Annotated in this window: 50 protein-coding genes, 12 tRNA genes and 2 riboswitches (1 of these 64 running past the window's edge); of the genes, 14 read left to right on the forward strand and 48 right to left on the reverse strand. The window is 51.1% G+C overall.

The features are described from left to right. Positions 1-177: riboswitch (cobalamin riboswitch) on the reverse strand (it extends 15 nt beyond the left edge of the window). Positions 178-924: 747 nt separating this feature from the next. Beyond that, positions 925-2,097 carry a glycerophosphodiester phosphodiesterase gene (locus tag NWF35_RS11755; RefSeq protein ID WP_301239305.1) on the forward strand — a complete coding sequence of 391 codons (1,173 nt, stop codon included), beginning with the start codon at positions 925-927 and terminating at the stop codon, positions 2,095-2,097. Between the two features lie 275 nt (positions 2,098-2,372). On the opposite strand, the gene NWF35_RS11760 is transcribed toward NWF35_RS11755, so the two are convergent. From NWF35_RS11760 to NWF35_RS11770, 3 genes are all read right to left on the reverse strand, one after another. Beyond that, entirely contained in the window at positions 2,373-2,765 is a 393-nt protein-coding gene (locus NWF35_RS11760) for a class I SAM-dependent methyltransferase (RefSeq protein ID WP_301239307.1), read from the reverse strand. 12 nt (positions 2,766-2,777) lie between these two features. Beyond that, positions 2,778-2,981, reverse strand: coding sequence for a hypothetical protein (locus NWF35_RS11765; protein ID WP_301239309.1), 204 nt, complete (start codon positions 2,979-2,981; stop codon positions 2,778-2,780). Positions 2,982-3,154: 173 nt separating this feature from the next. Next, complete coding sequence (locus tag NWF35_RS11770; protein WP_301239310.1) at positions 3,155-4,045, reverse strand: phosphatidylinositol-specific phospholipase C/glycerophosphodiester phosphodiesterase family protein; 891 nt, start codon at positions 4,043-4,045, stop codon at positions 3,155-3,157. 773 nt (positions 4,046-4,818) lie between these two features. On the opposite strand from NWF35_RS11770, the gene NWF35_RS11775 reads away from it, so the two are divergent. Beyond that, positions 4,819-5,223, forward strand: coding sequence for a hypothetical protein (locus tag NWF35_RS11775; RefSeq protein WP_301239312.1), 405 nt, complete (start codon positions 4,819-4,821; stop codon positions 5,221-5,223). 518 nt (positions 5,224-5,741) lie between these two features. Here the strand turns inward: NWF35_RS11775 and NWF35_RS11780 are convergent. The 14 genes from NWF35_RS11780 to NWF35_RS11845 form a co-directional block, all read right to left on the reverse strand. Further along, positions 5,742-6,581 (reverse strand): HoxN/HupN/NixA family nickel/cobalt transporter, encoded by an 840-nt coding sequence (locus NWF35_RS11780; RefSeq protein ID WP_301239314.1) that lies wholly within the window; start codon positions 6,579-6,581, stop codon positions 5,742-5,744. A gap of 211 nt (positions 6,582-6,792) precedes the next feature. Beyond that, positions 6,793-6,985: riboswitch (cobalamin riboswitch) on the reverse strand. Positions 6,986-7,228: 243 nt separating this feature from the next. After that, entirely contained in the window at positions 7,229-8,266 is a 1,038-nt protein-coding gene (gene tsaD, locus NWF35_RS11785) for a tRNA (adenosine(37)-N6)-threonylcarbamoyltransferase complex transferase subunit TsaD (protein WP_301239316.1), read from the reverse strand. Next, on the reverse strand, positions 8,208-8,717 hold the full coding sequence (gene rimI / locus NWF35_RS11790; protein ID WP_301239317.1) for a ribosomal protein S18-alanine N-acetyltransferase: 510 nt from the start codon (positions 8,715-8,717) through the stop codon (positions 8,208-8,210). Before rimI ends, tsaD begins: the two co-directional genes overlap by 59 nt. Before the next feature lie 6 nt (positions 8,718-8,723). Next, positions 8,724-9,428, reverse strand: coding sequence for a tRNA (adenosine(37)-N6)-threonylcarbamoyltransferase complex dimerization subunit type 1 TsaB (gene tsaB / locus NWF35_RS11795; RefSeq protein ID WP_301239319.1), 705 nt, complete (start codon positions 9,426-9,428; stop codon positions 8,724-8,726). Then, the gene (tsaE, locus tag NWF35_RS11800; RefSeq protein WP_301239321.1) at positions 9,425-9,886 is read right to left on the reverse strand and encodes a tRNA (adenosine(37)-N6)-threonylcarbamoyltransferase complex ATPase subunit type 1 TsaE; all 462 of its coding nucleotides are present in this window, start codon (positions 9,884-9,886) and stop codon (positions 9,425-9,427) included. Before tsaE ends, tsaB begins: the two co-directional genes overlap by 4 nt. 5 nt (positions 9,887-9,891) lie before the next feature. Continuing rightward, the gene (gene thiL, locus NWF35_RS11805; RefSeq protein WP_301239323.1) at positions 9,892-10,884 is read right to left on the reverse strand and encodes a thiamine-phosphate kinase; all 993 of its coding nucleotides are present in this window, start codon (positions 10,882-10,884) and stop codon (positions 9,892-9,894) included. 69 nt (positions 10,885-10,953) lie between these two features. Further along, positions 10,954-11,027 (reverse strand) — tRNA-Gly (locus NWF35_RS11810). 29 nt (positions 11,028-11,056) lie between these two features. Further along, positions 11,057-11,133, reverse strand: a tRNA-Pro gene (locus NWF35_RS11815). Between the two features lie 42 nt (positions 11,134-11,175). Next, positions 11,176-11,262, reverse strand: a tRNA-Leu gene (locus NWF35_RS11820). A 15-nt stretch (positions 11,263-11,277) separates the two neighbouring features. Next, positions 11,278-11,361 (reverse strand) — tRNA-Leu (locus NWF35_RS11825). Positions 11,362-11,679: 318 nt separating this feature from the next. Next, positions 11,680-11,931: a hypothetical protein gene (locus NWF35_RS11830; protein WP_301239325.1), complete on the reverse strand. Its 252-nt coding sequence runs from the start codon at positions 11,929-11,931 to the stop codon at positions 11,680-11,682. Continuing rightward, positions 11,928-12,188, reverse strand: coding sequence for a hypothetical protein (locus NWF35_RS11835; protein WP_301239326.1), 261 nt, complete (start codon positions 12,186-12,188; stop codon positions 11,928-11,930). Before NWF35_RS11835 ends, NWF35_RS11830 begins: the two co-directional genes overlap by 4 nt. Positions 12,189-12,621: 433 nt before the next feature. Then, complete coding sequence (locus tag NWF35_RS11840; protein ID WP_301239327.1) at positions 12,622-13,272, reverse strand: PhoH family protein; 651 nt, start codon at positions 13,270-13,272, stop codon at positions 12,622-12,624. A 948-nt stretch (positions 13,273-14,220) separates the two neighbouring features. After that, a complete protein-coding gene (locus NWF35_RS11845) occupies positions 14,221-14,343 on the reverse strand; it encodes a hypothetical protein (protein ID WP_301239328.1) in 123 nt (40 codons plus the stop codon). Between the two features lie 298 nt (positions 14,344-14,641). On the opposite strand from NWF35_RS11845, the gene NWF35_RS11850 reads away from it, so the two are divergent. After that, positions 14,642-15,424 carry an alpha/beta fold hydrolase gene (locus NWF35_RS11850; protein WP_435873887.1) on the forward strand — a complete coding sequence of 261 codons (783 nt, stop codon included), beginning with the start codon at positions 14,642-14,644 and terminating at the stop codon, positions 15,422-15,424. Positions 15,425-15,433: 9 nt separating this feature from the next. Here the strand turns inward: NWF35_RS11850 and NWF35_RS11855 are convergent, their stop codons facing one another. The 16 genes from NWF35_RS11855 to NWF35_RS11930 form a co-directional block, all read right to left on the reverse strand. Further along, a complete protein-coding gene (locus NWF35_RS11855) occupies positions 15,434-15,733 on the reverse strand; it encodes a hypothetical protein (RefSeq protein ID WP_301239329.1) in 300 nt (99 codons plus the stop codon). A gap of 172 nt (positions 15,734-15,905) precedes the next feature. After that, positions 15,906-15,981 (reverse strand) — tRNA-Lys (locus NWF35_RS11860). Between the two features lie 4 nt (positions 15,982-15,985). Beyond that, positions 15,986-16,060, reverse strand: a tRNA-Gln gene (locus NWF35_RS11865). Between the two features lie 6 nt (positions 16,061-16,066). Beyond that, a tRNA-His gene (locus NWF35_RS11870) sits at positions 16,067-16,142 on the reverse strand. Between the two features lie 8 nt (positions 16,143-16,150). After that, a tRNA-Asp gene (locus NWF35_RS11875) sits at positions 16,151-16,227 on the reverse strand. Positions 16,228-16,255: 28 nt separating this feature from the next. Continuing rightward, positions 16,256-16,330, reverse strand: a tRNA-Val gene (locus NWF35_RS11880). Between the two features lie 4 nt (positions 16,331-16,334). Next, a tRNA-Glu gene (locus NWF35_RS11885) sits at positions 16,335-16,411 on the reverse strand. A gap of 39 nt (positions 16,412-16,450) precedes the next feature. Next, positions 16,451-16,543, reverse strand: a tRNA-Ser gene (locus NWF35_RS11890). A gap of 9 nt (positions 16,544-16,552) precedes the next feature. Continuing rightward, a tRNA-Asn gene (locus tag NWF35_RS11895) sits at positions 16,553-16,627 on the reverse strand. A 414-nt stretch (positions 16,628-17,041) separates the two neighbouring features. Further along, positions 17,042-17,527, reverse strand: coding sequence for a molybdopterin-dependent oxidoreductase (locus tag NWF35_RS11900; protein ID WP_301239330.1), 486 nt, complete (start codon positions 17,525-17,527; stop codon positions 17,042-17,044). 193 nt (positions 17,528-17,720) lie between these two features. Next, positions 17,721-18,200, reverse strand: coding sequence for a MogA/MoaB family molybdenum cofactor biosynthesis protein (locus tag NWF35_RS11905; RefSeq protein WP_301239331.1), 480 nt, complete (start codon positions 18,198-18,200; stop codon positions 17,721-17,723). A gap of 4 nt (positions 18,201-18,204) precedes the next feature. Beyond that, on the reverse strand, positions 18,205-18,684 hold the full coding sequence (gene moaC, locus NWF35_RS11910; protein WP_301239332.1) for a cyclic pyranopterin monophosphate synthase MoaC: 480 nt from the start codon (positions 18,682-18,684) through the stop codon (positions 18,205-18,207). A 14-nt stretch (positions 18,685-18,698) separates the two neighbouring features. Further along, positions 18,699-19,718 carry a GTP 3',8-cyclase MoaA gene (moaA, locus tag NWF35_RS11915; protein ID WP_301239334.1) on the reverse strand — a complete coding sequence of 340 codons (1,020 nt, stop codon included), beginning with the start codon at positions 19,716-19,718 and terminating at the stop codon, positions 18,699-18,701. A 19-nt stretch (positions 19,719-19,737) separates the two neighbouring features. Next, positions 19,738-21,615, reverse strand: coding sequence for a molybdopterin biosynthesis protein (locus NWF35_RS11920; protein ID WP_301239335.1), 1,878 nt, complete (start codon positions 21,613-21,615; stop codon positions 19,738-19,740). 132 nt (positions 21,616-21,747) lie between these two features. Continuing rightward, positions 21,748-22,440 (reverse strand): Bax inhibitor-1/YccA family protein, encoded by a 693-nt coding sequence (locus NWF35_RS11925; protein WP_301239337.1) that lies wholly within the window; start codon positions 22,438-22,440, stop codon positions 21,748-21,750. 528 nt (positions 22,441-22,968) lie between these two features. Beyond that, the gene (locus NWF35_RS11930) at positions 22,969-23,406 is read right to left on the reverse strand and encodes a hypothetical protein (RefSeq protein ID WP_301239338.1); all 438 of its coding nucleotides are present in this window, start codon (positions 23,404-23,406) and stop codon (positions 22,969-22,971) included. 171 nt (positions 23,407-23,577) lie between these two features. Here NWF35_RS11930 and moaD point away from each other — a divergent pair, with 171 nt between their 5' ends. After that, on the forward strand, positions 23,578-24,315 hold the full coding sequence (gene moaD / locus NWF35_RS11935) for a molybdopterin converting factor subunit 1 (RefSeq protein WP_301239340.1): 738 nt from the start codon (positions 23,578-23,580) through the stop codon (positions 24,313-24,315). Next, positions 24,315-25,343: a ThiF family adenylyltransferase gene (locus NWF35_RS11940; protein ID WP_301239381.1), complete on the forward strand. Its 1,029-nt coding sequence runs from the start codon at positions 24,315-24,317 to the stop codon at positions 25,341-25,343. Before moaD ends, NWF35_RS11940 begins: the two co-directional genes overlap by 1 nt. 102 nt (positions 25,344-25,445) lie before the next feature. On the opposite strand, the gene NWF35_RS11945 is transcribed toward NWF35_RS11940, so the two are convergent. From NWF35_RS11945 to NWF35_RS11955, 3 genes are all read right to left on the reverse strand, one after another. Continuing rightward, positions 25,446-26,339 carry an NAD(P)-dependent oxidoreductase gene (locus tag NWF35_RS11945; RefSeq protein WP_301239342.1) on the reverse strand — a complete coding sequence of 298 codons (894 nt, stop codon included), beginning with the start codon at positions 26,337-26,339 and terminating at the stop codon, positions 25,446-25,448. A 13-nt stretch (positions 26,340-26,352) separates the two neighbouring features. Continuing rightward, positions 26,353-26,919 carry a thioredoxin family protein gene (locus NWF35_RS11950; protein WP_301239343.1) on the reverse strand — a complete coding sequence of 189 codons (567 nt, stop codon included), beginning with the start codon at positions 26,917-26,919 and terminating at the stop codon, positions 26,353-26,355. 446 nt (positions 26,920-27,365) lie between these two features. Then, entirely contained in the window at positions 27,366-29,831 is a 2,466-nt protein-coding gene (locus NWF35_RS11955; protein WP_301239344.1) for a glucosidase family protein, read from the reverse strand. Between the two features lie 190 nt (positions 29,832-30,021). On the opposite strand from NWF35_RS11955, the gene tnpA reads away from it, so the two are divergent. The 4 genes from tnpA (at position 30,022) to cmpA (ending at position 33,659) form a co-directional block, all read left to right on the forward strand. Beyond that, positions 30,022-30,444, forward strand: a complete 423-nt coding sequence (gene tnpA / locus NWF35_RS11960) for an IS200/IS605 family transposase (protein WP_301239346.1) — start codon at positions 30,022-30,024, stop codon at positions 30,442-30,444. Between the two features lie 4 nt (positions 30,445-30,448). After that, positions 30,449-31,675 (forward strand): RNA-guided endonuclease InsQ/TnpB family protein, encoded by a 1,227-nt coding sequence (locus NWF35_RS11965; RefSeq protein ID WP_301239348.1) that lies wholly within the window; start codon positions 30,449-30,451, stop codon positions 31,673-31,675. A 572-nt stretch (positions 31,676-32,247) separates the two neighbouring features. Then, positions 32,248-32,766, forward strand: a complete 519-nt coding sequence (locus tag NWF35_RS11970) for an alpha/beta fold hydrolase (protein ID WP_301239349.1) — start codon at positions 32,248-32,250, stop codon at positions 32,764-32,766. 758 nt (positions 32,767-33,524) lie between these two features. Beyond that, positions 33,525-33,659, forward strand: a complete 135-nt coding sequence (gene cmpA, locus NWF35_RS11975) for a cortex morphogenetic protein CmpA (protein WP_301239351.1) — start codon at positions 33,525-33,527, stop codon at positions 33,657-33,659. On the opposite strand, the gene NWF35_RS11980 is transcribed toward cmpA, so the two are convergent. The 3 genes from NWF35_RS11980 to NWF35_RS11990 all read right to left on the reverse strand — a co-directional run bounded on the left by NWF35_RS11980 (position 33,639) and on the right by NWF35_RS11990 (position 35,321). Further along, positions 33,639-34,439: a TatD family hydrolase gene (locus NWF35_RS11980; protein ID WP_301239353.1), complete on the reverse strand. Its 801-nt coding sequence runs from the start codon at positions 34,437-34,439 to the stop codon at positions 33,639-33,641. The two genes, cmpA and NWF35_RS11980, sit on opposite strands and share 21 nt — an antisense overlap. A gap of 105 nt (positions 34,440-34,544) precedes the next feature. Next, positions 34,545-34,889 (reverse strand): glycine zipper domain-containing protein, encoded by a 345-nt coding sequence (locus tag NWF35_RS11985; RefSeq protein WP_301239355.1) that lies wholly within the window; start codon positions 34,887-34,889, stop codon positions 34,545-34,547. 24 nt (positions 34,890-34,913) lie between these two features. Beyond that, complete coding sequence (locus NWF35_RS11990) at positions 34,914-35,321, reverse strand: hypothetical protein (protein ID WP_301239357.1); 408 nt, start codon at positions 35,319-35,321, stop codon at positions 34,914-34,916. Positions 35,322-35,442: 121 nt separating this feature from the next. On the opposite strand from NWF35_RS11990, the gene NWF35_RS11995 reads away from it, so the two are divergent. The 4 genes from NWF35_RS11995 to NWF35_RS12010 are packed head-to-tail and all read left to right on the forward strand — an operon-like array spanning position 35,443 to position 40,804. Then, positions 35,443-40,077: a cation-translocating P-type ATPase gene (locus NWF35_RS11995; protein ID WP_301239359.1), complete on the forward strand. Its 4,635-nt coding sequence runs from the start codon at positions 35,443-35,445 to the stop codon at positions 40,075-40,077. Continuing rightward, entirely contained in the window at positions 40,074-40,292 is a 219-nt protein-coding gene (locus NWF35_RS12000; protein WP_301239361.1) for a DUF5132 domain-containing protein, read from the forward strand. Before NWF35_RS11995 ends, NWF35_RS12000 begins: the two co-directional genes overlap by 4 nt. Positions 40,293-40,313: 21 nt before the next feature. After that, a complete protein-coding gene (locus NWF35_RS12005) occupies positions 40,314-40,550 on the forward strand; it encodes a hypothetical protein (RefSeq protein ID WP_301239362.1) in 237 nt (78 codons plus the stop codon). 32 nt (positions 40,551-40,582) lie between these two features. After that, positions 40,583-40,804, forward strand: a complete 222-nt coding sequence (locus NWF35_RS12010) for a hypothetical protein (RefSeq protein ID WP_301239363.1) — start codon at positions 40,583-40,585, stop codon at positions 40,802-40,804. 130 nt (positions 40,805-40,934) lie between these two features. On the opposite strand, the gene NWF35_RS12015 is transcribed toward NWF35_RS12010, so the two are convergent. The 9 genes from NWF35_RS12015 to NWF35_RS12055 all read right to left on the reverse strand — a co-directional run bounded on the left by NWF35_RS12015 (position 40,935) and on the right by NWF35_RS12055 (position 48,813). Next, positions 40,935-43,091: a Tex family protein gene (locus NWF35_RS12015; protein WP_301239364.1), complete on the reverse strand. Its 2,157-nt coding sequence runs from the start codon at positions 43,089-43,091 to the stop codon at positions 40,935-40,937. Positions 43,092-43,327: 236 nt separating this feature from the next. Next, positions 43,328-44,113 (reverse strand): RNA polymerase sigma factor SigB, encoded by a 786-nt coding sequence (gene sigB / locus NWF35_RS12020; RefSeq protein WP_301239365.1) that lies wholly within the window; start codon positions 44,111-44,113, stop codon positions 43,328-43,330. Continuing rightward, complete coding sequence (gene rsbW, locus NWF35_RS12025) at positions 44,079-44,564, reverse strand: anti-sigma B factor RsbW (protein ID WP_301239366.1); 486 nt, start codon at positions 44,562-44,564, stop codon at positions 44,079-44,081. Before rsbW ends, sigB begins: the two co-directional genes overlap by 35 nt. Positions 44,565-44,566: 2 nt before the next feature. After that, on the reverse strand, positions 44,567-44,893 hold the full coding sequence (locus NWF35_RS12030) for an STAS domain-containing protein (protein WP_301239367.1): 327 nt from the start codon (positions 44,891-44,893) through the stop codon (positions 44,567-44,569). A 56-nt stretch (positions 44,894-44,949) separates the two neighbouring features. After that, complete coding sequence (locus tag NWF35_RS12035; RefSeq protein WP_301239368.1) at positions 44,950-45,966, reverse strand: PP2C family protein-serine/threonine phosphatase; 1,017 nt, start codon at positions 45,964-45,966, stop codon at positions 44,950-44,952. Positions 45,967-46,149: 183 nt separating this feature from the next. Beyond that, positions 46,150-46,500: a type II toxin-antitoxin system endoribonuclease NdoA gene (gene ndoA / locus NWF35_RS12040; RefSeq protein WP_205495494.1), complete on the reverse strand. Its 351-nt coding sequence runs from the start codon at positions 46,498-46,500 to the stop codon at positions 46,150-46,152. 4 nt (positions 46,501-46,504) lie between these two features. After that, positions 46,505-46,801: a CopG family ribbon-helix-helix protein gene (locus tag NWF35_RS12045; protein WP_212775006.1), complete on the reverse strand. Its 297-nt coding sequence runs from the start codon at positions 46,799-46,801 to the stop codon at positions 46,505-46,507. Positions 46,802-47,206: 405 nt separating this feature from the next. After that, a complete protein-coding gene (gene alr, locus NWF35_RS12050; protein ID WP_301239371.1) occupies positions 47,207-48,385 on the reverse strand; it encodes an alanine racemase in 1,179 nt (392 codons plus the stop codon). After that, positions 48,382-48,813 (reverse strand): hypothetical protein, encoded by a 432-nt coding sequence (locus tag NWF35_RS12055; RefSeq protein ID WP_301239372.1) that lies wholly within the window; start codon positions 48,811-48,813, stop codon positions 48,382-48,384. Before NWF35_RS12055 ends, alr begins: the two co-directional genes overlap by 4 nt. A gap of 347 nt (positions 48,814-49,160) precedes the next feature. Between NWF35_RS12055 and NWF35_RS12060 the strand changes: the two genes are divergently transcribed. Then, positions 49,161-49,295 carry a hypothetical protein gene (locus NWF35_RS12060; protein ID WP_301239373.1) on the forward strand — a complete coding sequence of 45 codons (135 nt, stop codon included), beginning with the start codon at positions 49,161-49,163 and terminating at the stop codon, positions 49,293-49,295. Positions 49,296-49,492 lie beyond the last annotated feature (197 nt).

Genomic DNA, 49,492 nt, shown 5'->3' on the forward strand with positions numbered 1-49,492 from the left:
AAGGCAGGTCTCCTGGCTCATGGATCATCGCGAACCCATACCGGGCCTTCCCATCGCATTTGGCGACAGTGACCTCAGTAACGCTCCCCATTCACAGTGGCGGGACCGCGCCGGATTTTCACCGGCTTCCCTCTTCGGGAGTGGGCGAACCACTCCACCTTTTCCCTTTCAATATGCAATTGTCAAAATCGTGATCAAAATCTCTGTTTATTGTATCGAATGAAAAAGAGAATCGCAACTCGGAGTTTTTGTTGTTGGCCACTTGTTCAAATTTTTTTAGCCCCGAAAAACCCGTAACAGAATTGATGAATTGACGGAAACGCTGAGACACCGAGTCCCGCTGAATTAACCTTATTTCCGATCGGGCGGTGGGCGGTAGGTCAGTAGCGTAGTGGCTACCATGCTCTTTTTTTGATTATCTTCCACACACAAAACACACACAAAAAGAAATCCGGCCTTAACAGCGGTCACCCCCCGAATGATGACAAAGATAGCCCAAAATGATTACGGTTTTTCTTTAACGTGCCGAAAGAGAGTTAGATTAGTTAACAGTCATGAGGGAAAGGGATACATCATGAAAGATCGTTATCGAAAGCATAAAGAGTATAGAGAGACGATAAATAAGTGTTTTAAAAATACTCGTATGGAGTTGAAGAAAGTTCGTCATGAGATAAGTAATATGGACCAAAAAATTCACAAAGACAGTCAATAATAGGGAGTAATACCAGCGAAGCTGTTACTAGGAGTAAAGTAGATTCCAAAAAAAGTAAAACCCTCAACTGAGGGTTTTTTTATATTTCGCCTCCAAATAAGATGTGGCTAACTGCTAAATGGGTAAATGAAAACGTTAGGTTAAATGATCCTTAAAAGTACTGAATTACAATACCAATATACTAATAGTTTTTGAACCAAGGAGATGATTTGATGTCTCGATGGTTAAGCGCGTTGCTGGCTTTGCTGGTTATGGCTAGCATGCCCACTGCCACCTATGCAAATTCCGTTACACCTGCCAGCCAAGAGGCAGCTGAGGAAGACCGGGAAGTGGGTTACGGTCCCCATGGGTTCGACCTGCAGGCGCACCGGGGCGGGATCGGTCTGACCGTGGAGTCCACGATTGCGGCGTTCTCCCGCGCGCTCGAGGTCGGGGTGAGCACACTCGAGTTGGACGTGCAGATCACCGAAGACCACCAGGCCGTCGTCACCCACGACCGCAAGGTCTCGGGCGACAAGTGCCAGGACACGGGCCCGGCGTTCCCTGGTGACCCCGAGTACCCCTACGTCGGCAAGTACGTCAAGGACCTCACCCTCGCCCAGATCCGCACGCTAGACTGCGGCTCAAAGACGTTGCCGCAGTTCCCAGGGCAGCGCCCGAGCCCCGGAGCTAGGATGCCGTTGCTGAGTGAGGTGTTCGACCTCGTCAAGCGCTATCACGCAAACAAAGTCTGGATGAACATCGAGACCAAGGTCGAGGCGGGGGCACCCGAGGAGACAGCTCCCCGAGAAGAGTTCGTGCAGATCGTCGTCCGCGAGGTTCGCAAGGCCGGGATGCTCGACCGAGTGTCGATTCAAAGCTTTGACTGGGGCGCCCTGATGCGCATGCGCGAGGTCGAGCCCCGCCTTCCCATCGTGGCGCTCACCAACGGTCCGCAGTTCCTCCAGCCGGGCCAGCCAGGCGCCTCCCCGTGGCTGGGCGGCATTGACATCGACGACTTCGATGGCGATCCTGTCGCCGCCGCCCATTCGTTCGGTGCAGACGCCATCTCCCCCGTGCACGGTTTCCCGCAGAACGGCAAAGTCACTGACGAGAACTATGAGCCCTACGTTACGAAGCGCATGGTGCAAGAAGCCCACAAGTTCGGGATGAAGATCATCCCGTGGACGGTCGACGACGAGCCCACCATGCACAAGCTCATCGATGACGGCGTCGACGGGATCATCACCGACTACCCGGACCGGCTGCGTGAGGTCATGGAGCAGCATGGTCTCAAGCTACCCAAGCGCTACCCGGCTCCCAAGGAGTCGGATGGCGGTGGTACCTTGGCCATGTCTTTCTCAATTCCGGAAACTCCGTTGAGGAAAATTCGAGTTACTTCGTAACGAAAGAAAGCCCGCATGTTGGCGGGCTTTCTTTGTACAGATGATTTTGAACTGAAACGGCGTCTTGGCCATCGGTCCCAACGACACATTAGCGTTACACGAATCCAACCGAGGAGTTAGCGGCCCTATATGTAGAGGAGTTATAATTAAAAAAGCCCTCAGTTGAGGGTTTTACTTTTTTGGTTGAGGTCGGGACGCGATTTTCCGTCTCTGCTCCATTGCAGTGGCAAGTCGCTTGGCGGAAAATCGCTCCCTCTCGTACCTGAATAAAGAACTCACGACTTCGCCTTTTCAGCGATGATGCAAACCGCAGGTGCGGGTCTGAACGGTTTCGTTTCCCGCCGGATCTGAACAAAGCCGGCTTGTTTCAATTCATCGATCAGCCGATCGGCAAATTCATCCAACCCGAGAGCGTGCTTTCCCAACGGCTGATAAGTGGTGGCGATCCGTCCTCCCGGTTCAAGCCATCCGTAGAGCTTTTGAAACACGCGAACCCGATCGGTCCAAAACATCGCGGAATTGACGGAGTAGATCTTGGTAAAGGAATGCTCAAAAGCAGACCACTCCTCGATGTTTCCGGTTACCAGACGCACCTTCCCCTGTCGAACGGCCCGGCGGTTGCGCCGTTCCGCCTGCTTTCGCATCGTTTCGGAAGGATCGATTCCCACAATCTTTCCCTCTTAAATCCTCCGGCTTGCTTGAAAGATTCCCACCCCGGGACCATAGCCGATTTCCAGGATCCGGTCCTCCGGCCGGATATCCAAGAGAGACAACGTCCACTCATTTCGACTGCCGGTGGTGGCGGCCATCAGCATTCCGACCACATGTCCCCAAAAACCTCCGGGCTTCCGAAACTGTTCGGAAAATTTGTCGATGAAACCCAACGAAGATCTCTCCTCGATTCGCAAATGAGATGGATCTAGACATCCAGCTTGGATTGGGCGACTCTGCACTCAATCTCGTACTCCTTCAAGTTTTGACACATCTGGTCCAAAAAACCTGACAGCATGTTCCGCTCGTGAGCGGTCTAGGTGAGCACGCCCTTTGTTGTTTATTTTTAACGATTGGTTTTCCAAGTAATATAGGGTTCGGACGGATTCGGGTCATTTTCCTTCAAGAACTGCTGCAAGCCTTCTAAATCATCGGTGTTGATCATATCGACACCAGCTTTCAAAAGTTCGTTCCAAATAGCTTGTCGTTCAGGAGAGGGGGTGTCAGGGGTAGCCCAAAAACGTACCTTCTGACCGTTGGCATGAGCTGTTGAAACAATTCTATACAGTTTTTCCTGTTCCTCTTTCGGCATTTCTCCTTTACCCATCCAGGTGAATTGTTTTGTCCAGTTATCACTGATGAGAGGAATAAACTCATTCGAAGCGTTTGACCCGAGATCGCTCAAACGTCCATCATAAGCTGCATAACGAACAGGCTGGTTCTCCATCAGGGTACGCGGACGGTTCCCCGAAACAATAACGGTTATTGCGCCGGGTTTTACCCCTGAAGGTGTGAATTTTGTAAGCATATCCTGATAATGGCGAAGCTGCTCATGTAGAACTCGATATGTAGCCTCGGGCTCGGACTTAATATCAACCAATAGAGTAACATCATGCCTATAGTTCGGATAAACCAATCCATGATTAGCCTTGACTCTTTCCTTTAACGGGTCAAGATAAAGAGACTTTAATGTACGTCCAGGACGTACATCTTGCTTATCGTGGGCAACGAGTAGCTCTCCGTTAATAAGCCAGACGTCGGCTTCAACACTTGTAAATCCATGCTCCAGGGCATCCGATAACGGATGGGTATGCTCGTAATCATTATGAGCGTGCGTTCTCGCAAGAGGCAAAATCGACTCTTGGTTAGAAGGATTGGAAGCAGCAAAAGAAACATTTGCAAAAGTCATTGTAAAGGCAGTAAAGACTAAGGTTAACGCCAACAACCATTTTTTCATTAATTTTTCACCTCTGAAGGATTAGAGATAAACATTTCGTCTGTCATATTAGAGATAAACACCAAAAATTCAAAGGACGAGCAACATAGCAATCCATCTTCGTACTAAAATCAAAGAATCCCCTATCCCTACTATTGTCATTTACCATTTGTAAAGTGTAAATCAGTTTGTTTAAGCCCTTTATAAACTACGTATAAAAAATAGTTAATAATATAATTTAGGATATCATAAAAAATATATAAGATAGGATATGGCAAGTCCGATTTAATAGGTACTCCTATGATTCCTCGCCCTTCTCAACTTTCGATGGTGTTTCCCCTACACCAGGCTCTCGTCGGAAAGTCTCAAAACGATAGTTTTTGAGACTAATAAAGTCTACACTAATAAGGTCTACTATGATAATGTCGAACCAAAAGAAATTACCCAGCAATAAAAGCTGGGCAAAATCCACAATGTGGTGTCAAATCCATTTACTATTGTAATACCGACCGCGGTTATTTGGGGTAGACTGATTCTACCTGACCATAGAGACGCAGAAATGAATATTACCCTGAAAGGAGTGTAAATTAGCTATAGAATAGCAGCTTCCCACAATTCACCTCCACGATCCTGTGGAGGTTTTTATTATCTTGTTTGAATAGCATCTATCGGGTATGGAGGGAAATTAACACACCCCATCTTGTCGTATGATTGCGATGGAATTTCCAGAACGGTGAGTATTTGGAATGGCATGTTACAAATAAGTAATAACAAGGGGGGAGGTGAACGAAAACATGGAAAAAACATTTAACTTTCATTATGCAACCGTCGTGGTGAAGGAACAGACAGTTGAGATTCACCACAAGAAAAGATGGGGTAATGAAAGGAAACACTATGGAATCAAAGTGTTCCCTATAAACAGGATTTATTTCGTCCAATTGCTCGAAGCAAGGTTGTTTAAAGATGGGTTCTTCGAATTGAAGGTAAAAGGTGCCCGTTCCGAATATGCAAAAGATGAGGCACGATTTGACATAATAGGTAGTTTTGAAAACCCCACCGCTCACGCTTTGAAGAAGGCAATTGAAAAAGAGAAGAAGAGAAAAGCAGATGAGATTATGGAATTATACCAACTTGTTCAAGAGGGAGTTTTGACGGAAGACGAATTTGCTGAGTACAAGAAAAAGGCACTTAGGGTATAAACCCGCCTTATCTGGCGGGTCTTTTTTCTTTTTTCATCCAAAATATTCATAATAGTAAATTTAAGCAGGAATAAATCCAACTTAAGCTCTCTTTGTGTGGAGAAGTCGATGGGGATAAAACTTATATATCCTCCGAAGCACCATTGTCTCATGTCCGCCAAATAGTATTAGCGGACATATCCTACCCGAAAAAATACGCTTTGATGTCCGCTAAGGTTTCGAATATCCTTGAAATATCATGTCCGCTAAGGTAACAGCAAAATAAACGGGGGGATTTCGGTGCCCAGGACACCACAGATATCCGAACAAGCCCAAGAGTGGATCGATCGTTTTGTATAACGCTCTTCCAGCAGATCACGTAACATTTTGTTGCGTATTCACATATTGGCATTTTTTTATATGCTTCATACTCTGCAATGGTTGGGGTAGAAACGTTAATCGCTTTTGCAAGATCAGCTTGCGGTCTCCGTCGAAGCGCGGCGCTTCCAACCGTCACATAAAGTTATTCGCACAGGCCATCAATTTCGCTTATGATGATTTCCTGTTCCTTCGCCAGATACATATAACTCTGGCAACGGTCGATCAGCTTTTGTTCGATAGGATACCCATACAAAAATGAAGAGGAAGAACATAAATATGGTGATCCCCACTAATTCAAAATCCAATTCTGCCCATGGGTTAAAGAATGTAAAGGCTTCGTAGATTGAGACGCCATATGCTAAAACCACAATAATCCACCCCATCACTCTGGAGGCAGACTGTCCAAGTTTACTGGATTGGCGAAGTATTTTATTGGTAATCAGAGAATCAATGGTATCTGTGATCATCATCCCCATCATAAATGCGATTCCCAAGACGTAAGGCATATAACTATCATTGTTGTCCGCCGCCATCACCCAGACGGACGTTTGGCTGATGGTCTCTGATGCTAAAGCAAACAGTCCTCCAATCAATATAATGAGGAGCGGATTGCTTGTTTCCTGTAATTTTTTCGGTATAAACTTTCCTTTGATGCCTTGAGGTCGATAATCATCCTGATTTCCTAATCGAGTCTTTAACAGATTATTGATGTTTAGTGTTCCAATCAGGAATAGGGACAAAATAGAAAACCATGTCACAAACAGGTCGACGTAATCCGGTAACCTAAAGTTCTGACTGATGTTTCCTAGAAAAATCCCAATACTGGCTACTACTAAACCGTGTCCAAATGAGAATAAGGTACCGACCCAGCGAGCAATCGAACTTCCTTTACGCCAATTGTAGCGAGCCAAGCCATCAATACAAGCTATATGATCAGCATCCAAACCATGTCGAAGACCTAAAGTAAATACCAGTACGAGAAGAGATAAATTTTCCATCCTTTCGCTCCTTACAGAATCTTCATTCAAAATTTCGCCCTTTACCCTTCCATCCCCAGATACAGACAAACAAAAAACACTTCCCGTTATGAGAAGTGTTTGATGATTATATCCACATACAAGTAGTACAATTCACAGCCTATGTCATGCCGATCGACACCAATTTGGCGGCATGCGGCGTCACCAAACACCTCCCTATCCTCGTAGGTCAATGGTGTTGTTGGAAAAGGCAGGTCTCCTGGCTCATGGATCATCGCGAAACCATACCGGGCCTTCCCATTGCACACTGGCGACAGTGACCACGGCATCGCTCCCCATTCACAGTGGCGGGACCGCGCCGGATTTTCACCGGCTTCCCTCTTCGGGAGTGGGCGAACCACTCCACCTTTTCCCTTTCAATATGCAATTGTCAAAATCGCGATCAAAATCTCTGTTTATTGTATCGAATGAAAAAGAGAATCGCAACTAGTGGTCATGGATTGTTCTACGAGAGCTGGAGAAATTTCATCGCGAGCTGATCCGCTTCATCGGTTAACGTCGGAGATGTGATGATGGACCAAAAAACCCCTGTTATCTTGATCTGATAACAGGGGTAAGAAACTGCTGATAAAGTGGTCAAATCACTCGCGATTTCTTATGCGCCGTTATCACACCAACGGCAAATTGGGTTCCGCATTAAGCGACATATCGCCCACTTGCCCGTCAAAAAAGCGGTAGGTACCCGCCGCGGCAATCATCGCCGCGTTGTCGGTACAGAGTGACAGTGGCGGCACGCGCAGCGTAATCCCGGCTTCTCGGCATCGTGCATCCAGCGCTTCGCGCAAGCGGCTATTGGCCGATACGCCGCCCGCCAGTACCAATTGCTTCACACCGGTGTGGGCGACTGCTCTCATCGCTTTTTCCACCAACACCTCGACAACCGACTCCTGAAAACTGGCGGCCACATCCGCCGGATTGACCGTCTCTCCTCGTTGACGCGCGTTGTGCAAATAGTTGATCACCGCAGATTTCAACCCACTGAAGCTGAAATCGAAAGAGTCCGGCTCCAGCCACGCCCGCGGAAAATCCAGCACATCCCTGCCTTCTTTGGCCAACCGGTCGATCTCCGGTCCGCCGGGATACGGCAAATGGAGCAGCCGGGCCACTTTGTCGTAGGCTTCCCCGGCTGCATCGTCCCTTGTCCGGCCCAGTCGTTCAAAGCGGTTGTGTTCCCGCATCAGAATCAGCTCGGTATGTCCACCGGAAACGACTAGCGCTACCAACGGGAACGAAAGCGGCTCCACCAGGTGGCTGGCATAAATGTGACCGGCGATGTGATGCACCGGTACCAATGGAATCCCGCGTGCAAACGACAGCGCCTTGGCCGCAGAAACCCCGATCAAGAGCGCTCCCACCAAACCGGGGCCCTGTGTGACGGCCACGGCGGACAAGTCGTCCAATGTGACGCCAGCACGATCCAACGCTTCCTGAATGATCTGCGTGATCCGCTCCACGTGGCGGCGCGAAGCCACCTCGGGTACCACGCCGCCGAATTTGCGATGTACGTCCACCTGGGAAGATATGACGTTGGACAACACGCGTTGTCCGTTTTCAACCACGGCTGCAGCTGTCTCGTCACAGCTCGTTTCAATCCCCAGTACCAGTGTTCTGGTTTGATTCAACTGTATGTTCTCCGTCATCTTCATCCAATGTCACCCACATGATCAAGGCATCCTCCTGATTGTCCGAATAATAACGGGGACGAATGCCTTTGGCTTCAAATCCCAATTTACGATACACGTGCTGGGCCACGTGATTGGATACCCGCACTTCCAGTGTCATTTTGTCAGCGCCCAACAATCGGGCCAATCGTTTCATATAGGCCAATGTGGCCTGTCCCAGCTTTTTCCCGCGATATTTCGGATGGATCGCGATATTGGTGATGTGCGCTTCGTCCACCACAATCCACATACCGCAATACCCTGCGATTTCCCCATCTACGGTGACCACGGTGTAATGCGCGAACGGGCTATGCAACAATTCATTGACAAACGCCTCTTTCGGCCAGGGAGTGGGAAACGAGGCGCGTTCCACTTCCATGATCATTGGCAGATCGGCCATCTTCATCGGGCGAAATGCAATCCGCGACCGTTCCATGGCAGTTCACTCCGTTTGTTGCCGAGCCGACCATTTGACTTCCGCTTCGGTCTTCTGCAGATAATTGGGCGCAAACGCCTCATCAGCCACCTCGCCTCGTTGCCAGCGGGCATAGGCCAACTGCCCCAGCATGGATGCCCGTGGCACGTTTTCCGGCGGATAGCCGAATACCGCTTGGTTCCCGAGGGAGGCCTCGATCTGTTCACGAAAATGGTCCACATCGTCCCCGAGAAACAGCATCGGCCCCAAGCCCGATAGTTCGCTCAGCCACTCATCGACCGGTACGACTCGCTCCTCCCGGGCGGTCTGCACGAGACCGTCATCGGTCCGTTGATACAGTCCCGTATAGGCGCGTTTGCGTCTGGCATCAAACAACGGGACGATCCCACCGTCAAAATGGCGACCATTCATCGCCAATACAGCCAAACTGGAAACCCCGATCAGCGGTAACTGCCGGCTCCAAGCAATTGTTTTTGCCGTCGTAACACCAATTCTCACCCCGGTGTACGAGCCCGGCCCTTGCGCCACCGCCACCGCATCCAAATCATCCACCGAAAGCGCCAACTCCCGTAACAAGCGGTCAATCGCGGGCATCAAACGGACAGAGTGATTTCGATGCATATTGGTTGTCAATTCTCCGAGTACGCGATTTTCCTCCAAGACAGCTACGCCCATCACCAATGTGGACGTATCCATCGCCAGGATTTTCATATTCCGCTCAGCTCCTCACATATCCGCCTGGCACGGGCGTTACGCAAATGAAGGCGGATTTCCCGTTCACCAGTGGACAGCACATGAAACGTGAACCAGACGGTCTCCGCCGGCATCAGTGGTTTGATACGGCTCGCCCATTCCACCAGCGTGACACCGTCACCGTAAAAATACTCGTCCCATCCCAGATCCTCATCTGCTCCCTCCAACCGATACACATCCATGTGATACAGTGGAAGGCGCCCGTGATATTCCTTGATCAGGGTGAATGTGGGACTGTCGATGTACGCTTCGATCCCCAAACCTTTGGCCACACCTTGGGTGAATGTCGTTTTTCCCGCACCCAGATCCCCCTCCAGCGCCAACACGTCACCGGGCTGAAGCAGCGAGGCCAAGCGTCGGCCCAGCTCCCTCGTCTCCTGTTCCGTTTTGACGATCCAGCGACAAGGTTCATGCATGTCCATCACCCGTCTGTGAAGTGGTTATATCCCCGGCGTTCCAGTACGGTCCTGCCTTGATCCGTCTTCCATTCAACCGCAGGTTTGCCCCGTTCCGTCCAACCGATTCGATACAGGTTCACACCTTCATTATGCGCCGTTTGTTCCAACCGCGCAAACACTGCTTCCGGTACACATCCCACCAGTTGAAAGTCTTCCCCTCCGTACAGGGCCCACTCATACGGATCATAACCTGTTTGGCTGGCATAGTCGATTAACGCATCGGACAAGGGGATTTTATCTTTTTCCAACACGATGCGAACGCCACTCGCTTCGGCGATCTCCCAACATTCTTGTGCCAATCCATCACTAATGTCATTGGCCGCTGCCCCCGCACCCAAAGACGACAACAAACGGCCGGCAGCCACCTGAGGAATGGGACGGCGATGGGCACGGATCAAGTCGGCAAACCGCTTCTTGGTCCCATCGTTTCCGTTCAGCAGCACATGCAAACCCGCGCTCGAATCCCCCACAGTACCCGTCAGAAACACCACATCACCCTCACGGGCTGCGGATCGTTTCAGGGCTTGTCCGCCCTCCACCTCTCCAATCACCGTCAAAGTGACGGTCAAATCATGCGGTGCCTTCACCGTGTCTCCTCCGACTATCACCAAACCAAACCGATCTGCCAAATCATACATCCCTCGGTACAAATCAACCAGCGCATTTGTCTCCCAATGACGGGGAACAGCTAAAGAAACGACACCGTAACGTGGCAATCCGCCCATCGCCGCGATATCGCTGATGTTGGCCGCCGCCAGCTTCCAACCGATATCCGCGGGTTGCATGGTCTCCGGCAAGAAATGAACGGTTTCGATCATGGTGTCTGAAGTGATGACAAGGGAACGATTCAGAGGATGGACAACAGCGGCATCGTCACCCACATCCACCTCAACGGATGGCGGAGAGGACGGTCGATATTGCGTCAACAAGCGTATCAAGGCAAATTCGTCCCGCAATGGAGAGCCCTCCGATCATTCCGCAAATAAAAGAAACACGACCGCAGCCAATCGCCACGGTCGTTGTTTTGGAGCGGGTGATGGGAATCGAACCCACGCATCCGGCTTGGAAGGCCGGTGTTCTACCACTGAACTACACCCGCATTTCATCAATTTTCCTGAAGTAAGGGAATGGTCGGGGTGACAGGATTTGAACCTGCGACCTCCTCGTCCCGAACGAGGCGCTCTACCAAGCTGAGCCACACCCCGGAACAATAAAATCTATTGCATCAACTGGCGATTTTTCAAAACTGGTGCGGTCGGCGAGACTCGAACTCGCACGGCCTTACGGCCACTACCCCCTCAAGATAGCGTGTCTGCCAGTTCCACCACGACCGCATGTTTTCATCCGCTTGGTGCGGGTGGAGGGACTCGAACCCCCACGCCAGAGGCGCTAGATCCTAAGTCTAGTGCGTCTGCCAATTCCGCCACACCCGCCCGTATAGCAAGGGTTTTCGCCAGTTGTCTACGCACTTTTTCGGTACTCCGCACTAGATCGCTTAGGCTTACCGTAAGGCTTGCCGATAGGCTATGCGCTTTTGTTAAATTTCGCGCGCCTCATCAGCGACAAGTCATATAATACACTCTCGCAGAAAACAAGTCAAGTCCCTTTTTTGATGATTTTCTATTCCGTCTATTAGGAATCTTTTTTAAGCGATTTTTTAGTGAGATTTTCTCGAGAATGCATCGTGTCATTTCTTCAAATCGGAATCTGTTCGCGAACCATCACCGATGAAAATTTCACCGGTCGAGAATTCACCCTTTTTGGCTGCGGAGAAGTCGAGTTTTTCTCCCGCAGGCATGGGGTACACGTGCATGCCTTCGACTGCGCCGCCCGAAACGATTTACGCCTGCCAAATGCCAGTCGTCTTTTTCGAAAGCGGCGTTGGGACAGATTTCCCTCTCGCGCAGTTTGATGATCGGCTCATTCCGCCATTTTGCGGGACAGAAGCGGATGTAGTGCAGGGGAAATGACCGACCGCGAGCGACATCGCCTGGATCCGTCATTCCTCCCCGCCACTCTTGCGAAAGCTTAGTGTAATCTCATTCGGGCGCGCGTACGCGACGCTTTCGAGAGGGAAGCCGCCCGCATGCTCGCGAATGGCACGCAGCGCATCCATTATATCAATATCTCCCCCGCGCGCGTAGTGTAGAACGACCTGCGCCAGCCCGTTGACGTTTTCTAAAAAGGACATATCCGCGATTCCTAATCCGTATTCCTTAATCGGTTGTGCGACTGCGTGCGCTAAACCAATCCGTTTCATTTCGAATCCTCCTCGCTAATCAGTTTCGGCCCGCCTCCAATCGTTAAAAAACGCGCCAGACGATTTCCGCACCGCCTGACGCGTGATTTTCTCTTTTATTTATATGTTATCATTCTTTTCGGAAAGAGTTCCGGTATCGATAAAGTTGATCAATGAACCCAATCCGCCAATTACCATGTACCGCCGCGAATCTGATACGCTATTCATTCGGGCGCTCCATCGATCCGCTCCTCCAGGACGTGTCTAATAAATCCAAAGGGTTAAATTACGATATTTTAGTAATTGCATGCAAAGTATAGACAATAATCTCTTCCTTTGTGAATTTTTTCAGTGTATCGCCTAATACATAATGGGATAATAAGGCTCGCCACTCGGTGTAATACAAACAATAAATAGAATGGGGGTCGAGTACGGATATTCATCACATTACTCCCTATTCGATTTCGTCGGCATCCTGCGCCAATCGACCGCGGAAGTTCTTCGTTAACTCGACGATATTACAGTAATCCTTATCGCGAAAATGTTCGATGTAAGGTGCGAAACCAGAGTGTTTCGGATTCGGTAGATCACATTGTCCGGCGTGACCGACCATCACAACGGTACAAGAATCGTGGATTCGCGTAAGTACCTTTTTAAGGTCGTGCTTCGTGAAATTTTGTGCTTCATCGATAATGATCGTCTTATCCTGGATGTTTGTACCGCGGAAGAACGTGTGGGAAACCGCCGTCACCCAAACTCTCCCTTGTTTTAGTGCATCTACGTTCCTGGGATCATAAAGCGCTGTATACGGATCTTCCCCGATCTTAAGTAACGCATCTAAAAGCGGACCTAAATACGCTGCCTCTTTCTCTGCTTGCGTTCCCGGTCGATGTCCCATGACATGCTCTTCTGTCGGATTGAATATATAAAGAAGTGGCTTACCGATTAGCTTAGCAGCCCCGACCGCCAGCGTTGTTTTACCCGTGCCTGCTTTTGCATTCACGATTGTTAATTGATAATCGAAAATGCTATCGACATATTTCCGCTGCTCATCGGTTAATTTCGGTCCTAGTCCGAAAAACATATTTCCGCGGGGAAGTGGCATCTATAGCGCCCCTTTGCGTTGATTTATGAGAGCAAGCGATCATGACGCGAATGAATTCCGCAACTGCTACGATAAAAGCCGTGAGATCGTATCCCACGGCTCCAAGTATGAATACGATTGTAATCGAAGGCCAAACGCTCATTATTTCACACCGGGTTCTTTTGCGTATTGGGTTTTTCTCGTGCCGATTAACGTAAGTAGTACAGTATATGTTCTGGAAGCATTTTCGCTCTGGTCCATCCTCTATCTTGAACGCGTACCTTCCCCTTCTCATCTCAGGAGCTAATGCGAACGTATCTTTTTACACCCGTGAAAGACATACCGAGAAAACTGTTTCGCTGTTGTACCGCGTTCCAGTGCGGGAGTTCCAGTTCCGCGAGGGTCATAGCGCTCCATTTTTGTGCATCGATTGCGGCAGCAAGATTAAACACGCCTTTACGAATTGTGTCAGGTTTACCGTCGATTACACACTCCGAAAGATGCGAGCAAAATCTCAAAACATGGGTTTATGCCGTCTACCGCCATCGGCGCTTACGGGCGGCTTCCGCGTAAAGTTGAACATCAATTTTGAATACGATCTGCGGTGCTGAAGGAATTACGTGGAGCAAACATCATCCCGAACAAAAACAGTTGATCCTGTTGCCGCCGATCAGCCTGGGCGTTAGGCGCTCAGATTTGACTTAACGGGGGAACAGCGCAAAATAAAAAGCGCCATTAAAGGCGCTCAAGCCGAGAGTAATTGCTGTGATGTTGTCGAGGTCAGTTCCGAACAGGCTAACGTATGGCTGACACATTTCCAACCTCGTATGTGCGAGTAATTTTTGCAGACTAAACACGTATGCCGCCGTTCATGAAGTACATTTTCGCGACGCTTAACCGGTTGTGACGAACCCACTCCTTAGCATCGAAAGTTGCGAAGGGCTTCTTCCCTTTCATCTCATTAAAAGATCAAAAAAGGAAGAAAAAGAAGGGAATAACAAAAATTAATACTACGATTACCAACAGGAAAATTAACAAGCGACGCAATCCGAAACCAAAAAAAGGGAAACCACCAAATCCGAATCCGCTCATCATAAACCTCCCCTACCATATAGACTTCGCCTTTAAACTATTCATTGATCCGTACTGTAGAAACGGCGTATGCATGCATGTTAAGTCCAAATTAAACGAACTCCCGCGGGACTTCAGGAAAAATCGTGAACGCAAATGTTGAGGTAGCTAAAAATATGTCTGCTAAATCGAATTTAACTCTGGCGGGGCCTTCGCGCGCAGCCGACATCGCTTACAAACAAAGAACAGATACTCACCTACGTTTCCCTAGGTGAGTATTTTATTGTTGATGCCACTTTCATTAAACGGAGGAATCGGCGTGGGATACTTTGTTAATGTAGAACCAGACGTAAGTATATATGTGGAAGATATAAACCCCGGGGGCAGCAAGACCATCGTGTTTATACATGGTTGGCCGTTAAGCCATGAACAGTTTGAGTATCAGTTTGATGTTCTTCCCGCAATGGGATACCGCTGTATAGGAATTGACTGGAGAGGATTCGGTAAGTCGGATAAACCAATGAGTGGCTACAATTATGACCGATTGGCAGATGATATCCGCACTGTAGTTGGTGCACTTCAATTAAAGAACTTCACACTTGTGGGTCACTCCACAGGTGGAGCGATTGCGATACATTATATGGCCCGATACAACGGTTACGGAGTATCCAAACTTGTCCTTATAGACGCTGCAGCTCCCATAGGCTTTACAAAAGAAACTGCTAATAAACTTCTTACTGAAGCATTAAATGACCGACCTAAGATGATGCGGGGAGTAATAGACACCTTTTTCTTTCAGTATATAACCGTCCCATTCTCAGACTGGTTTTTTCAATTGGGATTACAAGCAGCAGGTTGGTCAACCGCAGCAATCATAATTTTACTAAGAGATGTGAGGCTTGATGATGATCTACAAAAAATATTTGTCCCTACTTTAATCATTCACGGCATTCACGACAAAGTGATTCCATTTGCACAAGCTCAGGAACTAAATCAAAAAATAAGAAATTCACAGCTTGTCCCATTTCAATACAGCGGTCATGGCCCCTTCTGGGAAGAACGCGACAAGTTTAACCAGCTATTGATACAATTTATTGGCTGATCGTTCTCTTCAGCTAACGGGAATCAATCGTTCAACAGAAGCAAAAACCCTCTTCATGTAAAAAGCGGAAAAACACCCGCCACGCCTGATGTACATATTGATTCCCGAAACCTTAAGTCCGCTTTCCTTCTTCGCCAAAATACAATTCTCAATGTCCGCTATCGTAATGTCGCCAGGGCGCCAGTCATTACATCGCTTGCGCAATTCCTTCAGCGCCGTTTGGTAATAAATATTTGATCGTTTCCTCTTCTGCTTCACATTCAAGCTATTCTGCGCCAAAACATGAATCATATTTCGTCTTCGTGCCATAATAAAAGCGCCTCCCTTCACCGCACTTTTGTCGGCTGAGAGGCGCGTTATTTCAATTTTATGCGTATATTCCGTCCACCCGCATAGTAATCCGGAGGCGACCGGCTGTCATCCAACCGGCACCAACCGGCCTATGAGGGGAAAAACGCCGCTGATTGATATCGTTATGATGTGGTGAGCCATCCAGGACTCGAACCTGGGACACCCTGATTAAAAGTCAGGTGCTCTACCAACTGAGCTAATGGCTCGCAATGGCTGGGGAGGTAGGGATCGAACCTACGCATCACGGAGTCAAAGTCCGTTGCCTTACCACTTGGCTACTCCCCAGTATTATGGGGCGACCAGTGGGAATCGAACCCACGAATGCCGGAGCCACAATCCGGTGCGTTAACCACTTCGCCATGGCCGCCATAATAATGGCGGAGCTGACGGGACTCGAACCCGCGACCTCCGGCGTGACAGGCCGGCGTGAACTCCAACTTCACCACAGCTCCGCGTAGGAAGGGGAGTATTCCCCGTATTTGGTGGACGGTGACGGGATCGAACCGCCGACCCCCTGCGTGTGAAGCAGGTGCTCTCCCGCTGAGCTAACCGTCCGTATTGGTGACCCGTAGGGGATTCGAACCCCTGCATGCCAGCGTGAAAGGCTGGTGTGTTAAACCACTTCACCAACGGGCCACGTGTCATTTTCTGGGCTTGGCCACTTTGAAGGCCTTCTGGCGGAGAGAGCGGGATTCGAACCCGCGCGGGGCCATTTGACCCCCTAACGGTTTAGCAAACCGTCCTCTTCGGCCACTTGAGTATCTCTCCAGGAAAAGATGGCTCCTCAGGCAGGACTCGAACCTGCAACCTACCGGTTAACAGCCGGGCGCTCTACCATTGAGCTACTGAGGATCGTTTCGAAGCGACATCTATTATTATACTGGATTGAGATCACATTTGCAAGTGGTTCTTTTAATTTTTCTCTTTGGCTGTCTCCGTTTGACTGGTGTCGCTGAGACGATATATAAATTAGCACAGACATCGAATCGATGTCAATAGGGGAAATACATTTTTTCAGCCCAAAAAATAAACCATTAAAAGGAAATTCTACCTTTTTCCCGCATCCACAAACAGATCGGCTGAATTCCGCTTCCTATTTGGCAACGAAGCCGAATGGACCCACATTTCTGCTGTCCAACCATCGTCGGACGAACCCATGGCCTATTTTCCATCAATCGTGGGTCCAATTTCCCGACTGAGCTCTGTAGCAACAGAGAGATCGCTCGTGGGAAATCGGCCACTTCTCCCTTAAGCCTGCAAATGACATTAGCGCCGCTTGAGAGCCAATCCGGATAATTCCGGTCGCAACAGCTCTTCCGGTCGGATGATGTTACGAAATCCGAAGGAGGCGGGTTTTTGCGCGTCTGCCCCGTTATACGCCACCGCTTCCACTCGGACAATCGATTTGACGTTCAGACAGTTGCTGTCCCCTTGCGGTACATACAACCGAACAGGATACCCCTTTTTCAGCGGGCGGCCGTTTTGACGATACAGCAAAAACGCATCCTGCAGGTCACTGACGGGAATTTCAGCCTGAAAATCATCGGCACCCAAAAAGCGCAGGTGGGTGGTGTCAACCCGCAATCCCACACGCCTGAGCAAAACCCACAACCGTAATGCGTTCCCTTTTACACCCGGTACCCATTTTTCCGGTTCAACCGTTTCATCGTCCATCCGTCGGAATTCCTCGTAAGAAAAAGCAGCCGGTTTGAGAACCGTACCGTCCACTTCGATCGTCCACGATGAACGCATCCATTCCGCTCCTCTCTTTCTTTTTATCCCCGGTTGGGGATGAATGGTCAGTATTGCCGCCTGACGGGATCACCTGCATTGACCTATGAGAGAAGGGTGGCCAAAAACCTTCACGTGACCATCGAGTATGCGCGTTACAGAAGAGAGAGGGAAAAAGGTTCACACGAATCAATTATGATGGATCAGACCTGCTCTAGTGCTCCGTCTGACCTTTCAAGAGGTCCAGAGCATGCGGCAATACGTCCAACACCGCCTCCAAACATTCTGCTGCGCCTTTGGGACTGCCAGGCAAATTGAGAATCAGGGTTTGTCCCCGTGTTCCTGCCACGGCCCGGGACAACATCGCAAACCGTGTCTTGGCAATTGTGGCGGCGCGCATGGTCTCCGCCAATCCGGGCACCTGACGTCGGATGACGGACAACGTCGCCTCAGGCGTCACGTCTCTGGGGCCGAGCCCTGTTCCGCCCGTGGTCAACACCAGGTCCAGTTTTTTCTCATCTGTCAAATGGATCAACGACTCGCGGATGGCATCGATTTCATCCGGGATGATTTCATATGCTTCCACTTCTCCGTCGATGCGCCGCACCAGCTCGCGAAGCACTTGCCCGCTCCGGTCCTCTCGCTCGCCGCGCGCCCCTTTGTCACTGATGGTCAGAATTCCTACGCGCCACATGTGTTCACTCTCCCTTCCGGATAAAGTCGCCACTTTTGCCCCCAGTTTTACGAATCAGGCAAGTCTGTTCCACGGTGATCTCCTTATCAATGGCTTTGCACATGTCGTAAACGGTTAAAGCAGCTACGCTGACCGCCGTGAGCGCCTCCATCTCCACTCCGGTGACGCTGTCGGTTTTCACTTCCGCTTCAATGACGAGTGTAGAATCCCCTTCCTCGGAAAAACGGAGGTCGACGCCGCGGAGAGGGATCGGATGACACATGGGAATCAGTTCCGAAGTTTTTTTGGCAGCCATGATTCCCGCCACCTGTGCCACGGCCAACACGTCTCCTTTTTCCATATTCCCCAGACGAATACGACTTAATGTCTCCGGCTTCATGCACACGCGCGCCCGCGCCACAGCGACTCGCCGCGTCACTGGCTTTCCGGAAACATCCACCATTTTGGCCCGTCCTTGTTCGTTGATGTGCGTCAACTTCTCCACGCCATCGTCACTCCTTACCCACCGATATAGGACATCTCCACTTTCTTTTTCCGTTTCGTTGCTTGGCCCCGTTCTTCCGAATATCGGTCAGTGCGGTTTCGCCAAATCTCTGTGATCCATCGGCGTATCTCTTCATCCGAAGCGCCCCCTCTCAACAAGGAGCGCAGGTCGTGCCCCTTTTCGGCAAACAGGCATGTGAACAGCTGGCCGTCAGCCGATAGTCTCGCCCGCGTGCATGTTCCGCAAAACGCATCCGTCACGGAAGAAATCACGCCGATCTCCTCATCAGTCCCAACGTATCGGTATCGATCGGCCACTTCCCCGTAATAGCGGGACGGAAGAGGCTCCAACGGCATCTCACAGTGTATCCGTTCCAATATTTCCCGTTTGGATACCACTTGATCCCAGCGCCATCCATTGGTGTTTCCCACATCCATGTATTCGATAAAGCGCACGATATGACCAGTTCCGCGAAAATGGCGGGCCATCGGCACGATTTCTCCGTCGTTGACGTCTCTTTGCACGACCATATTCACCTTGACGCCCAGCCCTGCGTCTGCAGCAGCCTCGATGCCGTCCAGCACCTGCCGGACGCTGGCAGCCCCGCCGTTCATCCGGTGAAACACCTCATCATGGATCGCGTCGAGGCTGACGTTGATCCGTTGCAGTCCCGCCTGTTTTAAAGCGGCCGCGTATCGGGGGATCAACACACCGTTGGTCGTTAATGCGATATCTTCAATGCCATCCACTTCATTCAGCATCCGAATCAAATCGGGCAAATCGCGACGGAGCAGCGGTTCGCCTCCCGTGATCCGAACTTTACTCACTCCGAGCGAAGCGAACAGACGAACCAAGCGAACCATTTCTTCAAACGTCAACAATGCCTCTCTCGGAAGAAACGGGTAATCCGGTCCAAACACTTCTTTCGGCATGCAATACGTACAACGGAAATTGCACCGATCGGTCACCGACACGCGCAAATCGCGAAGTGGCCGCTGATACCGGTCCAGCGGACGGCTCAATTGTTCGGGCATTTTCCTTCCACCCTTTCGATCACAAGCTACCGATCTTTTCCCCACTCTTCCCGCACCGATAACCACCCAGCATTTCCAAACACATACGGAAAGAACAGGACTGCAACGCCTCCATCAACAAACGCCCCATCGATGACCGTAGCCAATCCTTCGGCACGACAAATTGGACATCCTCTTCCCACGCAGGAACAAAGAGCAAACCGAATTCGCGCGCCACTGCCGGACATCCAATGCCGATATCCGCAGACCCCGCAGCGATGGCAGCGGCAATCTGCCGGTCATTCGCCGCCACTCGATTACATCCCCGCATATCTTCCGGTATGATCCCCCAATCGGCCAACTGTGCCTCCAACCATTGCCGGGAACGGGTGCCGCAGGGATGGATCAGCAATTGAGCTCCCCGCCTCAACCATTCGGCAATGGACTGATGGCCAGGATCAGATCGCATCATCCACCCGCGCACTCGGCTCCAACCATGGATGCGCACGCATGATGCGTCTTTCGTTTCCGCTTCCCCCGTGACGGAGATGTCGCCAGCCAACAACACGAGATGACAGCGACCTTCCCGCAACAAACGCCAACCTTCCTCCTGCCCCATCGGCAAAGGCAACAGGGTGCTACCAGGGATTTGAGACGCGATTTGCCCTGCCAGCACATCCAGCCCCACATCAGGCTCACCGGCTACCAACAGCCGGTTCTCCCATGATCCACGGGGACGGATCAGCTCCACGGTTACGCGCTCGCCGGCTTTCCACCCATGGTGGTCGGTCGGTACGCGAAGCCAACCGTCCGCACGAGACAACGAGGAAGCCACTCCCGCCCCTTTGGCCAAGGGATAAGCCACCATTTCACCACGAACCTCTCCGAGAGCGACACGCACAAAATCTTCCGCTCCCGTTTTGACAACCACGTCCGCTCCCAATCGGACACGGATTTCATTTGCTCCCCCGATGGGTATGCCGAACCATTTTTCGATCAACGGCCGGACGAACCATTGGAGACCCAGGTAGGAAGAGACGGGATAACCCGGTAGACCCACCACCGGTTTCCCTTCCACTATGCCGAGAATAACCGGTTTTCCTGGACGAGTCGCCACACCGTGCTGAACAACGCGGCCCAATTTCCGTATGACGGAAACGGTATAATCTTCCGAACCGGCAGAAGACCCGGCATTGAGAACAACCATGTCACATTTTTTTACAGACGACTGTACGGCCTGAATCAAGTGATCCGGCTCATCGGGCACGATGCCGCGATAATCCGGAATGGCTCCCCACTCACGCAGATAACCCGATATCACAGTGCCGTTACTTTCCACGATCTGCCCACGCTCAGGTGCCTGCCCGGGCATGACCAACTCATTGCCTGTCGGTATCACGGCGACGCGCGGGGGTTGCCATACCGAAACTTTCTCCACACCGGCGGCCAGCATCACGCCCAAATCAATCGGGCGAATCCGATGGCAAGGCGGAAGAATCGTTTCTCCCGCGCATACGTCTTCCCCTACTGTCCGTATATGCTTCCACGATGGAACGGGATTGAAAACCTCCACCTGCTTTTCATCCACGACCCCGATCTGTTCAACAGGGATGATCGTATCAGCGAAATCGGGCAACGGATCGCCCGTGTCAATCCATACCGCTTCCCGACCCAGGGACAATCGTACCGGGTTGTCCGGTGCGGCTTGCACCGTCATTTCCGCTCGAACGGCAACGCCGTCCATCGCAGCCAAGGGCCATTCCGGAACGGACCGACGGGCCACCACCGGCTTGGCTGTTACACGATCATGCGCCTGAAGGACGGGCACCGATTCGACGGAAGGGGAGAAGCGAACCTCCCGCAAAAAACGTTCCCGCGCCTCGTCCAACGGGGCCAGTTTCCACTCCGTTTGACGCAAGGGCGCTTCACCTCTTGATCAAAACTTAACATAACTATACCATTGCCCATCATCAGCGTCGAGCTCCGTTGTTTTCATAAAAAAAGGCCCGCTTTGGGGCCAGAGATGGTTAATCAGATGGTGCGACATTCCTTAATCCCGGTCACCGATCAAACGCAACAAATAAATAAACAGGTTAATAAAGTCGAGGTACAAAGTCAGCGCACCGATAATGGCCGCTTTGGTCACTTCCTCGTCACTGCCGGCCATAGGCATTTGCTTGATGCGCTGGATGTCGTACGCCGTCAAGCCGACGAAGATCAGGACACCCGCGTACAGAATGATGCTGTCCAGGATGCTGCTTTCCAAGAAAATATTGGCGATCGTCGCCAAGATCAATCCGATCAGTGCGAAAAACAGCAGGTTGCCCAAACTGGACAAATCCCGTTTGGTCAGGTAGCCATACAAGGCGAAAATCCCGAAAATGCCGGCTGTGACAAAAAAGGTGTAGACGACCGCCACACCGGTGTACGGGGCGATGATCAGCGAAAAATTGATACCGTTCAGCGCAGCATACAAAAAGAAGAAGAACGTGGCTGTGAAAGCGGAAATACGGTGCAAAAGCGAAGGCAACAAGATCAACAGGAGAATTTCCACCCCCAGGATGCCGTAGAAGGTCAGCGGATTCTGTTTAAAATATAAGTATACGTCAGGATTGGCCGCCAAAAGGAGACCAATGATTCCCGTCAACGACAATCCGGCGAACATCCAACCGAAGACCTTCATGACAAACCGCTGTTGAGCGACCGCCACATTCGTCCCGGTATTGTAGTGGTATGGATGCAATGGTGTCCCCTCCAATTTTTGGACTTACTACTTTCCAGTATATTCGATCAATCATTTATGATCAACCGGAATGATTCCAACTCCACATCCTCATTCCAGCTTTCAATATAAAATTATGATTGCAAGCATACAGTCTATTTATCCGGAGATCAGACGGAAGAACTGAATAAAATGACTTCATATAGAGTGGCTACGAAAACTGCTGCACTAAATAACCGTGCAATCATCGCGCTTCTAGAAATCGTGACCTACGAATTGATTTTCGTTTCCCCCCGGATATTCGATATACGAAGGTCACTTTCTTCAAGGGTCTTCTGCATTCGGTTGAAATACGTGATAATGCAAAATCGTTTTCGGGGTGAAAGTATTTCTTTACCCACTCTCGATATTGACAAGTAATCCTATCCCCATCGGTCAACAAAAGTGGGTCGATGGGGATAGTAACTTCAACTAAACGATCCCTTACCGAATCATTGCTTGGCCACTGTCCTGTTGTATCCGCACCATACCAAACCAATCTCAACCGGATTATCCCAAATCCTCATCGATGCGAATCAATGCCTCGCGTAAATGGTCAGCCAACTTGTTGATCATGTACGCACGCTTGTCCCACGGGAAATCCGGCGCAGCCTGCTGAACGTCCCGCATCTTGCGTTGGTCGTACTCCAAAAAGTTCAAAACGGCTTCACATGCCTCCAACAGATTTTCCCAGTCCTCCACGGAAATTTGGATGGTATTGTTTTCAGCGGATGACGCGTTTTCCATCTCCAACTCTCCTTTCGGTCTCCAATCCAAATCGGTACGTTCAACGCGGACCGTAAATCCTTCTCCACTTTTCAGCAATATATCCAGTGTTTCATCCAACACTTCCAGTCGTTTGACGAGGCGCTCTTCCTCGTCCATCTTCTCCAAATCCTCGACCAATAATTGAAAGAGCCAATAGGCGATCTCGTGCTCTTTGACCATCCTTTTCACCCTTATCCATCATGAGGGTTGCATTACCTGTACCTGACGGTTTCATTCTGGGAACTTCTCGTAGTAAGCTAGAGACAAAGCCACTGTATAGGCGTGCTGGGATTTGATCAACATGCCCGCATCAATACTTTTCTACAGGGAGGGAAGGCGTACGCCAGTACGATGAAAATATCCATCCTATTGTTCGCCGGGATCGCAGAGGAGATCGGCACCCGTCAGCTAGAAATGGAATTGCCTGATGATACGACTGTCGGTGACTTGTTGGCACATCTTGCAAATCAATATCCGAATGCCGCTTCATTGCTTCGCCAATCGTTTGTATCCATCAACCACGAGTACGCCGCTCCGGAACGGCCCATCCCTCCGGAGGCAGAAATTGCGATCATCCCGCCCGTCAGTGGCGGGGAAGAGGCGGATGATCATCTGATCATTACGGAAGAGCCTCTGTCTGCCGACTTACTGATACAAAAGGTCTCCAATCCACATGCCGGGGCGGTTTTGACCTTTGTGGGAACGGTACGCGAGTTTACGCGCGGTCGCCGAACCGTCCATTTGGAATACGAAGCGTACGCGCCGATGGCCATCAAGAAAATGAAGCAAATCACCGAAGAAATCAGTACACGATGGCCATCCGCCCGTGTCGCCATGGCGCATCGGGTAGGCCGTCTGGACATCGAAGAGATCAGCGTGATCATCGCCGTGGCCACCCCGCACCGAGACGAGGCTTTCGCCGCCGGACGCTATGCCATTGAACGGCTCAAGGCCATCGTGCCCATCTGGAAAAAAGAAAAATGGGAAGACGGGTCGGAATGGATTGGCCACCAACAAGGCCCTTGGAATCCGATGGCCTCGCCGGAAACGGATGCCGACCCGTCCTCAGGGAAGGAGCAATCGCGGTGATAGATCGTGTACGATATTCCAGACAAATCCTGTTCGCTCCCATTGGAGAAGAAGGCCAAAACAAACTCCAACAAGCACGTGTCGCCATTGTCGGCATGGGTGCACTCGGCTCCGCTCTGGCCAATCATATGGTTCGTGCAGGAGTCGGATTCGTCCGATTGATTGACCGCGATTTTGTCGAACCCAGCAACCTGCAACGCCAAATGCTATATGACGAATCAGATGCGAGAGAAGGCCTTCCCAAAGCGGTGGCGGCAGAACAGAAACTGCGCGCCATCAACTCGGGAGTCCGACTGGAAGCACACGTCACCGATTTGACATGGCAAAACGCCGAAACACTTCTGTCCGACATCGATCTGATATTGGACGGTACTGACAATTTCTCCGTTCGGTTTTTAATCAACGATGTCAGTGTCAAACATGGCATCCCGTGGATTTACGGCGGCGCGGTCAGCTCCCGGGGCATGGTGTTCACAATCCGGCCGGGAATCACGCCTTGTCTTCGCTGTCTGTTTCCGGATCCTCCCGCTCCGGGAACGACGGAAACATGCGATACGGCCGGTGTGATCGGTCCGATCATTCACATCGTGGCCGCCCATCAAGCAGCGGAAGCGCTCAAATTGTTGGTACGTGACGAACACGCACTGAACACACGGCTACGACATTTTGAATGCTGGTACAATCACGATACCGCTATGGATGTGAGCCAAAACCGGAAACCCGATTGTCCGACATGCGGCCAAGGTATTTGGGAGTTTCTGAACCCAACGGACAAAGAACCTCAAGCCGTTTCCCTATGCGGACGAGACACCGTCCAGATCTCTCCATCCACTCCCCAACAGATGGATCTGGAACAGTTGGCGAAACGGCTGGCACCAATCGGACGAGTAGAGCAAAATCGCTTTCTTTTGCGGGCCGATATTGATCCTTACCGATTGGTTGTTTTCCCGGACGGGCGCATTTTGGTCCAAGGAACGCAAGATCCGTCAACGGCGCGCTCGGTTGTGGCCAAATATATCGGGGCGTAACCGTGATTGAGGGAGCCGGAGAACAATCCGGCTCCCGTCTGCTTCATGCATATCAGTTTTATCTGCGTCATCCAGTTTTACCGAGTACGTCTTTTTCCGTTCTCATCGGCTAAAATCCAGTCCGGCCAACCGCTCCATCACTCGAATCAGTGCATGGGTTCCGTCATCATCCCCACCATAAGCCTGTACCGACCGTAGCAACTGTTGCACAACCGCCGTTCCCACCAACGGCAGGTTCATCTGTTCCGCCTCCTGAAGCACGATGCGCAAATCTTTTTGCTGGAAACGGACCGAAAAGCCGGGGTCCAGATCGCCCTTGACAATTCGAGGCGCCAAATTGGCCAAGGCCCAGGAACCTCCTGCTCCCTGCGTGGTCACCTCAATCATCTTTTCCAGATCGACACCCGCTTTTTTGGCGAATGCCAAGGCCTCCACCACGGCCAACAGATTGAGCCCGCACAAAATCTGGTTGCACGCTTTAACCGTTTGTCCAGCTCCATGGGGACCGCAATGCACAATGTTTTTTCCCATCGCTTCCAATACCGGGCGAACCGTTTCCAATACCTCGGCGTCTCCTCCGACCATGATGGACAGCGTGCCTTCCCGTGCACCGATATCTCCTCCGCTGACAGGGGCATCAAGCATGCGGACGCCTTGTTCCGCGGCACGAGCAGCCAACTCCCGGGTTGCCTCCGGTGCGATCGTACTCATGTCCACCCAGATCAACCCTTCACGGGCACCATTCAACAGCCCTTCTGGTCCTTCTGCCACTTCCCGCACATCCGGCGTGTCGCCAACACAGGTAATCACCACGTCACTCACTTCTGCCACGGCCCGGGGCGAATCAGCCGTTTCCGCCCCCCATTCCCTCGCTTCCGCCATTTTTCGTTCGGTCCGGTTCCATACGGTAACCGGAAAACCTGCGCGGTGAATGTTACGAACCATCGACCTGCCCATAATCCCCAACCCGATAAATCCGACGCGTAAAGATTGCATCCCAGTCTCCTCCTTATCGTAGGGCTTCTTCCAACCGCGCCCGAATACTGCGGTTCACCGTCTCCCACAACGACTGATCCGTCAGTATGCGTTCCTTGAATCCGCGAAACATTTCTTTTTGCTTTGTCTCAAACTGGGGATCCGCTTTGTCTGGCAACTGACTTCTCATCTCATCCACCAACCGTTGTACTTCCGGAGAGCGTGGGCCCCACACCGCCCGTTCCCGTCCTTCTCTGTCAATAAAAATATAGATAGGAATGGAGCGAGACTTGCCGTTGGTCAAATATTGATCCATCAACTCCAGATTCTCGTCACGGATCAGAAAGGAAAGCTCAAATCCGGCCACCTCCGCAATCCGCTTCAAAACCGCATTACACAACATGGCATCTCCGCACCAATCCGCCGTGAGCGCAATCACCCGCCATTGCCTAGGACGCAGCTGCTGGTAAAACAAACGATCTTCATCAGGCATGCGGTATTGTTCGTATATGTACAGCATGTTTTCTTTGTTCACTTGCATGCCACTCACATATTCATCCCAGGTCACGCCCTTTTCGAACCAGCCCCCCAAAAGCTTCATGCGCCTGCCCTCCTTTTCCCGTATTCTGCTTTCATTGTAACGGTTTCCCGATTAAACTGCTAGAAACGGTTGCAACCTCACAACTATCATCATAACGCTTTTATATAAAAACTACAAATAATATACAAAATTATACCCAATCGTTACAGATTACACCAAAAGATGAAAATCCATCGCTCCCACTTGTCACACATTGTCAATCGGATATTCCTTATCCATTTCGAGGGATTTTTTAATTTTGAAATTTTATTACAAGCTGTCGAGTGGTTCTTCATTCCTCTTTCTTTTTCCATGTACAGGTGGATTACAAACAAAAAACCCCCTGCTTTACAGGGGGGAAAGAGGAGCTTTCATTTCACAGGATAGACAAGTCACGGAAATCGGTAATCCATCTCCGGTCCGTTTCTTGACGACAATAGATGCTTGTCCTGAAAACTGACACCCTGTTACTCTACGATCACCGTTAACAGATGCGGTTTTCCCGTCCGGGTGTGCACGTGCACCTCAGTACCACGCGGTGTGTTCGCCACTTCATAGTTCGAAACATGCTTTCCATCCAACCATACCTGCCGGACACGCGCACCGGCGGGCAGTGTGTGCCCGATGGTCAATTCCCATCCCGCAGGAGCAGATACTCGGGTGGTATACATCTTGTCAGACTTGTTCGCCTCGACGTTAATATAGCCATTTCCGACACGCAATCGGCTGACGGATAACCCCGGCCACGAGTCAGGAACATCCGGCACCACCTCCAAGCGATGAAGAGGCATATCCGGCCGGACACCTGCAAAATGATGAATCACTGACCACTGCACACCGTAGGACGACCAAGCCTGCATGAACATGGCCCGCTCTCGGAAATCGACGAACGGATCGTATTCTGGGCTGGGGGCGATTTCCGTCAGTGCGCCTGGCATTTCCACATCCAATTCCGAAGCGATGAGGTCCATATATTTCAATGCCTTACCTTCTCCCAAACGACCGTAATTGGCTTCAGCCACGGCCATAACCGAGTTGGGCAGGCTCCAGACTTTCAGTTCACCTTTTCCGTCAGGACCTCCTCCCACTCCGGTGTGATACAAGCCGGTCGGACCCGTGAATTCCGAAGACTCCAACCGCGCCAACGCCGTCAGCGCATTGGGTACCGAGGCGATCCCCGTTTCCATCGGGGTGGCGTTGATCCAGTGTCGCTGTTGCAGTTGCTGGCCGGGTTGCTTGCACCTATTCACTCCTTCAGCCGCTGTTTCATCCCCTCGGTTACACAGCGAATCCGCATATAGTCCTTCACCAGGCATCCACCACGCCTGTTCAAAAGACGCTTGGAGACGTTCCGCCTGTTGCCGTACCCAGTTGGCCGTTGCCCGATCCCCCTTGCTCTCGGCCATGCGCTGAAGCGCTTGCAAAGCTTGGTGGGTGTATACGGCCACATCCAACTTCTCAGCCCCCATCCCCGACCGTTCCACCATGCCTAGCCCTTCCGGCCAACCGTCCCCATCTTGGTCCAGCTCCGACATCACCGTGTGCATGCCGTCTTTGACGAAATCGTACATTTCATCGCGAAATGCATCATTTCCTGTCCATCGCCACACCAAGTCTACCGCAGTGGCGAACTGAGCCGTCTCATTGGTGTTACCCTTGGATTCGTTGGTACCGTAATAGACAGAGCCATCCGTCGTGATTTCGTGCACGACTTTTCCGGTGGAGCCGTTCACGATACGGGATACGTCACGAATGGTCCGAAGGTGCTGGATCGCTGTGTCCCACTGACCGGACACCACCAAGGCATACGCCGTGTATGCGCCATCCGTGCCGAAGTACCACGGATAATCCGGAAATCCCGCACCGATGCCAGTCACCTGCGACAAAACACCCAGCGGTTGATCTGGGTCGGCTTTCCCCTCCTTCACGTCCCGGATCCGCATGTCGGTTACCGTTCTCCTCAAATCGGCCATGTTCCATTTGCCCCACTCAAATGCCTGTTGCAGTTTGGCGTCGGGCAGTCGCACCTGTGTCTGTCTTTGCAATCTTTTGCGGTCTTCCCGTTTCTTTTGAAGCAATGCCTGTGGATGAGCCAGCGCCTGCTGCAAAGCTTGTGCAGCTTCCTTCTGAGAATGGTGCGAACCGGCTACCGCCACCCAAAAGGTGACCTCTTTACCTACAGGCACGCGTAATGTCCAGGTTAGTCGCCCTCCAGTTCCGTTGCCGTTTTCTAGGTATTCCTGTCGTTTTTGTGCAGGGACAGAACCCCAAATGTCATCCCCTACAAGTCCCTGCACCGGTTGGGACATCCCTTGTACCAACGCGAACCACGGCTTGCCTGTCTCCTGGAAGATCAAACGCCCGTTGTCTGCATCGTAACGGGCTATGTCCTTCCCGTTGGCCTCTTTGGCACTGTTCGGCTCGCTCCATCCCCAGGGATAAGCACCCATCAGTTCACTTCGCACATCCATGGTGATCGGGACGGCAGCGTCCTCACGGGACACATTCCGCACCGTCAACCCCACCATCACCACGGGCAAACCGTCCGGCGCAAATTCCGTCCGTGTCACTTTAACGCCCCGGGCCACAGGATAGTCCATCCGCACAGATCCGGGCTCGGTAGTGTAACGCTCCGCCGACTGCAACCATTGTCCATCCACACCGAACCAATATCCGTCCAACAATTTGATCGGATGGGTCCAGACGCCTCCCATCTCCCCGCGGATATGCCAACCCATCGGCGGAAAGTTACCGTCTTCGGAACCGATCACATAGGACCGGTCCCCGGCCGCTACATATCGTTTCAGGGCCAGCTTCTCCGTCGTGGAACGAGTCATCTCATTGTGAGCGGGAGAAGCGACCGCCGCCACCGGGAACGCCAATGCCAGGATACATACCAACGACAACACCCGCTTCCATTTAAACCTGTCCATCACTACATCATCCACCCCCTCCAAGATAATTGAAAACGTTTTCAAAAAATGAGTGACGAAACTACCACTCTATTTAGATATTGGGGGAGCGCGAGGGGGCAGTAATCCCCCTCAATTCATTGAGGGGATACACGGACCCCCTCGCCTCTTTAAGATTGAAAATTCTTGATATAAGGTATACCATAATGGTATGAGAAAAAAATCTTGGAGGTCAACAGGAGCAGCAGTTTATAGCCTTAATTACCATTTCGTATGGTCTATCAAATATCGTAGAAGGGTTCTGCGAGCACCAGTGGATGAGACACTGAAAGAAGCAATAAAAGCATTATGTCAAGAACACGGATATGAGTTGATTGCTCTTGAAGTAATGGATGATCATGTACATGTTTTCTTGTCTGCTCCTCCTAAGGTAGCTCCTTCTATTATTGCAAAAGTACTGAAAGGATCTACCGCTCGAACCCTTTTTACAAAACATCCTGAACTTAAGAACATACTTCGTAACGACCATTTATGGAATCCCAGCTACTATGTTGGATCGGCTGGGCATGTATCAAGTGAAATCAACCAGCGATACATTGATGGACAAAAAACAAAACAGGAAGGAGGTGAATGAATAAATGCCTATCCTTACCATCAAAGCAAAGATTCATTCAGATCCTAAAACAGAAGCTGTGCTGAAAGATGCCATGCTTTGTGCTACCAAAGTATACAATGGTCTTTTATGGCATCTTCGAAAAGAGTATGAGGAGAAAGGGAAAGTAAAGGTTTCTCGAAAAAACCTCAATCTCATTTTGAAAGAGCTACCACGAACTAGAGGATATTACTCTATGTCAGTGCAACTTACACGAGATGAGGTGATCCAGGCATATAAGAGTTTTTTTGAGTTGAGGAAAAAGGGACTGACTAAGCATCACGCACCAGGCTTCCGTAGAAAAACTGCCCTCTCTCCCCTCAAATATGTTCAGAGTGGATTCAAAGTCCAAGGGAACAAAGTGACTCTCAGTTTGGGAACCAGTCGTCAGGATGGAGTAAAAAGTGTCTCTTTCCGAATCTCCCATCGTCCTCATGTTCAATATGAGCGCATCAGGCAACTGTCCATCATCTACGATAAGATTTCCGGGCAGCTGGAAGCCCGTCTGATGGTGGAAGTGAAGACTAGTAAAAATGAAGGATCGGGACGGGTGGCAATCGATCTGGGTGAGACCATCCTCATGGCATGTGTATTCGATGATGGAACTGTCTCTTTGTACTCCGGACGAAAGATCAAATCCATCCGGAGATACTGGCAAAAAGTCAGAGCAAACCTGAAACAAAGATCCCGCAGGTGGTTCCAAATCGCTCACAAGGAGCGTAAACAGGTAGATCATCTCTTACATATTGCAACAACTCATCTGATTTCCGAATGCCTCAAAAAAGGAGTAAAAGAGATTGCAATTGGGGATCTGAATGGGATTCGGGAGAACATTGACTATGGTGACTCCGTGAACCAACGTTTACATGGCTGGCCTTACCGCAAGATCATCAACATGATCAAATACAAAGGTGAACTGGCAGGAATGGAAGTACGAGACCATATCGATGAAAGGAATACTTCGAGAACTTGTCACTCTTGTGGCCAGATTCTTGTTTCTAATCGAAAGCATAGAGGTTTATACCTTTGCTCTTGCGGTTGGAATGCTCATGCGGATGTAAACGGGGCACTCAATATCTTCGAAAAAGCTTTCAAGGTATCTCCTATGAAGAGGAGTAGTGGCCGAGTGGCACGGCCCGTGACCATGTCCTACCATCTTGGTTGGCATGGTGTCACTGAACCGAATTACAGTGCTTCACTGTATGCATCCTAAGTGGATGCCCCCGAATTATTCGGGGGAGGATGTCACAATATTATGGGCGAACACAGTCATTGTCAAGCGAACGCCAATACGACGAAAACCGTTATTTACGGTTCTTATCGTAATGTGGTACAACCATAATAGCGACCTGTGCAAAACCCTTTGTGTGCGACAAAAGTCCGATTCCGGCAGCGAAGGCGGAATCGGACTTTCCCTTTGTCAGGTGATCGGGCCCCATCAGACTGACCGGCAATTTTATTCGCGGGGTATTCGGCAACCGGTTTCCTGCTGTGGAATTGCATCCAGTAAGCAAAGTCTCCCTGCTCCTGTTTAGATCCCGCTGTTCGGCTCGCTGTTGTAAGCGCTCTGTTGTATGAGTCGTTTTCTCACCACATGTTGGCGGGACTACTACTGGTTGTCGGCGGGATCATCATTGTCAATCTGTCCCCGCTTGCACTCGGAAAGGAGGAATGGGATGTCCGGCCAAATCGAATGCAACGGTGTTCCGTTTTATGTCCAATCGGTAGGGGAAGGTCCAGCCGTCGTATTATTGCACGGCATGCCACTGAATCATCGGATGTGGGATGAGCCGCGTCATCCGTTACGACTTGCGCGGAGTGGGCCGATCCGGAGATGCTGCGGGCTCGTTTACCCATCACGACGATTTGTATGCACTGTTGGAAAGGTTGGGGGTGGACCGCGCATCCATCGTCGGCATCTCAGTCGGTGGGAAAATCGCCATCGACTTTGCGCTGCAGTATCCACACCAAGTGCGGAACCTGGTACTGATCAATCCGGGTCTAAGCGGCTATCGTTGGTCAGACGCGTTTCTCGCCAACGAGAGGGAAATCCATCGGCTTCGTGAAAAAGGTCGGGTGGAACAAGCGTTGGAACAGTTTCTGAAAACTTGGGTGGAAGGTCCCTTCCGCAAGCGGTCGGAAGTGGTTCCCGCAGTTCGACGATACGTGCGACAAACCGTACTGGACTACTGGAAACGCGAAAGCAAAGGGATACCGCATTTTCCACCCACCATCGATCGCTTGGCCGAAATCAATGTACCCACGCTGGTGATCCGGGGAGATCAAGATTGGGAGGAAATCTAAACGCTTGCCCAACGGATTGCATCCGCCATTCCACAAGCGAGCTGATCACAATGGCGGGGACGGGACATCTCCCGCCTTTGGAACAACCGGATTTGTTTCACGGGCATCTGCTCCGGTTTTTGGAGCGGCATGCACAGAGTTGACTGAATCAGGGAAAGGTCCGGCAGAGAACTGGAAAACGGCTTTCCTATGGCTGTCTCCGAGACGGACCACGAAGGTCTGTGATCCACCAGCCTTCGGGGACCGTTTTTTTGTTTCGATGATTGTTATAGTACACCATCACATTCATTCTTCTGTTGTAATATACTAAACCAAACATTCTTCTCGAGGAGTGGCCTTATGAAACCCGAATCGCCTCCCCAACCAGTCTGCCCGACCTGCGGATCGCCCATTTCATCCGAACCAGAGGCATTGGATGAATGCTGTACCCAAGAGTGGATCAGACAGCAAATCGCCGAACATTACGCTAGACCCGGTTAACCGGAGCCAGATTGATGACAAAGTCCGAGGGCCGCTTTCCCGTCTCCACTCTGTAGCAACAGCGAAAATCGCTCGATGGGATTTCGGCCCCGCTCACGAAATCGCGTGCGATTCAATCACTTTGCAGCAATCTCACCTGGTTAACTGAGACAACATCTTCACATTTCAACTGAATCAACATGAATCCCTGATCTCGTCAGTCCCGATCGCTGTTCACGCGGACCGGGGCTTTTTCATACCCTGTATGAAGAGAAACGTTGATACCGGGAGGGATCACCATGCCCAAATGGTTGCGCAACCAGCTGATGCGCGCGTTCTACGGCAAAGACCGTAAGCAGATCCGGTTTCTCAACGCGTGTTGGTTCACGTATCGCGAAAAGGAACAGGATGCTTTACCACCCCGTCGCCATTGATGTATCGATACTGAACAGGCGTCGTGCATTCTCCGTCGTTTGCTGGCACACTTGCCGAAACGTCACACCCTTCACTCTGGCCACTTCCTCCGCCACTTCCTTTACCCTCGCCGGTTCCGCTCTTTTTCCCTCATATTCCCACGGCGCATCCGTTTCCAACAACAACTGGGACAAAGGTACTTGGCGGGCCAACTCACGGTCCCGTTCCCTGTGAAGCACATCCGGTGTCACCGAGATGAGATAACCATCATCCACGATGTGTCGCAATACATCAGCTGGCGCTTTGAGCCAGTGAAACACCGCCTGTTTTACCCCATGTCGGCGCAACAGCTGTCGGACCGGTTCCGCCGTTTCGTGGACGGCATGCAGTACCACCGGCAAATCAAGCTCTGCCGCCAACAAAAGAAAACGGGACAAACGGGCAACCGCGTCGGGAGAGGGCGGTTGCTTTCGCCGCATTTCCGGCAGTGTGTAATAGGGCAATCCCACTTCCCCAATGGCACCGATCTCCTCCCGATGCCGCCGGATCAGCTCGATCACTGTTTCCACTTCCGCATCATCCGTCTTCCGCTCCGGATGGACGCCGAAAGCAACAGTGAACCAGTCCGGTAACCTTCGTTTCCACTCCAACAAACGGAGGCATGAGTCCGCCCCCGACGCCACGGCCACCACATGGTTCACACCTGCTTGCCGAGCCCGCTCGATGATTTCCGGCACTTCTTCCTCGGGGAATTGATCGAAATGAACATGGGTGTCAACCAGTGACATTCCCTTCTCCAATTGTCCTCCCTCCTCTACATAATAAAAAACGGGGGACAAGCCCCCGCTGTTTGACAAAAGTCTAAAAAACCCCTGAGCCTGTCAGGGGTTTTTCCTAATTCTGATTTACATATGGTCCATATCGAAGGAATTCTGCCACACCCTGGCAGACGGCTTGTAAACCATCGATGCGGCTCCTTCTCCCAAGAAGCGTCCGAATTTATCCCCGGCAAGTCCTCCCAGAATCGATCCCACAACGGTACCAATTCCGGGCACAACCATGGTACCCAACAGCGCCCCATACTCGATCCCAGCCGCCAATCCTGCAGCTCCGGTGATATTGCCTACAGTATGCACCTTGTAATCCGCTTTACGGATTTCTCCGTGCCTATACGCCTGCGTATCTTTCCACTGTGACAATCCGCCAGCGATAACCCCCGCCCAGACCGAACTGTTTCGTAACATGTTCATGTGTGACCACCTCCTGTCCGTTTGTTAGGATCCGGACCCATCCGGTTTCTGACTGCTTTCCATTTGATGGCGAAGAGCCTCCAACTCTTGCTGTTGTTTTTCCAGCTGCTTCATCAACGATTGCAGGAGCTCTTCAAACCCATCCAAACGTAATTCCCCGCCAACAGGGGATTGCTTGCCAACCTCTTCCCGCGTTGGATCAGGAACGTCTTCCAATTCCATGGGATCCCGCTTCATCCATGATTTCACTTGTTGTTGCATCCCGATCGCGGTTTCTTTGACCTGTTCAGCCATATTCATCGCTGTGGCCGTCCCCTTTATCGCCATCCGCCGGGCGGTTTTTCTTGCTCCAGGCGAAAAAGCAAGGATAAGAGCTACTGCTGCAGCCCAACCCACGGGCGACTTAACATTCATCCATTTTCTAAGGTCCACGCCATCCACCTCCTTATCTAATTCAAAGGTTGCCCAAAACAACCGGTGCATACTCCGGTATATGGACAGCTGGTTTGGTTAACACTACAACCTGTTAAACCGAAAATTGGTGGGAATCAAGGTGAAAAACGAACCTATTCGCTGCATTCACGCGTTGCCCGGACGGATTCGTGTCCTGGTATCGTCATGTAAAGGAAATCAAAAAAAAGCTTCTGAATTAGCTGCGTTTTTGACGGGGCAAATCGGAATCCAAAAGGTAAACCCTTGTTTTGTCACTGGGAGTATGCTGATCTTTTATGATCCGACCCAGTTGACAAAAGACAGGGTAATGGAATTGATTCTGTCTGCACTGCAGCGCAATTCCGCCGATATGTCGGTATCAGTGTCCGAGAAACGGCCGGTAGTCGACTCTTCGCAAGTTTGTCACCGGGCAAAGGTGGAAGTCGCAGCTTCCGCGACACCCTTGCTTGATGATCAATCGACTGTCGGAATCGATACTGTCCAGTCTCATCGGACGACTCCACTCCCCTTAACCGTTTCTCTGCTCGGTTTAGGAGCCATCGGCGCAAAACAGGCGTATATGGGGAAATCCGCCTTAGCGAGAGGGATGGTTCCTTTTTACCTGTCCAGCTTGATCTCCGTGGCTACGGGCTACCCTTTTTTGAAACGGGGCTTGCAAAAATTACGCGTACGGAAAAAATGGAACACCGATCTTATCCTTGGAACAGCCGCCTTTGCGCTGGCGCTTGTTCGCGAAAACTTGGTTGTATTGGCTGGTCTTAGCATCATTCAATACATCAACTGGAAATATCACCAGAACCGAAAAGAAGACCCCAACACCTTTGACTATGTCTCATCCGATATCCAAGATTACAGTCGACGGGCGGAAAAGTGGGGGGGATTGTTGGCAGGAGCTACCTGGGCGGTAACGAAGGACCCGCTTCGGGGGTTGGCTGTCTTGTTGGGTGCCAATCCACGAACCGCTACCATTTCTGTGGAGCCGGCTTGGAAAAGTGCAGAACTCCGCTGCCAGGAGAAAAGATTGCCCATCCCTGAAAACGGTTCGCTCCCTCAACTGGCCCGGACCAAAACGTTTTTGTTTGAAAATGATTCACTTTTGTTCACCCCGGACAGCCAGGAACTGTTTTGCATGGCGGACAGAGAAGACGAAGCACGACTGTGGTGTTGGACCGCCACTCTGTTACAAAAAACAAAACATCCCTGGAAAGAGGAAATCCTTCAAAAGGCGGGGGAAACAGGCCGGACCATCCGAACCGCTTTCCATGTTCAGGAAGCGGATGAGGGTGTATATGGACGAATCCAAAACCATGACGTCTTTTTTGGTACGCTCCGATACTTGCAAAAGGTTGGATTGGACGGCGGCTCCTACCTTCTCCCGGCTAAGCGGCTGATCCGGAAAGGATATCAAGTATGGTTCACCGTCGTTCGAACCGGTGATGTCAGCCAAGTACAAGGGATCCTGTACCGTTCCACAGGTGGATTGACCCCGATCTTTGAGCAATTTCAACGGTATCGCCAACCGGATTGGACCGTTGCCGTGTTGGAAACCTCTGACGCCAAAGCGGATGTATTGCGCCGATATCGGATCGACTCAAGTTGGTCCTCCCTCGGTCCCGATGAAATCAAAGAACGGATTGGATGCCTCCGTCAGCGCGGAGAAGAAGTGATTTGGGTGTCTTCTTCCCGTACCGCTTCCATAAAGGAGACGATGTTAGGACAGAAAATTCCACGTACCACAGGCAATCTCCTGAATTCGATGATGGAGGCCCGTCTTATCGCGGAACGGACCGATCAATTGATCCATCAGCATGTTCGGGTATCTAAATTTTGGAATGCCTTAGGACCGTTGTTGGCTCTCCCGTTTCGGGTTAGTGCATTTACCATCAATTTGATAGCCGATGCTCTCTCTCTCATCTTCCTATCCAGGGTAAAAATGAATGAAAAGAGATTGAGAGCTACCGTTTTGAAAAACAATGAACAGGCCTTGCTGGAGGTTTCCGCCACTTCTGAAGGTTTGCTTTCCGAACCCGATCTCCGCTGGCATGAGAAAACAGCGTCCGACGTACTGAGATATTTTCATGTGGAACAAAGCCAGGGGTTGGACCCCTTCAGAGTGCAGGAGCTGAAAAAGCAATACGGGGAAAATCGACTGCAAGCCCGTGAGAGAAAGTCATGGTGGGTATCTTTCTTCGAGCAATTTAAAGAGTTTAGTACCCTGTTGCTGGTGGGAACCACCGCACTGTCCTTTTTAACTGGAGACGTTTTTCATGGTCTTGCCATGGGAGCGGTATTGTTGGCCAATGCCGCTGTAGGGGCCATGCAGGAGCGAAAAGCAGAAAAAGTGGTAGAAGCGTTGAACCAGTACCAGCCACCGGTGACCTGTGTCATCCGTAAGGGACAAACGGTGGAGACATCGGGAACAGATTTGGTTCCGGGGGATGTAGTCTGCCTGAAAGCGGGAGATCGTGTTCCTGCTGATCTGCGTCTTCTTCTTTCCTGGAATCTGGAGGTCAATGAATCGGTGTTGACGGGAGAATCTGTAGCCGTCAGAAAAAGTCCCGAACCCGTTTCGGCCGATTCCCCTCTATCCGATCGAAACAACATGCTCTATATGGGAACGGATGTCATCCGGGGCAAAGGGATCGGCATTGTGGTCAACACCGGATCTCAAACGGAAATGGGGCGTGTCCTGTCGGGAAATAATTTCGAGAAGCAAACAACACCCCTTCAAGAACGGATTACTTCCATGAGCAAAACCTTTGTAAAAGGAGCGGTGATCGTTGCCGCAGCAGTGTGCGTGACTGGCCTGATGCGGGGTATTCCCTTGCCCGAAATGATCAGCACGTCCATTGCTTTGGCGGCTTCCGCTATTCCCGAAGGACTTCCCGTAACGGTCACGATCGCTTTGAGTGCCGGCATTTATCGGATGGCCCGGAAAAACGCTCCGATCCGGCGCTTGTCCACTTTGGAAACCCTGGGGCGAGTCACGGTGATCTGCTCTGACAAGACCGGCACGCTCACGCAAAATGAAATGACTGTGAAAAAGATCGCTACCTTGAACGAAGATTGGCGTGTGGAAGGAAACGGTTATGCTCCAAAAGGAAACATCATCGCGGAAGAATCGGGAAAAACGTTTCAAAGAAACCATCCCGAAATGAGTCGAATGATGCAAATCAGCCTGCTGTGCAACAACAGCGAAATTTTTGAGGAAGAGGGGCGTTGGAAGGTCAAAGGTGACCCCACGGAGGGAGCCTTATTAGCCCTAGCTCAAAAAGCACAGATGCAGGAGAATCTTTCCGAATGGACGCGTATCCACGAAATTCCCTTTGATTCCGCCAACGGCAGAATGACCGTGGCATGCAAAAAAAGTGAGGAAACGTGTTATCTGTTTTCCAAGGGGAGCTTGGAATCCATATTACCGCTGTGCGATCGTATTCAATCCGGAGGACAAATCCTCCCGCTGACAGAAAAAGAAAAAGCGGCCATCCTCCGCAAGAATGAGGCAATGGCGAGTCAAGCCCTTCGTGTTTTGGCTTTTGCCTACCGCGATGTGGAGCATCTGGAGAATGAGGGGAATTGTCCGGAAGAAAACAACCTCATTTTCCTCGGCATCATGGGAATGATGGATCCACCGAAACCCGATGTGGCGGAAAGTATCGATCAAGCAAGGAAACTGGGGGTCAAAACAGTGATGATCACCGGTGACCATCCCATGACGGCCATTTCCATCGCCAAACAAATCGGGATCTACAGCGATGAAACCAGTGTGATCACAGGACGGGAATTGGATCAAATCGACGACGAGGAACTGGAGCGCAGGATTCCATCGATATCCATCTTTGCACGGGTAACACCTGAACACAAACTTCGGATCGTCACCGCCTATCAAAAACGGGGCGAAGTTGTGGCCATGACCGGAGACGGTGTCAATGATACCCCTGCAATCAAACAGGCTAATGTAGGGATCGCCATGGGGTTGACGGGAACCGAAGTAACCAAGGAAGCGGCGGACATGGTATTGAAAACCGACCATTTCGCTTCGATCGTCGAAGGGGTGAAAGAGGGACGAACCATCATCAGCAATATCCGAAAAGCGGTGGGATGCTTGCTGACCGGCAATTTGGCGGAGATCATCATCACAGGCGCAGCTGTTATCGCTGGTTTACCGATGCCGCTGATCCCCATCCAAATCCTACTGATGAATTTGATGACGGATGCGTTGCCCGCGATGATTCTGGCGGTTAACCCGGGGAACAAAACCAAACAAACCCGTCGCACCGACATTGTGGACCGCTCACTGTACACGAAAGTGGTTACCCGTGGAGCATTATTAAGCACCGGAGCACTCGGTCTGTTCCTGATGCAACTGCGTCGCGGCAGTTCGTTGCTTGTCGCTCAAACGACCGTTTTTGCCACCTTGGTGTTGGGTGAGCTGATCCAGACTTTATCATGGCGACAGGAAGGTTCCGAAGAACGTCTCTCAGAGTGGACCAAAGACCGTTTTCTTACGGGTGCGCTGAGTGCATCCCTTCTCACTTTGCTCGGGTCCATTTATATTCCACCCGTGGCTCGTTTTCTGCACACTGCGCCTCTCGGCTTGAGGGATTGGGTGCCCATCGTTTTAGTGGCAGGTCTAGTGTCGAAAGTCTCGGAACCGCTGATTGCGATGTTATCTGCCAATAACCAGCCAATGGCCAACCGGACAACACCCAGACTGGGGGGGACAATCGTATGATTTGGAAATCAATGGATAAATGGATTGTCGGAACGGCTTTGATCCTGGCCGTTCCGGCGATTCTCCCTATTGCGAAGCAGGTATGTCAGCCAATGCGGCAACGGGGAAACTATGTATGGAGCAGGATGAAGGAAGAGATGGAAGATTTTATAGCGGAAGCTCAGTTTGAGCGCATGAAAAAACGGTTCGACCGGGAACTGGATATGCTTCCGTGATGTCGAAAAGGAGGAACCACTGTGAACAACCGGGACAACATCGACCAACATCTGTCCCAAGCCTTTTCCCATATCGAACAGGCTTTAGATCTGAGCATCGAGGAATACAAAAGAATAAAGGAAAGCCAAGAAGCGCTCGGTCGCCAATGGGAGGAATTCTTGGGTCGTGTATATCATGCCATCAAAGAAAAAGGAAAAGCGAACCGGATCAATTTACTGGGGTGGATCTCCTTTACTCGCCTCCGGAAATGGTTATAAATCCGCACATGGAAACGGCTCGTTAACAGTGGATGACCATTCATGATATGGGTATATTTTCTATGGATGCCTTCTGGTTCCTTTGCTATTATGGTGAAGGTGATTTTCAACCAGGGGGTGTAGATGCCATGCAACAGGCAGCTGCAATTGCCACACTGATCTCGGCCATCGCTTCCTTGATAGTGGCTATTGTTGGTGCCATCCGTCTGTACCTGGAATATAAGCGTAACATTCAATTCGCTTATTTTGATTAACATTGAAGTCAGAGCCCGCAACGGGCTTTTTTTTTATTGAAAAAAGAGGGGGACAAGCCCCCTGTCGTTGATCAAATCCGCGAACACACAGGACAAAAAGAAGATGGTCGAAATCTCGTGAAGACGAAAATCACATCGTGTCCTCTGTCGATACCGGGATCATGCTCAGTCCGACGCGTTCCCGTTCCAAGTCCACCTTCAGCACCCAAACGTCCACAATGTCCCCCACCGAGACGAGGTCCATCGGATGCCGCACATACCGTTCACTCATTTTGGAGATGTGCACCAACCCGTCATTTTTCAAACCGATATCCACGAACACACCGAAATCGACCACATTGCGCACGGTGCCTTTCAGTTGCATACCCGGTTTCAAATCCTCCGGCTTCAACACGTCGGAGCGGAAAATCGGGGCCGGCAGTTCGTCGCGCGGGTCTCGTCCAGGTCGGAGCAATGCGGAGATGATGTCCCGCAGGGTGGGGACGCCGCAATCCAAACGTTCAGCCATCGCTTCCACATCGACCTGTCGCAGCTTTTGGTTGAGCGATTCAGTTCCGATCTCTTCCGGTTGGCTGTCCAACGCCGCCAACAGACGCTCCACCACCGGATACGATTCGGGGTGGATGGGCGTTCGGTCCAACGGGTTCTCACCATCGGGAATGCGCAAAAAGCCGATACACTGCTCAAACGTTTTGGCACCCAGACGGGGAACTTCCTTCAGCTCTTCCCGGTTGCGATACCGCCCTTGTTCTTCGCGCCTTTTCACGATGTTTTTGGCCACCGATGCACTGATACCCGATACATATTGCAACAGGGAAACGGATGCAGTGTTGACATCCACCCCCACGTGGTTCACTGCCGATTCCACTACCGCAGTCAGGCTTTCCGCCAACCGTTTTTGCGATACATCGTGCTGGTACTGCCCTACACCAACGGCTTTGGGCTCGATTTTCACCAATTCCGCCAACGGATCCTGCAGACGGCGGGCGATCGAAACCGCGCTCCGCTGTGCCGCGTCCAGGTCGGGAAATTCCTCCCGGGCCAGTTTGGATGCGGAATAGACGCTGGCTCCCGCTTCATTGACGATCACGTAGTACAATTCCAGATCCATCTCACGGATCAGCTCCGCGACAAACGCTTCCGTCTCCCGCGATGCCGTCCCATTTCCGATCGCGATCAGATCGACACCGTAATCTTCCACGATCCGCTTGACGGTAGCTTTTGCTTCAGCCACTTTGTTCTGCGGCGGTGTGGGGTAGACCACACCAACATGGAGCAATTTGCCTGTATCGTCCACCACGGCCAGCTTACAACCCGTACGGTAAGCGGGATCAACACCCAGTACGGTTTTGCCGCGTACCGGCGGTTGCAACAACAGGTTTCGCAGGTTTTCCGAAAAGATATGGATCGCTTGTTCCTCCGCTTTTTCCGTCATAGCCGAGCGAATTTCACGTTCAATCGACGGAGCGATCAGCCGTTTGTATGCATCTTCTGCAGCCTGACGCAGATAGGCGTGCGTCGGAACGGAAAACCATCGGTACAAGCGTTCCATAATCGGGCCATCTTCCACTTCCACCTGCACGCGCAGGATTTCCTCGCGTTCGCCGCGGTTCACCGCCAAAATGCGGTGGGATGGCATTTTATGTACAGGTTCACGATAATCGTAATACATTTCATAGACGCTGCGCACGTCCGGATCTTTGGCCGAGGAGACCAGCACCCCGTGTTTCCAAGTGTACTCCCGCACCCATTTGCGTACCTCGGCATCATCAGACAACGCCTCGGCAATTATGTCCATCGCCCCGGCCAGCGCCTCTTCCGGGGTTTTCACCTCTTTTTCCTCATCGACAAACTGCGGCGCCAAAGCGGTCACTTCCGCTTCACTTTTCGCCTGCAGCATCGCCTCCGCCAGCGGTTCCAACCCACGCTCTTTGGCCACGGAGGCGCGGGTTTTCCGTTTGGGGCGGAACGGTCGATACAAGTCTTCCACTTCCTGCAATTTAACCGCCTGCAGAATCCGCTCTTTCAATTCGTCCGTCAACTTGCCCTGTTCATCGATCAGCCGGATAACTTCTTCTTTTCGCTGATTCAACTGAACGAGATATTGATAACGATCTGCGATCGCACGCAACTGTTCCTCATCCAGCTCACCTGTCCGCTCTTTTCGGTAACGGGCGATAAAGGGGATTGTGTTACCTTCCTCCATCAATTCGACACTGGCCTGCACTTGTTTGACCTGAATGCCCAACTCTTCGGCAATCAGACGCAACATCTCTTGAACCTGCATAACCGCCTCCCGTATTCAGAAAAATCTTCGACTCCACCATGATACTCCGCCATACCCGAGGACGCAAATGAACGGATCGTGACAAACGGAGTCACCCTCGGTGTTTTTTGAAGGAAGTAAACAGTCTTAACGGAGGGAACAACAGATGGAGAATCAGGGGAAGGAGTTTCACGGGGCATGACAAAAAACCAACGAGGCGCCCAACGTTGGCAAAATCAGGGATATCACAGGTTCGCTCACATGCATTCCGAAGGCTCCATCCTCAGCGATTCCCTTAGTTTCCGCAAGGCTCGCCGCTGAAGACGGGATACGTGCATCTGGGAAATGCCAAGCCGTTCCCCAGCCTGTTTCTGGCTCATATTTTCATAAAACGTCATACGGATGATTTCCCGTTCACGCTCAGTCAATACCTGAAACGCTTTTTCCAGCAACATACGCTGGTCCACATGCTCATAACCTTCATCTTCGTCTCCCACGATGTCCAACAGCGTCACCTGAGAACCATCACTGCTCGCTTCGATCGGGGTATCGACGGAAACGGCATTGTAACTGCGTCCCATCTCCATCGTCTCCAATACTTCCTCAGGTGTCACGTTGAGGTATTGGGCGATCTCTTCGATCTGCGGAGATCGATGCAATTTCGAAGTCAGTTCTTCTACCGCTTTTTTGATACGCGGTCCCAGCTCTTTGATGCGGCGTGGCACATGTACGCTCCACGTTTTGTCACGGATGTACCGTTTGATTTCGCCGACGATCGTGGGCACAGCGAATCCCTCGAAACTCCGGCCATAGGCGGGATCATACCGCTTCAACGCAGCCAAGAGCCCGATCATCCCCACTTGTACAAGGTCTTCATAAGGTTCACTGCCACGGGCGAATTTGGACGCCAAAGTTTCCACTAATTCGGTGTAATGCGTGACCAGCTCTTCCTGAATGGCACTGTCTCCGCTCTCCTGGTATTGACGAATCTTCTCCAATACCTCTGCGTCAGTGAGATCGGGTTTCTGTGGGCGAGTCGACATCTGCCTCCACCTCGTCCCTCCTGATGTACTTCGTCAACGTCACCACCACACCATTGTCGCCTTTGATCTCCACGCGATCCATCAGCGACTTCATCAAATAGAGACCCAAACCTCGCTCGCGCAAGGCGTGATAGGGAATCCGCCCGTTGATTGGACCCGCTTTGGCTTCGACGGCCGATACGTCAAAGCTACACCCTTGATCGATGATCTCGATTTCCAGTCTGTCGACGTACAGATTACAACAGATAGAGATTTCTCCGCCTTCTCCCCGGTATGCGTGATGGACTGCATTGGTGCACGCCTCCGCCACCGCCAGTTTCAAGTCTTCAATATCATCATATGAGAAACCCATACGGGTGGCGATGCCGGAAATAGCCAATCGCACTACGCCCACGTAATCAGCTTTGGCCGGAATGGTCAGCTCGATCAGGTCCCTCGGTTGATCTTTCATGATCATTCGTCCTCCTGCGTCCCTTCAATCTCGATGATCTCATTCAAGCCGGTGATCCGGAACAACCGTTCCAAACGCGGACTGACCCCCGTGATAACGAGACGTCCCGCCGCAGCCCGCAAGGACTTGTACGCACCGATCAGGACACCCAATCCCGTACTGTCGATATAATCCACTTGCGATAAGTCCAGATACACCACACGGCTGTCCCGACATAGCGGCATCAGTTTTTCTTTCAATTGGGGGGCCGTGAAGGCGTCTATCTCGCCTGTTACTTCCAATGTCGTCATCCTGTCAGAATCCTGCCGTTCTTTGATGGATACGTTCATTCGCTTCAACCTCCGCTACTAGAGTACCCGTTTTCCGAAAGCTCGAAACACCTCTTTTATCCATCTGATAATGGTTTCGGACGAATCAATAGGATGGTCTGGTCGTCCTTCAACTTGTAATTAGCCAATTCGTATATATGCTGATAAATCGATTCCACCGCTTCTTGAGCTGGCCTGTCCAAATATTTTAAAATTATTTCTTGAAATCGTTTCCTTCCTAAAAATTGTCCGTCAATCCGACATTCCGTCACCCCATCAGAAAACAGAATGATGGCATCTCCGGGTTTCAACTGGACCTGAAACTCTTGGTAAGTGGTATCCCGTGACACACCAAGAACAAGCCCGCGGGATTTCAGATCGTGAAACGTTCCTTCCTCCGCCCGGTATAGCAAACCAGGCTCGTGGCCCGCCGTGGCATAGCGGAACGTGTGGTCTTTTGAATTGTACACCCCGTAAACCATGGTAATAAACATACTGGGATCGACGTTGCGCTCCACCACCGCATTCAGATTGCGCAACACTTCGGCCGGCCCTGGCGGATTGTGGACCAATACATCCATGGCGTACTTGATCATCGACATGCATAAGGCTGCGGGAATCCCTTTACCAATGATGTCAGATAGAGCGATTCCGACTTTCCCTTCCCCGTGATCGACGAAGTTGTAGTAGTCACCGCTCATTTTGTTGGCCGCAATACTGACGGCCCCGATTTCAGTACCTGGCAACTGGGGAGTAGAACGGGGGAGCAAGGTTTGCTGCATGCCGACGGCCACTTCGATCTCATACTCCAGTTCCCGTTGGCGGTCAATCAGTGATTCATGCTCTTTATATGCGATGCCGTAACCGATCATGATCTCGATCAATAGATCGAACATGTCTATTACGACGGGCGGGACATCGGGGAGCATCTTTTTCACGGCGGCGGCGTGCATACTGATGATCTCCTCCGGGGGAATGCGCTGCTCCATCATCCACTTGCTCAACTGTTGGGCAGCGTAGAGATGGTCCTCACGCTTCTCCCGCGAATAGGAACTTAGCAATTCCTCATATTGGCGTTTCAAATGCTCATCCATAGTGTCACCTCGTCCCGTTGTACGTCCGCCTTTGACTTACGCTCATGATCTATCCGGGACCAGCTGCCCAGTTCACTTATGAGTGGTTACCACTCTATTCAGCTCAACTGCATTGTATCCCGATTCCCGTGTTCTTTCAACAAAAAAGGGATAGGGAACGCGCGTGGCATTCCATATCCCTCGTCAAAAGTCGATCAAACCCAAGCTGATCATCAGCGCTTCGTTGACCCGATTCATCATTTCCTCATCCAAATGGGTGATTTTGTCGGTCAGGCGCTGTTTATCAATCGTACGAATCTGCTCCAACAAAATCACCGAGTCCCGATCAAACCCGTAGGCTTTGGCGTCGATCTCCACATGGGTGGGTAACTTGGCCTTTTGAATTTGAGCGGTAATCGCGGCGACGATCACGGTGGGGCTGAACCGGTTGCCTATATCGTTTTGGATGACCAGAACAGGCCTGACCCCACCCTGTTCCGATCCAACCACTGGTGATAGATCGGCAAAGTAAACATCGCCACGCTTGACAATCAAATGGTTACACCCCACTAACCAGTCGTTCCAAAGTGTCGTCCGCTTCTTCTTCGGCTTCGAAGGCCTCGGAAGCAATATTCAAATTGATTTTCGCCATCTCCATGTAGCCGCGCTGCATCATCTCACGGATCAACCGTTTTTTCCGCTCTTGCAGGTACAGCTTCATCGCTTGGCGGATAAACTCACTTCGATTGGAATTCTCTTTCGCCACCATACCGTCAACTTCTTGCAACAGATGCTTGGGTAGGCTGATCATGATTCGCTTGGTTTCGGACAAAACTTCGCACCCCCAACCAATCATCACCGTTGGCGATTTCCCTTACAATACTACCATTATGACGTAAGGGTTGCAAAAATATACTTTAATCAAATGAGTCCGCCTCCCCAAGACGGACCGGGGAGAACACTGTGACTTTCTTCACACGGCTAAACACCAAGGCACTCCCTTTGGTCGCCGTGAGCTTCTCGCTTCATCCGGCGTGGCAACCCACATCCATCCACGATGGCTTCGTCCAAGCCTACTTGATTCAGTCTAACGAGCTTTTCACTCGCGTAGTAGTTTTAGGTGTTTTCGCACTTGGTTTTTCCTGCTCGCTACTTTATAAATTTATTCGACCCATACGACAAAATTCCTGCTGTTCCCCGCCTATTCCCGCGGATTTTTCACCATAGGGTCGCACCTGTCCAGCAGTTTCTATCGGGGATGTTAAAAGTTTGCTTGTCCCAATCGATTCACCACACCGATGATGCGTCCGCCTTTTTTGTAGACGCGCGGCACGCGATAACCTATCATGCATGTCACTTCATAGGAGATGGTGCCCAACGCTTCCGCCACTTCGTCGACCGTGATCCGCTCTTTCCCTTGCATTCCGTAGAGAACCACTTCGTCTCCCACCTTGACCGGCATGGCTTCGGTCACGTCCAGCATCGTCTGATCCATGCAAATCCTGCCGACGATCGGCACCCTGCGTCCGTTGACCAGCGCTTCACCTCGATTGGAGAGCAAACGGTTGAAACCGTCTGCATATCCCACGGGGATGGTCGCGATCCAGCGTGTCCCGTCGGAAACAAACGTTTTTCCATAACTGACACCCATACCCGCAGGCGGCCGTTTGAGATGGACAATTTTCGTTTTCAACGTCAGAGCCGGGCGCAAGTCCACCGCTTCGCGGTTCACTTCGGCGGAGGGATAGTACCCGTACATACTGATCCCCAAACGAACCAATTGATGTGCATACGCTGGTAAATCAATCGCCGTGGCGCTGTTGGCGCAGTGAACAAGCGGGATCTTGATCCCTTCCGATTGCAACCGAACGATGATACGCTCCAATTGTTCATGTTGCCATTTCGTATAGGATTTGTCCATTTCATCCGCCGTGGCGAAATGGGTGAACAACCCTTCCACCTCGATCGAATCGTACCGTCCGATCCTGTGTAAAAACGGCAACACTTCATCTTCAAACAATCCCAATCGGCCCATGCCGGTATCCACCTTGACATGAACCGGTACTTTGTGTCCCAATCGGGCGGCTTGGCTTGCCACCTCGTCCACAACCTCTTCCGTATACACGGTCAATGTGACATCGCGGCGCACGGCCTCCGCCACCGCTGCGGGCGGGGTATACCCCAACACCAAGATCGGCGCTTCGATCCCCGCATTTCTCAGCTCCAGCGCTTCATCCAAAAAGGCAACAGCCAGATGGGTCGCACCGGCTTCCAGCGCGGTTTTCGCCACGGGAACAGCACCGTGACCATAGGCGTCCGCCTTGACGACCGCCATGAGCTTGACCGATGACGGAAATCGATTTCTAAATTGTTGAACATTATGTGTGATGGCATCGAGATCAATCTCTGCGATCGTATCACGGAAATAGGTTTGGTTCATCCTCGAGCTCCTGTTCGCCGAATGATCTCCAACTGAGTTTGCAATTGATCCACGAATTGATTGCTGACTAAAAGCGGACGGCGTTTGCCTCGAATTCGGAAAATATAGGGCAAATCATAAGCTGGTTCAATCTGGACCAATGGAATTTCTTCTCTCTGATTTCCCATATGAATCACCAGCTTGTCCTCATAAAGAATGTAACGCGGACGATATAACGCCCGAAACAGTGCGGGAAACCCGAATATCACCATAGCCGCCGCAACGATCGTGCCCATGATAAACGGGACAGAGCGGTAAGGAAATAGCAAGAACACTCCGGCAAACCCGGCGAGAAACAGTACCGTCTCCAACAAGCGCATCAGGCCGCTTTTTCGATAGAGCAACACGAAATACGGTGTCTGTTCCTCATAGATAACAGAGGAATCCATCTCTCCACCTCTTTCAAACCGAAGCAGGTCAACTGCACTTCGGAAAGGGTGCCGATCCGAGTAACCTGTTCCCTGCTCGCAGGATAGAGAGCCGCCCTTCTCTCAGGTCAACGATTCTACCACATTTATACAATGCAAAGACACGTTCGACAACGTTTCCACCCATCATCATACATGCTCGGACGCGGAATTGCAAAGGGAAAAGGCGCATATTCCATGAAATAGTAGCTTTCTGGAAAAGATCCATCCTTCTTTAACGTCAACTGAATTTACTTGCAATTGTATTCATATATTTCATACAATAATTTGCGCAAACGGTTTCACCATATCGACAGGGGGGGAGCTTAATGAAGAGAGTCTCGTCTTTATTGGTGCTGGTTTTACTTTTCCTCATGGTGCCGGGAGTGAGAGCAGACAACACCACTTCCCAAGGCAACCGGTTTACTTTGCCACAAGGTGTATTTTACAGAAAAGCCGCATGAAAGCCCACGGTTTCAATCGTGGGATGAAAGGCGGCGTTGCTCGGCATCCCCTTTTGGGGATGGCAAGAGCAACCAATTCGCTGTATAATCGAACATATGAGCGGTGCTCATCCCACTGGAGGTGGGCTTGTTCCTGTGGACGTCATGGTATGAGGTTCCAGTGGCGAACCAATCTTTCCCACTGGGTAAAACCATGA

Source organism: Polycladomyces subterraneus (assembly GCF_030433435.1).
In the GTDB taxonomy this organism is placed as follows: domain Bacteria; phylum Bacillota; class Bacilli; order Thermoactinomycetales; family JIR-001; genus Polycladomyces; species Polycladomyces subterraneus.

Coding starts and splice junctions, on each gene's coding strand:
- NWF35_RS12010 (WP_301239363.1), top strand. CDS start 40,583: ATGACCATTCATGATATGGGTATATTTTCTATGGATGCCTTCTGGTTC.
- NWF35_RS12000 (WP_301239361.1), top strand. CDS start 40,074: ATGATTTGGAAATCAATGGATAAATGGATTGTCGGAACGGCTTTGATC.
- NWF35_RS11965 (WP_301239348.1), top strand. CDS start 30,449: ATGCCTATCCTTACCATCAAAGCAAAGATTCATTCAGATCCTAAAACA.
- NWF35_RS11985 (WP_301239355.1), bottom strand. CDS start 34,889: ATGAACATGTTACGAAACAGTTCGGTCTGGGCGGGGGTTATCGCTGGC.
- NWF35_RS12015 (WP_301239364.1), bottom strand. CDS start 43,091: ATGCAGGTTCAAGAGATGTTGCGTCTGATTGCCGAAGAGTTGGGCATT.
- NWF35_RS12030 (WP_301239367.1), bottom strand. CDS start 44,893: ATGAACGTATCCATCAAAGAACGGCAGGATTCTGACAGGATGACGACA.
- sigB (WP_301239365.1), bottom strand. CDS start 44,113: ATGTCGACTCGCCCACAGAAACCCGATCTCACTGACGCAGAGGTATTG.
- NWF35_RS11950 (WP_301239343.1), bottom strand. CDS start 26,919: ATGAAGCTTTTGGGGGGCTGGTTCGAAAAGGGCGTGACCTGGGATGAA.
- rsbW (WP_301239366.1), bottom strand. CDS start 44,564: ATGAAAGATCAACCGAGGGACCTGATCGAGCTGACCATTCCGGCCAAA.
- NWF35_RS11840 (WP_301239327.1), bottom strand. CDS start 13,272: ATGCCACTTCCCCGCGGAAATATGTTTTTCGGACTAGGACCGAAATTA.
- NWF35_RS11900 (WP_301239330.1), bottom strand. CDS start 17,527: ATGCGTTCATCGTGGACGATCGAAGTGGACGGTACGGTTCTCAAACCG.
- NWF35_RS11945 (WP_301239342.1), bottom strand. CDS start 26,339: ATGCAATCTTTACGCGTCGGATTTATCGGGTTGGGGATTATGGGCAGG.
- NWF35_RS11970 (WP_301239349.1), top strand. CDS start 32,248: ATGAGCCGCGTCATCCGTTACGACTTGCGCGGAGTGGGCCGATCCGGA.
- tsaE (WP_301239321.1), bottom strand. CDS start 9,886: ATGCATGAACCTTGTCGCTGGATCGTCAAAACGGAACAGGAGACGAGG.
- NWF35_RS11780 (WP_301239314.1), bottom strand. CDS start 6,581: ATGGAAAATTTATCTCTTCTCGTACTGGTATTTACTTTAGGTCTTCGA.
- NWF35_RS11955 (WP_301239344.1), bottom strand. CDS start 29,831: ATGGACAGGTTTAAATGGAAGCGGGTGTTGTCGTTGGTATGTATCCTG.
- NWF35_RS11845 (WP_301239328.1), bottom strand. CDS start 14,343: ATGAGCGGATTCGGATTTGGTGGTTTCCCTTTTTTTGGTTTCGGATTG.
- tnpA (WP_301239346.1), top strand. CDS start 30,022: ATGAGAAAAAAATCTTGGAGGTCAACAGGAGCAGCAGTTTATAGCCTT.
- moaD (WP_301239340.1), top strand. CDS start 23,578: ATGAAAATATCCATCCTATTGTTCGCCGGGATCGCAGAGGAGATCGGC.
- NWF35_RS11755 (WP_301239305.1), top strand. CDS start 925: ATGTCTCGATGGTTAAGCGCGTTGCTGGCTTTGCTGGTTATGGCTAGC.
- NWF35_RS11835 (WP_301239326.1), bottom strand. CDS start 12,188: ATGAAACGGATTGGTTTAGCGCACGCAGTCGCACAACCGATTAAGGAA.
- cmpA (WP_301239351.1), top strand. CDS start 33,525: ATGCCCAAATGGTTGCGCAACCAGCTGATGCGCGCGTTCTACGGCAAA.
- NWF35_RS11775 (WP_301239312.1), top strand. CDS start 4,819: ATGGAAAAAACATTTAACTTTCATTATGCAACCGTCGTGGTGAAGGAA.
- NWF35_RS11770 (WP_301239310.1), bottom strand. CDS start 4,045: ATGAAAAAATGGTTGTTGGCGTTAACCTTAGTCTTTACTGCCTTTACA.
- NWF35_RS12045 (WP_212775006.1), bottom strand. CDS start 46,801: ATGATTGGTTGGGGGTGCGAAGTTTTGTCCGAAACCAAGCGAATCATG.
- NWF35_RS12060 (WP_301239373.1), top strand. CDS start 49,161: ATGAAGAGAGTCTCGTCTTTATTGGTGCTGGTTTTACTTTTCCTCATG.
- rimI (WP_301239317.1), bottom strand. CDS start 8,717: ATGGAACGGTCGCGGATTGCATTTCGCCCGATGAAGATGGCCGATCTG.
- tsaB (WP_301239319.1), bottom strand. CDS start 9,428: ATGAAAATCCTGGCGATGGATACGTCCACATTGGTGATGGGCGTAGCT.
- NWF35_RS11930 (WP_301239338.1), bottom strand. CDS start 23,406: ATGGTCAAAGAGCACGAGATCGCCTATTGGCTCTTTCAATTATTGGTC.
- NWF35_RS12035 (WP_301239368.1), bottom strand. CDS start 45,966: ATGGATGAGCATTTGAAACGCCAATATGAGGAATTGCTAAGTTCCTAT.
- alr (WP_301239371.1), bottom strand. CDS start 48,385: ATGAACCAAACCTATTTCCGTGATACGATCGCAGAGATTGATCTCGAT.
- tsaD (WP_301239316.1), bottom strand. CDS start 8,266: ATGAAGATGACGGAGAACATACAGTTGAATCAAACCAGAACACTGGTA.
- NWF35_RS12055 (WP_301239372.1), bottom strand. CDS start 48,813: ATGGATTCCTCTGTTATCTATGAGGAACAGACACCGTATTTCGTGTTG.
- moaA (WP_301239334.1), bottom strand. CDS start 19,718: ATGCCCGAACAATTGAGCCGTCCGCTGGACCGGTATCAGCGGCCACTT.
- NWF35_RS11830 (WP_301239325.1), bottom strand. CDS start 11,931: ATGACGGATCCAGGCGATGTCGCTCGCGGTCGGTCATTTCCCCTGCAC.
- NWF35_RS11855 (WP_301239329.1), bottom strand. CDS start 15,733: ATGGCACGAAGACGAAATATGATTCATGTTTTGGCGCAGAATAGCTTG.
- NWF35_RS11905 (WP_301239331.1), bottom strand. CDS start 18,200: ATGTGGCGCGTAGGAATTCTGACCATCAGTGACAAAGGGGCGCGCGGC.